37 protein-coding genes, 1 tRNA gene and 2 pseudogenes are annotated in these 40,793 nt (G+C 67.9%); 20 read left to right on the forward strand and 20 right to left on the reverse strand.

The features are described from left to right. Positions 1-113: 113 nt before the first annotated feature. The 3 genes from ACPUER_RS26065 to ACPUER_RS26075 all read right to left on the reverse strand — a co-directional run bounded on the left by ACPUER_RS26065 (position 114) and on the right by ACPUER_RS26075 (position 2,665). Positions 114-1,310, reverse strand: a complete 1,197-nt coding sequence (locus tag ACPUER_RS26065; protein WP_425132503.1) for a phosphoglycerate kinase — start codon at positions 1,308-1,310, stop codon at positions 114-116. Positions 1,311-1,589: 279 nt separating this feature from the next. Further along, the gene (locus ACPUER_RS26070; protein WP_059523415.1) at positions 1,590-1,913 is read right to left on the reverse strand and encodes an AzlD domain-containing protein; all 324 of its coding nucleotides are present in this window, start codon (positions 1,911-1,913) and stop codon (positions 1,590-1,592) included. After that, on the reverse strand, positions 1,910-2,665 hold the full coding sequence (locus ACPUER_RS26075) for an AzlC family ABC transporter permease (RefSeq protein WP_072442748.1): 756 nt from the start codon (positions 2,663-2,665) through the stop codon (positions 1,910-1,912). Before ACPUER_RS26075 ends, ACPUER_RS26070 begins: the two co-directional genes overlap by 4 nt. Before the next feature lie 194 nt (positions 2,666-2,859). On the opposite strand from ACPUER_RS26075, the gene ACPUER_RS26080 reads away from it, so the two are divergent. The 6 genes from ACPUER_RS26080 to ACPUER_RS26105 all read left to right on the forward strand — a co-directional run bounded on the left by ACPUER_RS26080 (position 2,860) and on the right by ACPUER_RS26105 (position 7,419). Next, positions 2,860-3,783, forward strand: coding sequence for a branched-chain amino acid transaminase (locus ACPUER_RS26080; protein ID WP_047898927.1), 924 nt, complete (start codon positions 2,860-2,862; stop codon positions 3,781-3,783). 50 nt (positions 3,784-3,833) lie between these two features. Continuing rightward, positions 3,834-4,028 carry a zinc-finger domain-containing protein gene (locus tag ACPUER_RS26085; protein WP_006749970.1) on the forward strand — a complete coding sequence of 65 codons (195 nt, stop codon included), beginning with the start codon at positions 3,834-3,836 and terminating at the stop codon, positions 4,026-4,028. Between the two features lie 139 nt (positions 4,029-4,167). After that, positions 4,168-5,205: a lipopolysaccharide heptosyltransferase II gene (gene waaF, locus ACPUER_RS26090; protein WP_425132504.1), complete on the forward strand. Its 1,038-nt coding sequence runs from the start codon at positions 4,168-4,170 to the stop codon at positions 5,203-5,205. Positions 5,206-5,320: 115 nt separating this feature from the next. Further along, positions 5,321-5,767 (forward strand): nuclear transport factor 2 family protein, encoded by a 447-nt coding sequence (locus tag ACPUER_RS26095; protein ID WP_034178922.1) that lies wholly within the window; start codon positions 5,321-5,323, stop codon positions 5,765-5,767. 34 nt (positions 5,768-5,801) lie between these two features. Next, the gene (locus ACPUER_RS26100) at positions 5,802-6,839 is read left to right on the forward strand and encodes a hydrolase (protein ID WP_425132505.1); all 1,038 of its coding nucleotides are present in this window, start codon (positions 5,802-5,804) and stop codon (positions 6,837-6,839) included. Next, positions 6,832-7,419, forward strand: a complete 588-nt coding sequence (locus ACPUER_RS26105; protein ID WP_425132506.1) for a DUF2946 family protein — start codon at positions 6,832-6,834, stop codon at positions 7,417-7,419. Before ACPUER_RS26100 ends, ACPUER_RS26105 begins: the two co-directional genes overlap by 8 nt. Positions 7,420-7,458: 39 nt before the next feature. Here ACPUER_RS26105 and ACPUER_RS26110 read toward each other — a convergent pair whose 3' ends face one another. Continuing rightward, positions 7,459-9,153, reverse strand: coding sequence for a M48 family metalloprotease (locus ACPUER_RS26110; RefSeq protein ID WP_175961973.1), 1,695 nt, complete (start codon positions 9,151-9,153; stop codon positions 7,459-7,461). Between the two features lie 177 nt (positions 9,154-9,330). Between ACPUER_RS26110 and moaC the strand changes: the two genes are divergently transcribed. Together moaC and ACPUER_RS26120 are read left to right on the forward strand one after the other, a co-directional pair. Further along, positions 9,331-9,819 (forward strand): cyclic pyranopterin monophosphate synthase MoaC, encoded by a 489-nt coding sequence (gene moaC / locus ACPUER_RS26115; RefSeq protein ID WP_040141784.1) that lies wholly within the window; start codon positions 9,331-9,333, stop codon positions 9,817-9,819. 98 nt (positions 9,820-9,917) lie between these two features. Then, positions 9,918-11,135, forward strand: a complete 1,218-nt coding sequence (locus tag ACPUER_RS26120; protein WP_425132507.1) for a hypothetical protein — start codon at positions 9,918-9,920, stop codon at positions 11,133-11,135. A gap of 120 nt (positions 11,136-11,255) precedes the next feature. On the opposite strand, the gene ACPUER_RS26125 is transcribed toward ACPUER_RS26120, so the two are convergent. The 9 genes from ACPUER_RS26125 to recA all read right to left on the reverse strand — a co-directional run bounded on the left by ACPUER_RS26125 (position 11,256) and on the right by recA (position 20,444). After that, positions 11,256-11,606 carry a TonB family protein gene (locus ACPUER_RS26125; RefSeq protein WP_034178929.1) on the reverse strand — a complete coding sequence of 117 codons (351 nt, stop codon included), beginning with the start codon at positions 11,604-11,606 and terminating at the stop codon, positions 11,256-11,258. Positions 11,607-12,058: 452 nt separating this feature from the next. Beyond that, complete coding sequence (locus ACPUER_RS26130) at positions 12,059-13,837, reverse strand: PglL family O-oligosaccharyltransferase (RefSeq protein WP_175961977.1); 1,779 nt, start codon at positions 13,835-13,837, stop codon at positions 12,059-12,061. A 156-nt stretch (positions 13,838-13,993) separates the two neighbouring features. Then, positions 13,994-14,590: a pilin gene (locus ACPUER_RS26135; protein ID WP_175961978.1), complete on the reverse strand. Its 597-nt coding sequence runs from the start codon at positions 14,588-14,590 to the stop codon at positions 13,994-13,996. A gap of 97 nt (positions 14,591-14,687) precedes the next feature. Continuing rightward, a complete protein-coding gene (locus ACPUER_RS26140) occupies positions 14,688-15,392 on the reverse strand; it encodes a TerC family protein (RefSeq protein WP_425132508.1) in 705 nt (234 codons plus the stop codon). Between the two features lie 156 nt (positions 15,393-15,548). Next, a complete protein-coding gene (gene sucD / locus ACPUER_RS26145) occupies positions 15,549-16,430 on the reverse strand; it encodes a succinate--CoA ligase subunit alpha (protein WP_034178933.1) in 882 nt (293 codons plus the stop codon). Positions 16,431-16,500: 70 nt separating this feature from the next. Further along, the gene (sucC, locus tag ACPUER_RS26150; protein ID WP_263343421.1) at positions 16,501-17,667 is read right to left on the reverse strand and encodes an ADP-forming succinate--CoA ligase subunit beta; all 1,167 of its coding nucleotides are present in this window, start codon (positions 17,665-17,667) and stop codon (positions 16,501-16,503) included. 67 nt (positions 17,668-17,734) lie between these two features. Beyond that, on the reverse strand, positions 17,735-18,358 hold the full coding sequence (locus tag ACPUER_RS26155) for a DUF2889 domain-containing protein (protein ID WP_175961980.1): 624 nt from the start codon (positions 18,356-18,358) through the stop codon (positions 17,735-17,737). A gap of 146 nt (positions 18,359-18,504) precedes the next feature. After that, positions 18,505-19,374: a recombination regulator RecX gene (gene recX / locus ACPUER_RS26160; protein ID WP_425132509.1), complete on the reverse strand. Its 870-nt coding sequence runs from the start codon at positions 19,372-19,374 to the stop codon at positions 18,505-18,507. Beyond that, entirely contained in the window at positions 19,374-20,444 is a 1,071-nt protein-coding gene (gene recA, locus ACPUER_RS26165) for a recombinase RecA (protein ID WP_175961982.1), read from the reverse strand. The genes recX and recA overlap by 1 nt, the downstream gene beginning before the upstream one ends. Before the next feature lie 188 nt (positions 20,445-20,632). Between recA and ACPUER_RS26170 the strand changes: the two genes are divergently transcribed. The 4 genes from ACPUER_RS26170 (at position 20,633) to ACPUER_RS26185 (ending at position 25,032) form a co-directional block, all read left to right on the forward strand. Next, on the forward strand, positions 20,633-21,361 hold the full coding sequence (locus ACPUER_RS26170; RefSeq protein ID WP_034178938.1) for a response regulator transcription factor: 729 nt from the start codon (positions 20,633-20,635) through the stop codon (positions 21,359-21,361). A 17-nt stretch (positions 21,362-21,378) separates the two neighbouring features. After that, complete coding sequence (locus ACPUER_RS26175; protein WP_425132510.1) at positions 21,379-22,926, forward strand: sensor histidine kinase N-terminal domain-containing protein; 1,548 nt, start codon at positions 21,379-21,381, stop codon at positions 22,924-22,926. Positions 22,927-23,148: 222 nt separating this feature from the next. Continuing rightward, entirely contained in the window at positions 23,149-24,807 is a 1,659-nt protein-coding gene (locus ACPUER_RS26180; protein ID WP_175961983.1) for an MFS transporter, read from the forward strand. 148 nt (positions 24,808-24,955) lie between these two features. Next, positions 24,956-25,032: transfer RNA gene (locus ACPUER_RS26185), tRNA-Met, on the forward strand. A gap of 169 nt (positions 25,033-25,201) precedes the next feature. Here the strand turns inward: ACPUER_RS26185 and ACPUER_RS26190 are convergent. Continuing rightward, positions 25,202-26,176: a LysR family transcriptional regulator gene (locus ACPUER_RS26190; RefSeq protein ID WP_175961984.1), complete on the reverse strand. Its 975-nt coding sequence runs from the start codon at positions 26,174-26,176 to the stop codon at positions 25,202-25,204. Positions 26,177-26,350: 174 nt separating this feature from the next. Then, positions 26,351-27,322 carry a GlxA family transcriptional regulator gene (locus ACPUER_RS26195; protein WP_425132511.1) on the reverse strand — a complete coding sequence of 324 codons (972 nt, stop codon included), beginning with the start codon at positions 27,320-27,322 and terminating at the stop codon, positions 26,351-26,353. A 117-nt stretch (positions 27,323-27,439) separates the two neighbouring features. On the opposite strand from ACPUER_RS26195, the gene ACPUER_RS26200 reads away from it, so the two are divergent. Continuing rightward, a complete protein-coding gene (locus ACPUER_RS26200; protein WP_425132512.1) occupies positions 27,440-28,123 on the forward strand; it encodes a DJ-1/PfpI family protein in 684 nt (227 codons plus the stop codon). 59 nt (positions 28,124-28,182) lie between these two features. Next, positions 28,183-28,494, forward strand: coding sequence for a cupin (locus ACPUER_RS26205; protein WP_175961987.1), 312 nt, complete (start codon positions 28,183-28,185; stop codon positions 28,492-28,494). 36 nt (positions 28,495-28,530) lie between these two features. Here the strand turns inward: ACPUER_RS26205 and ACPUER_RS26210 are convergent, their stop codons facing one another. After that, positions 28,531-28,815 carry a PAAR domain-containing protein gene (locus ACPUER_RS26210; protein ID WP_175961988.1) on the reverse strand — a complete coding sequence of 95 codons (285 nt, stop codon included), beginning with the start codon at positions 28,813-28,815 and terminating at the stop codon, positions 28,531-28,533. 245 nt (positions 28,816-29,060) lie between these two features. Continuing rightward, positions 29,061-29,453 (reverse strand): MAPEG family protein, encoded by a 393-nt coding sequence (locus tag ACPUER_RS26215; protein WP_425132513.1) that lies wholly within the window; start codon positions 29,451-29,453, stop codon positions 29,061-29,063. A gap of 421 nt (positions 29,454-29,874) precedes the next feature. Between ACPUER_RS26215 and ACPUER_RS26220 the strand changes: the two genes are divergently transcribed. After that, the gene (locus ACPUER_RS26220; RefSeq protein WP_425132514.1) at positions 29,875-32,982 is read left to right on the forward strand and encodes a transglycosylase domain-containing protein; all 3,108 of its coding nucleotides are present in this window, start codon (positions 29,875-29,877) and stop codon (positions 32,980-32,982) included. 34 nt (positions 32,983-33,016) lie between these two features. Here the strand turns inward: ACPUER_RS26220 and ACPUER_RS26225 are convergent, their stop codons facing one another. Beyond that, positions 33,017-33,364, reverse strand: a complete 348-nt coding sequence (locus ACPUER_RS26225; RefSeq protein ID WP_175961991.1) for a GFA family protein — start codon at positions 33,362-33,364, stop codon at positions 33,017-33,019. A 152-nt stretch (positions 33,365-33,516) separates the two neighbouring features. Here ACPUER_RS26225 and ACPUER_RS26230 point away from each other — a divergent pair. Then, positions 33,517-33,776, forward strand: a pseudogene (locus ACPUER_RS26230) (DUF1272 domain-containing protein). A gap of 27 nt (positions 33,777-33,803) precedes the next feature. Here ACPUER_RS26230 and ACPUER_RS26235 read toward each other — a convergent pair. Beyond that, a complete protein-coding gene (locus ACPUER_RS26235) occupies positions 33,804-34,487 on the reverse strand; it encodes a FadR/GntR family transcriptional regulator (protein WP_175962077.1) in 684 nt (227 codons plus the stop codon). A 155-nt stretch (positions 34,488-34,642) separates the two neighbouring features. On the opposite strand from ACPUER_RS26235, the gene dgoD reads away from it, so the two are divergent. Next, a complete protein-coding gene (gene dgoD, locus ACPUER_RS26240; protein ID WP_072443519.1) occupies positions 34,643-35,791 on the forward strand; it encodes a galactonate dehydratase in 1,149 nt (382 codons plus the stop codon). Positions 35,792-35,947: 156 nt separating this feature from the next. On the opposite strand, the gene ACPUER_RS26245 is transcribed toward dgoD, so the two are convergent. Continuing rightward, the gene (locus ACPUER_RS26245) at positions 35,948-36,880 is read right to left on the reverse strand and encodes a CopD family protein (RefSeq protein ID WP_310142381.1); all 933 of its coding nucleotides are present in this window, start codon (positions 36,878-36,880) and stop codon (positions 35,948-35,950) included. A 378-nt stretch (positions 36,881-37,258) separates the two neighbouring features. Here ACPUER_RS26245 and ACPUER_RS26250 point away from each other — a divergent pair, with 378 nt between their 5' ends. From ACPUER_RS26250 to ACPUER_RS26260, 3 genes and pseudogenes are all read left to right on the forward strand, one after another. Continuing rightward, positions 37,259-38,023 carry a c-type cytochrome gene (locus ACPUER_RS26250; RefSeq protein ID WP_111016172.1) on the forward strand — a complete coding sequence of 255 codons (765 nt, stop codon included), beginning with the start codon at positions 37,259-37,261 and terminating at the stop codon, positions 38,021-38,023. 19 nt (positions 38,024-38,042) lie between these two features. Next, positions 38,043-39,335, forward strand: a pseudogene (locus tag ACPUER_RS26255) (c-type cytochrome); the annotation flags it as partial. Positions 39,336-39,408: 73 nt separating this feature from the next. Then, positions 39,409-40,793, forward strand: a 1,385-nt coding sequence (locus ACPUER_RS26260; RefSeq protein ID WP_425132515.1) for a DEAD/DEAH box helicase, incomplete at its 3' end; no start/stop codon positions are given.

Below are 40,793 nucleotides of genomic sequence, written 5' to 3' on the forward strand. Positions count from 1 at the left end.
GCGCGGGGCGGTGTTCGCCCGCGCGGACGCGCGTTTGCGCTTGCCCGCGCCGGCCGGCTGCTCCGCTTTCGCGGAGCGCGCGGCCTTCGTCACCCCTGCGCGCGCCGCCACGCTCAGGCCGCCCGCGTTTCGAGCACTTCCACCGCCGGCAGCTTCTTCCCCTCGAGGAACTCGAGGAAGGCGCCGCCGCCCGTCGAGATGTAGCTGACCTGGTCGTGGATGCCGTACTTCGCGATGGCCGCGAGTGTGTCGCCGCCGCCCGCGATCGAGAACGCGGACGATTTGGCGATCGCTTCGGCGAGTGTCTTGGTGCCGTTGCCGAACTGGTCGAACTCGAACACGCCGACCGGGCCGTTCCACACGATCGTGCCGGCCTTCTCGAGCTGGCTCGCGAGCGCCTTGGCCGTATCGGGGCCGATGTCGAGGATCATGTCGTCCGCTTCGATGTCGGCGACCTGCTTCACCGTGGCCGCGGCCGTCGGCGAGAATTCCTTGGCCGTCACGACGTCGGTCGGGATCGGCACCGACGCGCCGCGCTCGCGCGCTTTGTCGATGATCGCCTTCGCCTCGTTGACGAGGTCGGCTTCCGCGAGCGACTTGCCGATCGACAGGCCGGCCGCGAGCATGAACGTGTTCGCGATGCCGCCGCCGACGATCAGTTGGTCGACCTTGCCGGCCAGCGACTTCAGGATCGTCAGCTTGGTCGACACCTTCGAGCCGGCGACGATCGCCACCAGCGGACGCGCCGGGTTGCCGAGCGCCTTGCCGAGCGCGTCGAGTTCGGCGGCCAGCAGCGGGCCCGCGCACGCGACCGGCGCGTACTTCGCGATCCCGTGCGTGGTCGCTTCCGCGCGGTGCGCGGTGCCGAACGCGTCGTTCACGTACACGTCGCAGAGCTTCGCCATCTTTTGCGCGAGCTCGTCCGAATTCTTCTTCTCGCCCTTGTTCACGCGGCAGTTCTCGAGCAGCACGACCTGGCCCGGTGCGACGTTCACGCCGTTCTCGACCCAGTTCGACACGAGCGGCACGTCGCGGCCGAGCAGCTCGGCGAGGCGCTTCGCGACCGGCGCGAGCGAATCTTCCGGCTTGAATTCGCCTTCGGTCGGACGGCCGAGGTGCGACGTGACCATCACGGCCGCGCCGGCGTCGAGCGCGGCCTGGATGGCCGGCACGGACGCGCGCACGCGTGTGTCCTCGGTGATGTCGCCGTGATCGTCCTGCGGGACGTTCAGGTCGGCGCGGATGAACACCCGCTTGCCGGCGAGCTGGCCGGCGGCGATCAGGTCGGTAAGACGCTTGACTTGGCTCATGTTGAACAGATTGAAGTAGTGGATGGGGAAAGGGGTTCACGCTGGACGTGCGCGGGCTGCCGCGAAAGGGCGCCGGATGCGGCCGTGGCTGGCGGTTCGCATGACGCGCACGGGTAAAAAATCTTGAACGGGCATTCTAGCCGATCCACCCGTCAGACTGCCCCGTGCGGCGGCGAATTCCGCCTATTTGGGATCGCGCGCGGCAACGGCCCCATTGCCGCAATGCAGCAATACCCGCGCGCACGCGGCCGACGCCCGGCGGGCCGGAACGGCGGCCCATCAGAAGATCAGGCGCAGCGCGGTGAACACGAGCATCCCGACGACGATCGTGCCGAGCATGCTGCGCCGCCATAAAAACCAGCCGAGGCCGGCGAGCGCCGCGTAGAACGGATGGTTGGACAGCGCGAACGACAGCCCGGCCGGCGTTTCGAGCACGTCGGGCAGCACGACGGCAACGAGCGCGGCGGCCGGCGCATAGCGCAGCGCGCGCTGCGCGCGTTCGGGCAGCACGGTGCGCTCGCCGCCGATCAGGAACAGCGCACGCGTGACGGCCGTGACGATCGTCATCCCGATGATGACGATCCAGATCTCGGTCGCGCTCATTCGACCTCCTTCTCGCGCACGGTTTCGGTGCGGATGCGCCGCCAGTCGGCCCGCTCGACGAAGAAATCGGCCGTGCTGCCGGCCGCGAGCGCGGCGAGCACCGCGAGCGGCAGCGCGAGCCGGTACGGCAGGTCGAACGCGACGAGCGACACGATGCCCGCGACCGCGACGGCCGCGAGCGTCGAGCGGTTCGCGACCGCCGACACCATGATCGGGATCAGCGCGAGCGTGCCGGCCAGTTCCAGCCCCCAGCTCGCGGGAAAGAAGCTCGCCAGCAGGATGCCCGCCAGCGACGACACCTGCCACGACGCCCAGCTCGCCAGCGCCATCCCCCAGAAATACGCTTCCTTGCCCGGCACGTGGCCGTTCGCGAAGCCCTGTTTCTGGAACAGCAGGTAGATCACGTCGCCATTGAAATAGCCGATCGCGAGGCGCCGCCACAGCGGCAGGTAGGAAAAATGGGGAGCAAGACCGGCGCTGAAGATCACGAAGCGCGTGTTGACCATCGCGGCCGTGAGCAGCACGGTCCAGATCGGCAGCTTCGCGGCGAGGAGCGGCAGCACCGCGAGCTGCGACGAGCCCGCGTAGACGAGCAGCGACATCGCGCTCGCCTGCCCGAGCGTCATCACCGACTTGCTCATCGCGATGCCGGTGACGAGCCCCCAGGACAGGATCGCCATCAGCGTCGGGGAATAGTCGCGCGCGCCCTGGATCAGCGCGAAACGGTCGGTGGCGGACAATCGAGCGAGCATGGGAAAGCGGGCCGCAGCGGGCGGTTCGTCGGGACGCCGGCGCCTCCTGCCGGCACGACCCGTCGTTATTGGAATCGGTACCGGGCGATTATAGCGCCGGCCCCGCGCCGGCCGACCGGATCGTCGCCAAATGACGCTAAAATAAGCGTCTTTCCGGCTCAACGCTGCACACAACCGCATCCCAGGAGAATCCTATGTCAATGGCCGACCGCGACGGCAAGATCTGGATGGACGGCAAGCTGATCGACTGGCGCGACGCCAAGATCCACGTCCTGACCCATACGCTGCACTACGGCATGGGCGTCTTTGAGGGCGTGCGCGCGTACAAGACGGCCGACGGCAGCACCGCGATCTTCCGCCTGCGCGAGCACACGAAACGTCTGCTGAATTCGGCGAAGATCTTCCAGATGGACGTGCCGTTCGACCGGGAAACGCTCGAAGCCGCGCAACTCGAAGTCGTGCGCGAGAACAAGCTCGAGTCGTGCTACCTGCGCCCGATCATCTGGGTCGGCTCGGAAAAGCTCGGCGTGTCGGCGAAGGGCAACACGATCCACGTCGCGATCGCCGCGTGGCCGTGGGGCGCGTACCTCGGCGAGGAAGGCCTCGCGAAGGGTATCCGCGTGAAGACGTCGTCGTTCACTCGCCACCACGTGAACGTGTCGATGGTGCGCGCGAAGGCGTCGGGCTGGTACGTGAACTCGATCCTGGCGAACCAGGAAGCGACGGCCGACGGCTACGACGAGGCGCTGCTGCTCGACGTCGACGGCTATGTGTCGGAAGGCTCCGGCGAGAACTTCTTCCTCGTGAACAACGGCAAGCTGTATACGCCCGACCTGTCGTCGTGCCTCGACGGCATCACGCGCGACACGGTCATCACGCTCGCGAAGGACGCCGGCATCGAAGTGATCGAAAAGCGCATCACGCGCGACGAGGTCTACACGGCCGACGAAGCGTTCTTCACCGGCACGGCCGCCGAAGTCACGCCGATCCGCGAGCTCGACAACCGCACGATCGGCAGCGGCGCGCGCGGCCCCGTCACGGAAAAGCTCCAGTCGGCGTTTTTCGATATCGTGTCGGGCAAGAACGCGAAGTACGCGCACTGGCTCACGAAGGTCTGAGCGCGCCGCGCCACCGACCGCCCCACACAAGAGTGATAAGAGAAAGTCTCATGAGTGAAATCAAGGAAATGCCGCTGGTCGAGCTGACGGCCAAGGATCTTCCCGCCTACTGCCCGAACCCGGCCATGGCGCGCTGGAGCGCACACCCGCGCGTGTTCATCGACGTCTCGCACGGCGAGGCGCGCTGCCCATACTGCGGCACGCGCTACAAGCTGCGCGACGGCGAGGTCGTCAAGGGCCACTGAGCCCGGGCGGCCGGGCCCGCGGGCCCGCCGCTCGCGAGGCGGCGCAACCGGATGCCCGGCGCGCCGCCCTTCTCCATTCTGGCAACCCGAACGCGGCGCCCGCGCGCCGTGCTTCATTACGACATCGGAAGTCCACCTGATGCGTCGAGCGCTGGTTATCGCACCGAACTGGATCGGTGACGCATTGATGGCGCAGCCGCTCTTTGCGCTGCTGAAGAAACTCCATCCCCGCATCGCGATCGATGCCGTCGCGCCCTCGTGGGTCGCGCCCGTGCTCGAGCGGATGCCCGAGATCCACGATGTCTACGCGACCGATCTCGCGCACGGCAAGCTGCAGTTGCTGCGCCGCTGGCAACTCGCGAGCGACCTGCGCGACGTCGGCTACGACGCGGCGTACGTGCTGCCGAATTCGCTGAAGTCCGCGGTGATCCCGTGGCTCGCGAACATTCCGCTGCGGATCGGCTACACGGGCGAGCACCGCTACGGGCTGTTGAACGTGCGGCACACGAACCCCGACACGTCGGGCGAGCGGCCGCCGATGACGACCCACTACGCGGCGCTCGCGTACGCGCCGGGCGCGAAGCTGCCCGAATCGATGAAGACGCTGCCCGCGCCGCGCCTCGACGCCGACCTGAACGAGACGGCGCGCGTGTCCGCGCGTTTCAATCTCGATACGCGCAAGCCGCTCGTCGTGTTCTGCCCGGGTGCCGAATACGGCCCGGCCAAGCGCTGGCCGCCCGAGCACTTCGCGTCGCTCGCGACGATCGTGCACCAGTCGTTCCCGTATACGCAGATCGTCGCGCTCGGCTCGCAGAAGGACGCCGCGGCCGCGCAGGCGATCGCCGACCACGCGCCGAACGTGCGCAACCTGTGCGGGCAAACGTCGCTGTCCGAGGCGTGCGCGCTGATCGCGCGTGCGAACGCGGTCGTCACCAACGATTCGGGGCTGATGCACGTCGCCGCCGCGCTGCGCCGGCCGCTCGTCGCACTGTACGGATCGACCGATCCGCGCCACACCCCTCCGCTGTCGGACCTGGCGAAGGTACAATGGCTGCATCTCGAATGCAGTCCCTGCTTCGAACGCGAGTGCCCGCTCGGCCACCTGAAGTGCCTGCGCGAACTCGGTCCCGAGCAGGTATTCGGCGATTTGCGCGGCATGCTCGTCGGGCAGCGCTGACCCTGGCCGGCAGCGTCGCACGGCGCGCCGGGCAATCCGATTCACCGGTGTGCGGCGGCCCCATCCGGGCCGCCGTGCTGAATACGGCGCGCGACGCGCGCGAGAGACAACCCCGATGCCACGTTTTGCCCGCCTCTTCGAAGCCGCTGCCGATACGCTGAACGCCTACTACCAGGCCGTCGCCGATGCCAATCTCGACGCGCTGCTGGCGTTGTGGATCGACGAGGATTTCGCCAGCTGCGTGTGGGCGGACGGCGAGCATCTGCACGGCCTCGACCAGATCCGCAGCGGGCTCGCCAACCGGCTCGCGACGCGCCCGGTGACGATCGAACCGCTCGACATCCGCGTCTACGACAGCCTCGGCACGGTCGTCTACACGATCGCCGAAGCGCATCAGCAGGCCGACCTGACGGCCGAACCCGACATGGTTTTCGCCACGTACGTGATGATTCACGAACGCGGCGAGTGGCGCATCGCGCACATCCACGCAAGCCCGATTCCCGAACAAGCGGCCGGGCAGTTCGCCGCGAAGATCCGTCATGGGCAGGGCCCGCTGCACTGACGAAAAGACGAAGCAACGCATACGCGGGGCGATCATGAGTACGGCTTCTCCGCCCACCTCGCCGCTCGCCGGGGCCCCGGCCCCGGACGACGACACACTGCGCTATCGCGCACCACGCTGGCTGCCGAACAGCCATGCGCAAACCATCGTGCCCGCGCTGTTCGCGCGACGACCGGCCGTCGCCTACCGACGAGAGCGATGGGAAACCCCCGATCACGACTTCATCGATCTCGACTGGGTCGCCCATCTCGACAGTGCGGCGCCGCCGCCCGATGCGCCGCTGTTCGTGCTGTTCCACGGCCTCGAAGGCAGTTCCGGCTCGCACTACGCGCTCGAGATGATGGCCGCCGCGCGCGCGAAGGGCTGGCACGCCGTCGTGCCGCACTTTCGCAGTTGCAGCGGCGAGATCAACCGCCAGCCGCGCTTCTACCATCTCGCCGATAGCGCCGAGGTCGACTGGATCCTGCGCCGGCTCGCCGCGCAGCATCGCGGGCCGCTGGTCGCGGCCGGCGTGTCGCTCGGCGGCAACGTGCTGCTGCGCTGGCTCGGCGAGCATCGCAGCGACACGTCGATCCTGCGGGCGGCCGCCGCGATCTCGACGCCGATCGACGTGCATGCGGGCGGCCGCGCGCTGTCGCAGGGGTTCGCGATGATCTATACGCGCAGCTTCCTGAAGACGCTCAAGCGCAAGGCACTCGCGAAGCTCGACCAGTATCCGGGGTTGTTCGACCGCGACGCGATGCTGCAGGCCGTGACGATGCGCGACTTCGACGAGGCGGTGACCGCGCCGCTGCACGGTTTCGCCGACGCCGACGACTACTGGACGAAGGCGACGACGCGGCCGCTGCTGCCCGCGATCGACGTGCCGACGCTGATCCTCAACGCCCGCAACGACCCGTTCCTGCCCGAATCGGCACTGCCGGGCCCGGCCGACGTATCGCCGGCCGTCGAGCTCGACCAGCCCGAGGCCGGCGGGCACGCGGGATTCATGACCGGGCCGTTCCCCGGCCGTCTCGACTGGCTGTCGGCGCGGGTGTTCGGCTATTGCTCGAAATTCGTCGACCATGGATGACATCGTCAGGCAGGCGCTCGCCAAATGGCCGAACGTGCCGCACTGCACCGGCTGGCTGCTGCTCGACCGGCGCGGCGAATGGCGGCTGCGCGACGACGCGGCGCAGGCGGCCGGCGAGCTCGGCTCGCCGATCCGGCATGCGGCGCTGAACGCGTTCATCGGCCGCAACTACGAATGCGACGCGCGGGGCCAGTGGTTCTTCCAGAACGGGCCGCAGCGCGTATACGTCGAGCTCGCCTATACGCCTTGGGTCGTCCGGCTCGCCGAGCGCGACGGACAGCTCACGCTCACCGACCAGACGGGCACCGCGTTCGAACCGGACGAAGCATGGCTCGACGATGGGGGCGGCGTGCTGTTTCGCGACGCAGGCGCGCCGCCGCGCATCGCGGCGCTGCACGACCACGATCTCGGGCTGTTCGCCGATCATGCGGATTTCGACGCCGCGCCGCCCGTGCTGCGCTGGCGTGACGGCCGCGCGCTGCCGCTCGGCACCATCGTCTGCGCGGACGTGCCCGCGCGGTTCGGCTACGTCGCGAGTCCGGCGCGACAGGCACGCGACGCGGCCGACAACGGCAACTGACCCGCACCCGCCCTTCCCGCGTTCGCCGCGCGCCGGCCGCTACCCGCGGCCGTTCTTCTCGTCGTCGCGCTCTTCCTTGTAGCGCGCCTCGAATTCCAGCAGCCGCGCGCCGATGATCGACTGCTCGTAGAACGACACGTCCTTCGCATCGCGCGCTTCCTTCAACTGGCGGATCGCCGACGGCCATGCGCCATCGAGTGCAAGTTTCTCCGCGAGCGCGCGGCGCCGCGCGAGCACGTCGCCCTTGCCGTCGCTCGCCTTCGCGAGGTAGTCCCACCAGTCCGGCTGCTCGGGATCGGCCTGCGCCTGCGCGCGTGCGAGCGCCTGCGCCTCGGCGAAGCGGCGCGCGGCGATCAGCGCCTGCAGGTGCGCGACGATCGCCGCGTGCGACGCCGGCCAGCGCCGCTGCGCGAGCGCCGCGAGCCGCACCGCGTCGTCGGTCCGGCCCGCACGGCGCGCGATGTCGGCGGCCAGCACGTCGAGGCTCGGCGAACTCGTCGCCGGGTCGCCCTCGCGCCGCTCGCGCGCATCGAACGCGCCGCGCGCCGAAGCGAGCGCCTTGTCCGCCGCGTCGTACTGGCCGAGCAGCGTGTTCGCGAGCGCGATGCCGTACCAGTTCGCCGCGACGTTCGGCGCCGTGCGATCGTCGATCTCGAGCTGCATCCGGCGCGCCTCGGCCGAGATGTCGGTCGGCGCGCGGTTCTGCAGGACGCGCAGCCGCGCGCGCACGAATCCGTACTCGGCCGACTGGCGCGGCTGCCGGTACGGCGCGCGGCGCGCGCGATCCTCCATGTCGGCGATCCGCTCGCCGGTCAGCGGGTGCGTGCGCGCGTAGGCCGGCACGCCCGCATCGCCCATCGACGCGCGTTCGAGCCGCTCGAAGAAACCCGGCATCCCGTACGGGTCGTAGCCCGCGCCCGCGAGCAGCTGGAAGCCGACGCGATCGGCCTCGCGCTCGGCCGAACGCGAGAAGCGCAACTGGTTGTCCACCGCGTACGCCTGCCCGCCCATCGCGATCGCGCTACCGAGATCGCCGCTTCTCGCGAGCACGCCGGCCAGCACGCCGAGCAGCATCGTCGCGAGCGCCGTGTAGCCGCTCTTCTCGCTCGCGCCGATCATCCGCGCGATGTGCCGCTGCAGCACGTGGCCCATCTCGTGGCCGACCACCGACGCGAGCTCCGATTCCGTCTGCGTCGTGACCACTAGCCCGCTGTTGATCCCGATGAAGCCGCCCGGCATCGAGAACGCGTTGATCTGCGGATCGCGCACCGGGAACAGGTCGAAGTCCGGCATGTAGCCGCCGATGTAGCGCGCGGCCGCCGCGGCCGCGAGGCGCGCCGCCATCGCGTTCAGGTAGTCGCGCACGAGCCAGTCGTCGAGATAATCGGGATCGCGCCGCACTTCGCGCATCACGCGCTCGCCGAGCCGGCGCTCGGCACGCGGCGTCAGCGAACCGCCGGAGCCGTCGCCGAGGTCGGGCAGCTCGAGTGCGCGCAACGGCGCGCGCAGGCTCGCGGCCGGCGCCGACGCGCCGCCCGCGCCCGAAAACCGGCTCTCCGCGCCGCCGTACGTGCCGAATACGCCGGTCGCGATGCCGGACGGCACGGTGGAAATCGACGAGGAGCCGCCGGCCGCCGGCTCGAGCGGCGGAGCGGATGCGCTCTGCGCATGGCCGCTCGGCGGCAACGCGAGCGCCGCCGACAGCGACACGGCAAGCAACTGTTTGACACGCATGGCAGGATGAAAACGACGCCGTCCGCGCGCCGGGCGCGCATCGCGGCGTTTGGTCTGAATATTCGGGTCATTGTACCGGCGCATGCGCGACTGTCTCGTGCCGCGCATGCGTCATCTGCGCCCCCGGCGACGCGAACGCCACTGCTATGATAAGCGCCCGTTGAGACGGAGCATGACATGTCAGGACTCACCCATTTCGATGCCGCCGGCCATGCGCACATGGTCGACGTCGGCGGCAAGCAGGAAACCCAACGCATCGCGATCGCGCGCGGCACGATCCGGATGCTGCCGGCCACGTTCGCGCTGATCCGCGACGGCAAGGCGAAGAAAGGCGACGTGCTCGGCGTCGCGCGCATCGCGGCCATCCAGGGCGCGAAGCGCACGGCCGACCTCATTCCGCTGTGCCACCCGCTCGCGCTGACACGCGTGGCCGTCGACTTCGAACTCGATGATGCGCTGCCGGGCGTGCACTGCGTCGCGCAGGTCGAGACGTTTGGCCGGACCGGCGTCGAGATGGAAGCGCTGACCGCCGTGCAGGTCGGACTGCTGACCGTCTACGACATGTGCAAGGCCGTCGATCGCGGGATGGTGATCACCGATGTGAGCGTACGGGAAAAGCGCGGCGGGAAGTCGGGGGACTGGAAGGCGGAAGACGCGGCAGGTTGAAGCGCCCGCCGCTACGCACGTGCGCGCAGTTCACGGAGAATCGTCGGCCGTAACGATTCCCCGTTCGAACGATAAAGAATCAGAACAACAAGTCATCGATGAAGAACAACACGCTGAAGTACGCCGCGCCGCTGCTGTGCGCGCTTTCCCTGCCGCCGGCAACCGCGTCGGCCGTCGGCACCTGCCCCGCCGCCGACACCGCCGCGCGCGCGGCAATCGATGCGCAGCGCCGCGTGCAGCAGGTCCGCAATCCGCAAGGCGACGGTGGGGGCAACGTCGATGTCTCGCCGCCGCTGCGCGACGCGCTTCGCGCATACAAGCAGGCGCTCGTCGGCGCAATCGACGCGCGGCTCGCATGCAGCGACGAACACGTCGAACCGGCTGCACTGAAACGCACGCTCGCGGCCGCGCTCGGCGTGCCGGCTCAATCGACCCAATCGGCAGCACCGAAAAACGGCGAATCGGCGTTCGGCCGCAACCCGGACGTCGACGTCGAACGCGGCGGCGCGTCCCGCCCGCTTCTCTTCGTGCGCGCCGGCTTCGACATCGCGTGCGGCGACGACAACCTGCTCACCGCGTACGCATGGGAAAACGGCGGCTGGCGGCGCGTGCTGCGCTGGCAGGCCGACGATTACAAGGACATCGGCGGCGCCTACGGCGGCGGCTTCTGGTTCTCGGCGCTGCCTGGCGGCCAGGTCGCGGTCGTGCACGGCACACCGTGGTGCTCATCTCGCTGGAGCCGGTTCGGCGCGGACGTGGTCGCACCGGCAAACGGCTCGACCGCGCAACGCACGCTGTTCCATACCGAACACGGCTACGTGATCGACGACGACGCGATCCGGTTCAAGGTGCGCCCCGACGGCTTCGAGCTGCGCACGACGGTCGGCTCGCTCGACAGCGAAGTCATGACTCGGCCGGGCATCTTCCGCTACCGCGTCGAAGGCGACACCGTGCAACGCGTGCAGCCCGCGGCGCTCAACGGCCGCGATTTCGTCGACGAATGGCTGAAGGTGGACGATGCGCTTGCGCGCGAATGGAGCGAGCCCGCCGCCGCAGCGGCCGCGCTGAAAGCCCGGCAGGCGTTCAACGCGGCAAGCAAGGCGCCCGATACAGGCTTCGCGTACGGCCCCGTGCGCGGCTGCTCGGACAGCAACGAGCGCTTTCAGGTCGAACTGGATCTGACGGGCAAGAGCGGGGAAACCGTCACGCGGCGCTATGCACTGATTCGCCAGGAGCGCAACGGATTCACGATGCTCGGGCTGCGCAATTCGGCCGAACCGGCCTGCCGCGGCGCGAACCTGATGCCGCAGCACTGAATATCGGGCATGCGCGGCGCAACGGCCGCGCGTATCGACTTTCGACGGCCGCGCGAAACGGTGCGGCCGGCCAGCGGCAAAACCGGACGGAAAACGGCGCGCAGGGCTCGCCGTCCGACATCACTCGCCGCGTCGCGGTTCGAACACGAACGGCTGGGTCAGCAGGAACGGATTCGCGGTCGCACCCGTCTGCGCGCAGGTCGCGTGCGTCATCGCGTCGACGGCCGCACGATCGGCGGCCGCATTGCGGCTGCTCGTCGTCACGGTGACGTTCTGCGCTTCGCCGGACGTCGTCATCAGCGCGCGCACGAGCACGGTCGCCGGACGCGTGAGCGGCTTCGCGGTGTCCGGATAGACGGCACGCGGAATGTGGCAGGTCAGCTTGCTTTCCTGCGACGACGACAGCATCGCGCAGCCGGAAAACAGCATCGCGACGGCGGGCAGGATCAGGTAGGTCGAGCGAATGGCCATGGTCGAATATCGTTCTTCATCACTGTTCTGGACGAACGCGCGCGTACCGGAAAACCTCGCTCCCGCATCACGTGCGTCGCACTGCGCCGCGGCCATCGGACCGGCGCCCCGTTACGGCCGCATGGCCGATCGATGCTCGGCCGCGATCCTGCCTGGCGGAGCCCGGATAGCCGGGGTGGCCCGCGCTCACGCCGGGCCCCGTGCCACATGCGGGCCGGCTCGCGAGCGCTTGCGCGCATTGTGCACGCGCCACGCGGCCAGCGGCGCCGATTTGACAATGGTTGACGCGAATCGACGCGCCCTCGGCCGGAATCCGCGCCATTCGCGAGGTAATCGATACCTGGCCGAATTCACGCGGTTCACGCAGGGCCGATCTGTCCGACGGCGGCCCCTGTCGTGCGCCACGACGCGGCAAACGCCGGAATTCCCCGTTCCGGCGGCCGCTGCGCGTTTTAATCCGAGTCGTCGTCGTCCGAGTCGTCGGCCGCATCGGCCGGCACTTCCCCGTACTTCGCGACAACGGCCGCCTTGAACGCCTTCAGCGCCGGCTGCTGGTCGCACAGCTTGTACAGCAGGGCCAGTTGCTGCGGCCAGTCCTTCAGCTCCTTCGCAAACACATGCAGGCGCGCGACAGTATCGAGCGCGTCGGCCTCGCGGCCCGCCAGCGCCTGCAGCGCTGCATAGCGGCGCAGCACCGTCTCGCCGGGCAGCAGCGCGATCGCGCGCTCATGGGCGGCGAGCTTGGCCGGCAGGTCTTCCGGCGAAATCGTCAGCAGCGTCGCCGCGCCGTAATCGCCCCACGCGCCGAACAGCAGCGACGGCGCATCGCGATACTGCGCGGCCGGGTCGCTGCCGTAATACAGCACTTCCGCGCGCTGGTAGTCGCGCAGCACGGGCACCGCCGCCAGCACGCCGCCGAACGACAGCACCGCGAACAGCCCGAACGCCGCGCGGCCCGGCAGGATGCGCAGCGGCTTCACGTCGAGCAACCCGATCACGAACATCGCCGGCAGCAGGAAGAACATGTACTGCTGCGGATACTCGACGAGCGCATGCATCAGCAGGATGCCGATCAGCGCGAAGCCGAACACGCGCGTGCTCGACTGCGGCGCGCGCAGCGCACGCACGAACCACATCACAAGCGTGACGGCGAGCACGCCAAGGCCGGCGAGACCCGACTTCGCGAGCAGGTCGATGAAGATGTCGTGCGAGTTGTTCGCGATCTCGACGCCGCCGAGCGTGCGCACGAGCGCAAACTGGTGCGACGGGAATTCACCCCAGCCGACGCCGAGCAGCGGATGCTCGCGGAACATCGCGAGCCCGTACTTCCACAGTGCGAGGCGCGGCGCGATCTGCCCCGCATCGCGCATCCGGTCGGCCGCCGATTCCGCGAGATTCAGGTGATAGTGCACGTTGGCCCAGCGCACCGCGACGTTCACCGCGATGAACGCAACCGCGAGCACGACCGGCATCAGCCACGCACGCGTATTGCCCGGCGCACGGCGCGATTCGAGCCACGCCATCCAGAAGCCCGCGACGACCATCACCGCGACCTGCAGCCAGGGCCCGCGCGACACCGTCAGCGCGAGACCGACCGACAGTACGATCGACAGCACGAACCACGCCCACACCGCGAGCCGGCGCGTCTGCACGAGATACAGCGCGCCCGCGAGCGCGAACGCGATGTAGGTGGCCAGATGGTTCGCCTGCGCCATGTTGCCGTACGGGCGGCGATCGACCGCGATGTTGTACATCACGACGAACGGCGATACGGCCGACTCGAGGTGAAACAACTGCACGATCTGCGTTCCGACCGCGAACACGCCGCCGACGAGCAGCGCACCGGCCATCATCCGCGAGACGGTTTCGGCCAACCCGTCGCGCGCGAGCGCGTAGCCGGCCTGCATCGCGACCAGCGCGGCGGCGAGATAGCCGAGCGCCAGCCAGTTCATCGACGGCACCTTGAGCGACATCAGCGCGACCTGCGCGATCAGCACCGCGGCGAACCCGAGCGGCACGACGAACGCGGCCGGCGCGGCAAACGGCTCGGCCGCTCGGCTCGTCCGTACGAGCAGGACGACCGACAGCCCCACCAGCAGATACAGCACCAGCGCGGAAAATTCGGAATAGAAGGTCGGAATCGGATACGTGTGATTCGTGATCGCGTACGGCACGATCAGGGCGACAGCCAGCGCAACGAGCGACAACGAACGGGAAAAAGTAGAAGGCATGAGCGAACCGGATGTCAGCAACCGGCGCACTATACAAAACTTTCCCCCCTCTGTGCGGGGCCGTCGCTCGGCCACCCGACTCGGCGCGATCGGGCCGGCCGGCCGAAGCGACGGCCGGCGTACCACGCGCGCCGCCGCCCTCCTCCTCCGCGGGCGCTACGCGCGACACTCCGCGGGCGCATATTTCGCAGGCAGCGTCGCGGCGGTGCCCGGCAGCGGCCCGGCCCCCGGCGCCGGCAGCGACGACGCATCCTTGCCGGCGGCGAAGCACTCCCACGCAATCGCACCGGCCTGCATCGCGCCCTTTTTGAGCGCCACGCGCGCGGTGGGCGCATCGGCCTTGTCGGGCGCGGATGGCACGAGTACCAGCGTATTCGTGCCGGCCGAGGCGACGCGGGTCGTGAACGCGACCGTGATCTGGCCGGTCTCGCCGTCGACGGCAACCGATTCGACGTTGCGGGTCGCGGCCGGCGGGCTGTAGCCGCCGTCGAGGCTCGCGCCGCTCGCCGCGTTGTCGGCGACCGCGAGCCGCGCGGACGACGCGAGCGCGAGCCCCTCGCCGACGCGCGAACGGGCAAGGTAATCCTGGTACGCGGGAATCGCATAGGCCGCGACGACGCCGACGATCGCCAGCACGATCATCAGCTCGATCAGCGTGAAGCCGGCCGGCCGCCAGCGCGGCGACGGCCGGTTCGCGCGCCGCAGATCGGCGGCAACGCGACGGAACAGTGAAACGGAAAAGGCTTCGAACATGGCAGGCTCCGGAAACGAAAAACGCCTGCCGGTAAAGGCAGGCGTCTCGATCGTAGCCAGCGGGCCGCGATTCCGGCAGTCGGCCGGACGGCCAACGTCAGTGCGTGCCCGGTGCGCCGCGGCGGCGCCTGAGCGCGTAACCGGCCGCCACGACGAACAGTGCGCCGGCCATGCTCGCACCGTAGATCGCGGGGGGCGTGTCGAGCACCGGCCAGCGATCGCCGACCGGGTCGTTCACGATCAGCCCGCCCGCGATCCAGCCGAGCAGCGCGGCGCCAAGCGTCACGACGATGGGGAAGCGGTCGAGCATTTTCAGCACTAGCGTGCTGCCCCACACGATGATCGGCACGCTGACGACGAGCCCGAAGATCACGAGCGCGATCCGGTGCGACGGATCGGCCTGCTCGGCCGCGCCGGCGATCGCGATCACGTTGTCGAGGCTCATCACCGCATCGGCGATCACGATCGTCTTCACGGCGTCCCACAGCCGGTCGGCCGGCTTGATGTGATCGTGCGCGTCGGCGGCCGGCGCCATCAGCTTGACGCCGATCCACAGCAGCAGAAGCCCGCCGCCGATCTTCAGGAACGGCACGTCGAGCAGCGCGACCGCGAACGTGATCAGCGCGACGCGCAGCAGGATCGCCCCCGCGGTGCCCCAGACGACGCCGCGCAGCCGCTGGTTCGCCGGCAGGTTGCGGCACGCGAGCGCGATCACGACCGCGTTGTCGCCGCCGAGCAGGATGTCGATGATGACGATCTGGAGAACGGCACCCCAGTGCAGCGACGTCAGGAATTCGAGCATGGGGGGATGTGCACGATATGGCCACCCGGCGGGCGACCCGGTTCATCGCCGGCACATGCGCGATGCATGCCCGGTGCTTACGAATTCATTGCGCGAGCATAACAAAAAACGCCGGCAAAGCCGGCGTTTTCTGCAGGACAAACCCAGGCGGAAATATTACAGCGCTGCCTTCAGCAGGCGGCCCATTTCCGACGGGTTGCGCGTGACGGTGATGCCGCACGCTTCCATGATTTCCAGCTTCGCTTCGGCCGTATCCGCACCGCCCGAGATCAGCGCGCCGGCGTGGCCCATGCGCTTGCCCGGAGGCGCCGTGACCCCAGCGATGAAGCCGACGACCGGCTTCTTCATGTTGGCCTTGATCCACTCGGCCGCATTGGCTTCGTCCGGACCGCCGATTTCGCCGATCATCACGACCGCGTCCGTATCCGGATCGTCGTTGAACATCTTCATCACGTCGATGTGCTTCAGACCGTTGATCGGGTCGCCGCCGATACCGACTGCCGACGACTGGCCGAGGCCCAGTGCCGTCAGCTGCGCAACGGCTTCATACGTCAGCGTGCCCGAACGCGACACGACGCCGATGCGGCCCTTGCGGTGGATGTGACCCGGCATGATGCCGATCTTCAGTTCGTCCGGCGTGATCGTGCCCGGGCAGTTCGGCCCGAGCAGCAGCGTCTTGCGGCCTTCGCGGCGCATGCGGTCCTTCACTTCGATCATGTCGCGCACGGGGATGCCTTCCGTGATGCAGATCGCGAGATCCAGATCGGCTTCGACCGCTTCCCAGATCGCAGCGGCTGCGCCTGCCGGCGGAACGTAGATGACCGACACGGTCGCGCCGGTTTCTTCCTTCGCTTCCTTGACGCTTGCGTAGATCGGAATGCCTTCGAAATCTTCGCCGGCCTTCTTCGGGTTCACGCCCGCGACGAATGCTTCGCGGCCGTTTGCGTATTCACGGCAGGCGCGCGTATGGAACTGACCGGTTTTGCCGGTGATGCCCTGCGTGATGACCTTCGTGTCCTTGTTGATCAGAATCGACATGTATTTTGACCTCTGTTCGATTGGCGTCGCGTGCGAACCGCGCCGCCTTGCGTGTTCATTGAGCGCGCGCTTACTTGCCTTCGGCAGCCGTGACGACCTTCTGCGCAGCTTCTTCCATGCTGTCCGCCGAGATGATCGGCAGGCCCGAGTCGGCCAGCATCTTCTTGCCGAGGTCCTCGTTCGTGCCCTTCATGCGCACGACGAGCGGCACCTTCAGGTTCACGGCCTTCGAACCGGCGATCACGCCTTCCGCGATCACGTCGCAGCGCATGATGCCGCCGAAGATGTTCACGAGGATCGCCTTCAGGTCCGGGTTCTTCAGCATCAGCTTGAACGCTTCCGTGACCTTCTCGGTCGTGGCACCACCGCCGACGTCCAGGAAGTTCGCCGGCTCGCCGCCGAACAGCTTGATGGTGTCCATCGTCGCCATTGCCAGGCCCGCGCCGTTCACGAGACAGCCGATGTTGCCGTCGAGCGAGATGTACGCGAGGTCGAACTTCGACGCTTCGATTTCAGCCGGATCTTCTTCGTCCAGATCGCGGTACGCGACGATTTCCGGATGACGGAACAGCGCGTTCGAGTCGAAGTTGAACTTCGCGTCGAGTGCGATGACCTTGCCGTCGCCGGAGACGTTCAGCGGGTTGATTTCAGCCAGCGACGCGTCGGTTTCCCAGAATGCCTTGTACAGGCCTTGCAGGATGGCGCGCGCTTGCGGAATCGAAGCGGCCGGCACGCCGATCTTCGCGGCGAGGTCGTCGGCCTGGGCGTCGAGCAGGCCGGTCGACGGCTCGACGATGACCTTGTGGATCAGTTCCGGGTGCTTTTCGGCAACTTCTTCGATGTCCATGCCGCCTTCGCTCGAACCCATCAGAACGATCTTTTGCGAGATGCGATCGACGACGAGGCTGACATACAGTTCCTGCTTGATGTCGGCGCCTTCTTCGATCATCAAACGGTTGACCTTCTGGCCTTCCGGACCGGTCTGGTGCGTGACGAGCTGCATGCCGAGGATCTGGTTCGCGTATTCGCGCACCTGCTCGATCGACTTCGCGACCTTCACGCCGCCGCCCTTGCCACGGCCACCCGCGTGAATCTGAGCCTTGACGACCCACACCGGGCCGCCCAGCTCTTCTGCCACCTTGACGGCCTCGTCCACCGAGAACGCCGGCTTGCCGCGCGGTACCGCGACTCCGAATTTCCGCAGGATTTCCTTACCCTGGTACTCGTGAATCTTCATGCGTGATTCCCTTCAGTCTGAGAGTTGGATGAAAAGTCGCTTAGACGCTTCTTCGAATGATTTCCGTTCATTCCTTCGTGCCGTCCCTGACGGGCATGTCGTCGACAGGCACGTCCGGCCGGCTCGCGCCATACCAGCGCGGGTAGTACTGCCGCACGACCTCGCCGTCGAACCGCAGCGCACGGCAGCGGCCGAGCTGGAAAGGCGGTTCGTCGCGCACGCCGTCGTGATCCGGCCCTTCGCCACCCTCCTCGCGCACGTTCCACACGTCACCGGCGAACGCCTGGATCGCTGCCGTCGGCAGCACGGCGCACAGTTCGGTGAGATGGGAGCAGCCTGCGACACCGGACAGCAGTCGGTTCGCATCGCGGCGGAAGTGGCGGAAGAGATTGAGCCCGATGAGGGCCCGATAGGCGGGAGGGGCGGATTGACACTGACCGGGATAGGGCACCCATTCCGAAGACGCTTCGGCGTCGACGACATTGAGTTCACGATCGATAGTCACGCGCAGCCAGAGTTCGTGGATCGGCAGGCCCTGGGGCCGGATGCCCGACGCAAGCGCGACATCGCGCGGCTTGTGGTCGGTCAGGCAGGCTTCGATGTCCCACAAGCCGTCGCCGCGCTCGTAAGCTTCCGCTCGGATTGCGCGTCGATGTCGCAACTGACGGGGCACGGGCTCGGATAGCGGCATGCTGGAGGTTGAGGCCGAAGAGGAAAACCCACGGATTTTAGCATATTGGGTATGTGAGACAGTTTGACGCGACGGCGGGTATTCCCGCCTGTCCGGGAGCGGTTGCGTTGCAGCAAAATCGCGCGCCGCGCGCGCGACCGGAGCGCTCAATCGTCGATCGGGAAATCGTCGCCGACCTTCAGCAACTTCACGATGGTCGCGCTCGAGAAGCCGCGCGCGGCGAGAAAGCGCGCCTGCTTCGCCCGCTCGGCCGGCGTTTGCGGCAATGCACCGAATTTCTTGCGCCAGACCGCCTGCGCGCGCGCCCATTCGGTCTCGCGCAGCTGCGCGTTCACTTCCTCGACGAGCGTGTCGCCGACCGCATGACGCTTCAGCTCGCTGACGATGCGCGCGACACCGACGCGCGACGCACGACGATGCACGAGGCTCTCGGCGAAACGCGCGTCGGACAGCCAGCCTTCCTTCTCCAGCGCATCGAGCACCGGTTCGACGGACTCGTCTTCGCCGACATACGGCGCGAGCTTGCGCGCGAGTTCCGTGCGGCTGTATTCGCGCCTGGACAGATAGCCCAGCGCGCGGCCCTTCAACGAACGCGGCGGCTTCGACGACTTGCGCTTGCCGGCGCCCGGATCGTCGCCGGAGGCAGCGCTTGAAGCAGCGCCGGACGCACGGCGCGTGCGGCGCGGATGCTGGCTGCTGCGCGTATAGACATCTTCCCTGGCAGGTGCCGACGCATCGGATGCGCGATCGCCCGGGAAGCTGACGCCGGACACACGACGGCGGGACCGGTCGTGCGCGTCGAACGATTCATCGTCATCGAACGGATCGTCCGGCGCGGTTATCTCAAACGAAACGAGGGCATCGTCAGATGCCCTCGTCGCGGTGCGGTTCGCGGCGTTGCTGCCAGCGACCCGCCGGTCGGCGCCCGAGGATCCGGCTCGCCGGCCGGAGCGACCCGCCATTTCGGGCGCGTCGCTCTCCTCCGGCTCGCCAGCCTGACCTCGGCGCCCGACCATCACTCTTCTTCGTCCATCGCCTCGGCTTCGTTGCCTACGCCATCGGGCATTGCGACGACGCCGAGCGATTCGCGGATGCGGTTCTCGATCTCGCGGGCGATTTCCGGATTCTCACGCAGGAATTCACGCGCGTTGTCCTTGCCCTGGCCGATCTTCTCGCCGTTGTAGCTGTACCAGGCGCCTGCCTTGTCGACGATCTTCGCCTGCACGCCGAGGTCGATGATCTCGCCCTGGCGCGAGATGCCCTCGCCGTACAGGATGTCGAAGATCGCTTCGCGGAACGGCGGCGATACCTTGTTCTTGACGACCTTCACGCGGGTTTCGTTGCCGATCACTTCGTCGTTCTTCTTGATCGAGCCGATCCGGCGGATGTCGAGACGCACCGACGCATAGAACTTCAGCGCGTTGCCGCCCGTCGTGGTTTCCGGGTTGCCGAACATCACGCCGATCTTCATACGAATCTGGTTGATGAAGATCACGAGGCAGTTCGTGCGCTTGATCGTGCCGGTCAGCTTGCGCAGCGCCTGCGACATCAGGCGGGCCTGCAGGCCCGGCAGCGAATCGCCCATCTCGCCTTCGATTTCGGCCTTCGGCACGAGCGCCGCGACCGAGTCGATGACGATCATGTCGATCGAGCCCGAGCGCACCAGCGCATCGGTGATTTCCAGCGCCTGCTCGCCGGTGTCCGGCTGCGAGATCAGCAGTTCCGGCACGTTCACGCCGAGCTTCGCCGCGTACTGGACGTCGAGTGCGTGCTCGGCGTCGATGAACGCGGCCGTGCCGCCGATCTTCTGCAGTTCGGCGATCACCTGCAGCGTGAGCGTGGTTTTACCGGACGATTCCGGACCGTAGATCTCGACCACCCGACCGCGCGGCAGGCCGCCGACGCCGAGCGCGATGTCGAGCCCCAGCGAACCCGTGGAGACGACCTGGATGTCCTCGGCCACCTCGCCGTCGCCCATCCGCATGATCGACCCCTTGCCGAACTGCTTTTCGATCTGCGCGAGTGCGGCCGCCAGCGCCTTGCTCTTCTCGGCGGTCATCCCGGAGCCCTTCTTGCTTTCTTCCATGAATCGTCCTTTGCTATGATGAGCAGCGTCTGTTAAAGGCGCGCCCGCTTTCAAGCGCCGCCCACGAATGCAGACACTGTATAAAAAAACAGTGTTTTATGCAAGCCCGCAATGCAGGGCGTTGTACACGAATAACTTCGGAGACAGCCGCGCCGGCGCGAACACCCTGCCGGCCATCGGTCAGCAACATGCGAATTCTCATCGCCGAAGACGACAGCATACTCGCGGACGGCCTCACCCGGTCACTCCGCCAATCGGGCTATGCGGTCGACCACGTGAAGAACGGCGTCGATGCCGATACGGCGCTGTCGATGCAGACATTCGACCTGCTGATCCTCGATCTCGGACTGCCGAAAATGTCCGGGCTCGACGTGCTCAAGCGCCTGCGCGCCCGCAATTCCAACCTCCCCGTGCTGATCCTGACCGCCGCCGACAGCGTCGACGAGCGCGTGAAGGGCCTCGATCTCGGCGCGGACGATTACATGGCCAAGCCGTTCGCACTCAACGAACTCGAAGCGCGCGTGCGCGCACTGACCCGGCGCGGCGCGGGCGGCGGCCCGACCGTCGTGCGGCACGGCTCGCTCGCGTTCGACCAGGTCGGCCGCATCGCGTACGCGAACGATCACGTGCTCGATCTGTCCGCGCGCGAACTCGGCCTGCTCGAGGTGCTGCTGCAGCGGATCGGCCGGCTCGTATCGAAGGAGCAGCTCGTCGACCATCTGTGCGAATGGGGCGAGGAAGTCAGCAACAACGCGATCGAAGTCTACGTGCACCGGCTGCGCAAGAAGATCGAACCGAGCGGCGTCCGGATCTCGACCGTGCGCGGCCTCGGCTATTGCCTCGAAAAGGTCGCGCCCGCCGCGCCGGCCGACACCACAGCGCCCCAGCCCGCGACGGCCGGCACGCCGCTGCGCTGAAGCCGGGCGTCGCCGCAATGGCCACGCCGGCCCATTCCCGCCACCCGACCGGCGCGCCGTCGTCGGCCGCCGACGATGCGCGCGACGCACGCTACGAGAACCCGTTCGCGCCGCCCGACGAAACCGATGCGCCCGAGGCGCCGCGCCCGCGCTCGCTGTTCGGCGAAATCCTCGACTGGATGCTCGCGCCGCTGCTGCTGCTGTGGCCGATGAGCATCGCCGTCACCTATCTCGTCGCGAAGACGATCGCGAACGGCCCGTTCGACCGCGCGCTCGAGACCAACGCATACGTGCTTGCGCGCCAGATCCACCCGGTGAACGGCGTCGCCGAGCTGACGCTGCCGGAGCAGACGCGCGACTTCCTGCGCGCGGACAACGTCGACAGCGTTTACTTCCAGGTGCTCGGCGCGCGCGGCGAGCTGGTCGCGGGCGAAGCCGGCATGCCGCTGCCGCGCGACGAGGACCGCCCGCCGCCGGGCGTCGTCGTGTTTCGCGACGACCTGCTGCGCGGCAACGACGTGCGCGTCGCGTATACGACGGTCGCGCTGCCGCAGGCGAACGGCACGCAGCCCGTGCTCGTGCAGGTCGGCGAGACGCTCGACAAGCGCAACGCGCTCGCGAACGACATCATCAAGGGCGTGATCCTGCCGCAGTTCGTGATCCTGCCGCTCGCGATCCTGCTCGTCTGGTTCGGGCTGTCGCGCGGGCTCGCGCCGCTCAATGCGCTGCAGGCGCACATCCGCGCGCGGCGGCCCGACGACCTGTCGCCCGTCGAGGCGCAGCGCGCGCCGCCCGAGATCGAGCCGCTCGTCACGTCGTTCAACGACCTGCTCGCGCGTCTCGAACAGAACATGGCGCTGCAAAAGCGCTTCATCGCCGACGCCGCGCACCAGATGAAGACGCCGCTCGCGGGCTTGCGCACGCAGGCCGAATTCGCGCTGCGCCACCCCGTCCCGCCCGACGTGCAGCGCTCGCTCGAGCAGATCGCGACGAGCTCCGAGCAGGCCGCGCGGCTCGTCACGCAACTGCTTGCGCTCGCGCGCGCCGAGAACCGCGCGAGCGGGCTCACGTTCGAGCCGGTCGAGATCGCCTCGCTCGCGCGGCGCGCGGTGCGCGACTGGGTGCAGGCCGCGCTCGCGAAGCGGATGGATCTCGGCTACGAAGGCCCGCCGGACGACGCGCCGCTCGATGTCGACGGCAACCCGGTGATGCTGCGCGAGATGCTCGGCAACCTGATCGACAACGCGATCCGCTACACGCCGGAAGGCGGCCGCATCACGGTGCGCGTGCGCGCCGATCGCGCGGCGCGGCTCGCGCATCTCGAAGTCGAGGACACGGGGCCCGGCATCCCGGCCGCGGAACGCGAGCGCGTCGTCGAGCGCTTCTACCGGATCCTCGGCCGCGAAGGCGACGGCAGCGGCCTCGGGCTCGCGATCGTGCGCGAGATCGCTACGCAGCACGGCGGCACGCTGACGCTCGACGATCACGTCTACCAGCAGGCGCCGCGCCTCGCCGGCACGCTCGTGCGCGTCAGCCTGCCGCTGGCGGAAACCGCTCCGGATTAACCCTGACGCGCACCGTGGCAACGCGCCGCGATCGCGCCGAAACCGGCGTTTTGCCGGACGTTCGCATCACGATCGTCACGCGAAGCACCCGATTCGGCACGGGTTAACGCGCAGTCGTTTTGTGCGCGCGAGTCAGTGCGCCGTAAGTTTCCGTGCCAATAATCGTCGACAGGCCCACCCAAGGCGGCCGCATATCTATATCAAGGGACTTGGAGACGATTCATGGCAACGTTAGGCGGGCAAATTTCGCACGCGCCGATGACGGGCGAAGAGAAAAAGGTGATCTTCGCGTCGTCGCTCGGGACCGTGTTCGAGTGGTACGACTTTTACCTGGCCGGCTCACTCGCGGCCTACATCAGCAAGAGCTTCTTCTCCGGCGTCAATCCGACCGCCGCGTTCATCTTCACGCTGCTCGGCTTCGCGGCCGGCTTCGCGGTGCGGCCGTTCGGCGCGATCGTGTTCGGCCGGCTCGGCGACATGGTCGGACGCAAGCACACGTTCCTCGTGACGATCGTGATCATGGGCCTCTCGACGTTCGTGGTCGGTTTCCTGCCCGGCTATGCGTCGATCGGCATCGCCGCGCCGGTGATCTTCATCGCGATGCGGCTCCTGCAGGGCCTCGCGCTCGGCGGCGAGTACGGCGGCGCGGCGACCTATGTCGCCGAGCATGCGCCGGCGAACCGGCGCGGCTTCTACACCGCGTGGATCCAGACGACCGCGACGCTCGGCCTGTTCCTGTCGCTGCTCGTGATCCTCGGCGTGCGCACGTTCATCGGCGAGGAAGCGTTCGGCAACTGGGGCTGGCGCGTGCCGTTCGTCGCATCGATCGCGCTGCTGGCGGTGTCGGTGTGGATCCGGCTGCAGCTGAACGAATCGCCGGTGTTCCTGCGCATCAAGGCGGAAGGCAAGACGTCGAAGGCGCCGCTGACCGAAGCGTTCGGCCAGTGGAAGAACCTGAAGATCGTGATCCTCGCGCTCGTCGGCCTGACCGCCGGCCAGGCCGTCGTGTGGTACACGGGCCAGTTCTACGCGCTGTTCTTCCTCACGCAGACGCTGAAGGTCGACGGCGCAAGCGCGAACATCCTGATCGCGATCGCGCTCCTGATCGGCACGCCGTTCTTCCTGTTCTTCGGGTCGCTGTCGGACAAGATCGGCCGCAAGCCGATCATCCTCGCGGGCTGCCTGATCGCGGCGCTGACCTACTTCCCGCTGTTCAAGGCGCTCACGCACTACGCGAACCCGCAGCTCGAGATCGCCACGCAGAAGGCACCGATCACCGTCGTCGCCGATCCGGCCACCTGCTCGTTCCAGTTCAACCCGGTGGGCACGTCGAAGTTCACGAACTCGTGCGACATCGCGAAGAGCGCGCTCGCGAAGGCCGGCCTGAACTACGAGAACGTCGCGGCACCGGCCGGCACGATGGCCGAAATCAAGGTCGGCGATACGGTGATCCCGGCGTACGACGGCAAGGCGGCCGACGCGAAGGCACAGGGCGCGGCGTTCGACAAGACGCTCGCGTCGACGCTGAAGGGGGCCGGCTACCCGGCGAAGGCCGATCCGGCGCAGCTCAACTGGCCGATGACGATCGTGATCCTGACGATCCTCGTGATCTACGTGACGATGGTCTACGGGCCGATCGCCGCGATGCTGGTCGAGATGTTCCCGACGCGGATTCGCTATACGTCGATGTCGCTGCCGTACCACATCGGCAACGGCTGGTTCGGCGGCTTCCTGCCGGCGACCGCATTCGCGATCGTCGCGGCGAAGGGCAACATCTATTCGGGGCTCTGGTATCCGATCGTGATCGCGCTGGCCACGTTCGTGATCGGCCTGCTGTTCGTCAAGGAGACGAAGGACTCGAACATCTACGCGCAGGATTGATGTCGAGGCATGGGCGGTTGCCGGGCGCGTTCCGGTGACCGGCAACCGCCCTGCGACGAGGCCGGTACGGATCATCGGCAACTTTTTTCGGGGAAGATGAAAAAAGGTGTTGACAGCCTGACGGCCTATCTCCATAATTCATTTCTTCGGCGAATTAGCTCAGTCGGTTAGAGCGACGGAATCATAATCCGCAGGTCCGGGGTTCGAGTCCCTGATTCGCCACCAGTTGTAAAAAAGCCGCTGTTCCGCAAGGAACAGCGGCTTTTTCATTTGGCTCATCCGATTCGCGATCCTCTCGCGCCGCCTCCCGCCGGCATGCGGCATTTCACGCGCCCCGGCACCGACGGCCCCCGCTTTGCGGACACAACGGCCGAAACCGCCGCGTCCCGGCTCGTTACGCCGCCACCGTCCCGCGCCGCTCCTCCGGCAACTGCCCGCGCACCTTCCCGCGCCAGTTCTCCCCGCCTTCCAGCGCCGGTGTCGACTCGAACACCTCCGCGATCCAGTCGGCGAACACACGCACCTTCTGCGACAAATGCCGGTTGTGCGGATAGACGATCGAAATCGGCTTCGGCTTCGGATTGCAGTCCGGCAGCACCTCGACCAGCGATCCGTCGAGCAGGTTCGGCAGCACCATGAACAGCGTCGGCTGGATCATCCCGAACCCTTCGAGCCCGCACGTCACGTAGGCATCCGAATCGTTGACCGTGACGCTCCCGCTCATCCGTACCTCGACCGGCTTGCCGTCGATCATGAACACCCACGGAATCGCACGCGCGCCGTGGCTCGAACGGAAATTCACCGCATGATGTTCCGCGAGATCGGCAATCTCGTGCGGCTCGCCGTGACGCGCGACGTAATCGGGCGACGCGCAGGTCACGCGCTTCAGCATCCCGATGCGCCGCGCAACCATCGACGAATCCTCGAGCGGCCCGACCCGGATCATGCAGTCGATGCCCTCCTCGACCGGATCCACGTAGCGGTCGGAAAGCCCCAGCTCGAGCGTGATGTCCGGATAACGCTGCCGGAAAATCGACAGCGACGGCAGCACGATGCGCCGCCCGAGCGAACTCGGCATGTGGACGCGCAGCACGCCGCTCGGCTTGCGGTTGCCGGTCTGGAAGCTCGCGTCGGCTTCCGCGATCTCCGCGATGATCTTCATGCAATGCTCGTAGTACGCGGCACCTTCCGGCGTCAACGACAGCCGGCGCGTCGTCCGGTGCATCAGGCGCACGCCGAGCAGCGCCTCGAGATTCTGGATGATGGTCGTCACCGACGCGCGCGGCATCGCGAGCGTGTCGGCCGCGCGCGTAAAGCTGTTCGCGTCGACCACACGGGTAAAAACTTCCATTGCCTGGATTCGGTCCATGCTGCCCCCCTTCGAATCGCCAACGGAACAGAATAGAGCGCGCGGCGGGCGCGACACAAGCCCCCGACCATTGTTCTCCAACCCTGAATAGTCTTGGAATTTCGCACTGGAAAATGATCGGTTTTCGTTCAGTTCCACACGACAACCGCTCCGGCCCCGATCGCGCGCCGCGCGTTACCGCACGAACCGCTCCCGATACGCCTGCGGCGACACGCCCAGCACACGCACGAAGCTGCGCCGCAACGTCTCCTCCGAACCGAATCCGCACCGCGCGGCGATCCGCTTGACGGGCCAAGTCGTTTCGCCGAGCAGGCGCTGCGCGGCCTCGACGCGGATCTGCTCGACCGCGCGCGCGGGCGTGCGGCCGGTTCCCGCACGATAGTGGCGCACGAAGCTGCGTTCGCTCATGCGCACGCGCTCGGCCAGCGCGGACACCGACAGGTCGGCCGTCAGGTGCTCGGCCATCCACGCATGCAGTTCGCCGAACCGGTCGTCGGTGCGCTGCATCGACAGCATCGCGCTGAACTGCGCCTGTCCGCCCGGACGCTTGAGGAACACGACGAGTTCGCGCGCGGCGTCGAGCGCGGTCGCGCGGCCGAGATCCTCCTCGACCAGCGCGAGCGCGAGATCGATGCCGGCCGTCACGCCGGCCGACGTCCACAGCGCGCCCTCGCGGATGAAGATCGGATCGGCTTCGACGCGCACGTTCGGGTAGCGCGCCGCGAATTCGTCGCAGCGCGCCCAGTGCGTAACCGCACGCCGTCCGTCGAGCAGGCCAGCCTCGGCGAGCAGGAACGCACCGGTGCAGACCGACGCAACGCGCCGCGCACGCTCCGCCTGCTGCCGCACCCAGCGCACCAGCCGGGCATCCTGCGATGCCGCGTGCACGCCCTTGCCGCCCGCGACGATCACCGTATCGGGACGGCGCGCGGCCGAGCGCAGCGACTCGGCCATCACGACGAGGCCCGACGACGTCTCGACGGGCCCGGCGTCGGCCGCGACGACACGCGGCGCATACGGCGCCGGCTGCCCGCGCTCAAGCGCGAGTTCGTTGACGGACGCGAACACCTGCAGCGGCCCCGACACGTCGAGCAATTGTGCACGGGGAAATGCAAGGACCAGGATCGAGCGCGGGGCGGCAGGCATGGCGATTGGCTGAAAACGTGGGCGATATGGCAATTTCGCCAAACACTACGCGCCTAGAATCGGTCTGTCCATCGTGTGCCGGCAACGGCGCGTTCCTCTTCCACCCGGAGTCTTCGCATGACCCTGCATATCGGCCTTCTCGTGTTTCCCGGCGCCCAGCAACTCGATCTCACCGGCCCGCACGACGTGCTCGCGTCGCTGCCCGACGCGGCCGTCCACCTGGTCTGGAAGTCGCGCGACACAGTCGCGTCGAGCAGCGGCCTCGCGCTCGCGCCGACCTGCACGTTCGACGACTGCCCGCCGCTCGACGTGATCTGCGTGCCGGGCGGCATCGGGATCAACGACCTGCTGCTCGACGCCGAAACGATCGCGTTCGTGCAGCAGCGCGCGGCTACCGCGCGCTACGTGACGTCGGTCTGCACGGGCGCGCTGCTGCTCGGCGTGGCCGGCCTGCTGCGCGGTCGGCGTGCGACGACGCACTGGGCGTTCCACACGCTGCTCGAACCGCTGGGTGCGGTGCCCGTGCGCGAGCGCGTCGTGCGCGACGGCAACCTGATCACCGGCGGCGGCGTGACGGCCGGTATCGACTTCGCGCTGACGATCGCCGCGGAACTGGCCGGCGATGAAGAGGCGCAGGCGATCCAGCTTCAGCTCGAATACGCGCCTGCGCCGCCGTTCAACGCCGGCTCGCCCGACACCGCGCCGGCATCGGTCGTGAAGCGCGTCACCGAACGTTCGGCGGCCAGCTTTGCGAAACGCAAGCAGACAATCGAGCAGGCGCTGCGCGCGATGTCGCGCTGAATGCGGATGCAGGAGAATTGACGGGAAGACGACGCGCATTCGCGCCGGAGAACATATCGATGAACATCATCCGCAGCGCGGCATTCACCGCGGACCGCCCGTGGGGCGCGCTCGACATCGCGAACCTGAACGGCATCACGGTCCGCCTGCACTGGACCGACCAGCCGTATCGATGGCATGTGAACGACGGCGACGAAGTGTTCGCGGTGCTCGACGGTCGCGTCGAGATGCGCTATCGCGTAGCAGGCATCGAGCACGCGACGGTGCTCGAAACCGGCGACGTCTTCCACGCGACGGTCGGCACCGAGCACGTCGCGCATCCGCTCGGCGAAGCGCGCATCCTCGTGATCGAGACGGAAGGCAGCGTCTGACGGCAGGCCGCCGTGCGCCGTGCCGCGCGGCGGGTTTTACCCCGAGATCGTCCCCGTGCCCTGCGACGGGATCAGTTTCGGTTGCGGCGTGCACTGGCACTGGCACAGGTCGTGTTCGAGCGCGACGACCTTGCCCATCACGGTCATCGTCCGCTCGCCGCCGTCCGACACGATCACACCTGTCGTCTTGCACGTGGCGCAGAACACGGGCGCGCCGAGATAGGCGAGTTCGCGTCCGTCGAACGACGAATTGGCGATCCCTTCGAGCACCACGCCGCCGTGGTCGGTCGTGTCGCCCTTCAGAATGAATTTGCGGCTCATGATGTCGGTTCTTCCCTCGGAAACGCCGCGCCGCGCGGCAGCGAGGCCGCGCACGGGCAATCGGAAACCGCCCGTCGATCGCGGGCGTCCCGCGAGCATATCACCGCTCGCGGCGGCCGCCGTCGCCCGCCCCGTCGAGTCGGCGCCAGACGCGCACCGGCAGACGGCGGTCAGATACACATCGGTGCGCTTCGACAGGAAGCAGTCGAGCCCTGCCGCGACCTGGCGATACGTCGCGCCGCCGCTCAGACGAACAGCGCGATGCACAGCGCGGCGCCGCACAGATACGTGCCGATCGCGCCGATGAAACGCACGGGATTCGGCCTGGCCATCGTCGGCCACGCGAGCAATCCGATCACGAGCAGGCAACGGCATGCAGTCGCCGCGACGATCAGCGACAGGATCGCGCGCGACGGATCGTGTGCGCCGAAATAGAGAAACAGCACCGCGAGAAACGGCGCGTATTCGGCCGTGTTGCCGTGCGCGCGCACGATCTTGTGCAACCCGTTCGTCGGATCGGGCGCACACCCGGATCCGGTGGTGCACCGGAAGCGCGTGACGGACACGACAAGTCCGAGCCCGAACAACAGCAGCCCGAGGATGGCCGTGCAAACGAGCGCGACGGGATGGATCGGCATGGGACTCCCGGCGAAAGCGAAAATGCGCCGCAGATCCGGCGATCCTACCCTCTGCCGGCGTGCACGGCTATCGCGGAAACCCGTAGCGTCGCCATGCGCCGGCCGCGATTTCGCGAACAGGATCCGGCCCGATTTGCCGCGATGCCGCACCGCACGAAACCGGTGCAGCGCCCCTGCCCGGCCACCCGGGCCTGCCCGCCGAAACCGTTGTCGCGCGGACGCTTAGGCACGGCACGCGCAAACGTTTCGCCGCGACGGCGTGCGCCATCGCATCGCAACGCCGGTCGCCGCGCGTCACAGGCACGCGCGTTGCATCGGCGCATCTCGGTAGTGAACCGCCCTTGGCAGCCCGCGGTTGAGGACTACACTAATCCTTAATGGGGTGCGGCCGGACAGCCTGTGCCCTCAGGGAGACGCCGCCATGAATCGGCCGCTTAATCGTATCCTGCCGCGCGTGACCGGTCTCGCATCGGTCTGGACGTGGGTCAAATGGTCTTTGCTGGCCGCGCTGCTGATCGCGCTCGCGATAATCGCGCGGCTCGTGCAGACCGAGATCGAAACGTCCCGGCTGCAGGCGCGCTACCTGTCCGAGCTCACCCGCGATGTCGGCTACACGGTCGAAACGGGCCCGAGCGATCACATCCGCTTCCCCGCCAACGGCCCCTACGACCAGCGCCTCGGCTACGCGATGATTCCGTCCTTCCAGGAGCGGCTGCTCGCGCGCGGTTTCGTCGTCGGCAAACAGGCGCGCGATTCGCAACGGATGCTGTCGCTCGGCGAGCGCGGGTTGTTCCTCCCTTACGAAGAAAAGGACCAGACAGGCCTGATGCTGTTCGATTCGACCGGCGCGCCGCTGTTCGCGACCGTGTTCCCGCAGCGCGTCTATGCCGACTTCGACACGGTGCCGCGCGTGGTCGTCGATTCGCTGCTGTTCATCGAGGATCGCTACCTGCTCGACGCGAACGAACCGAACCGCAACCCGGCGATCGACTGGGGGCGCTTCAGCCGCGCGCTCGCCGACCAGGCGCTGCACGTCGTCAACCGTCACCAGGCGCGCCCGGGCGGCAGCACGCTCGCGACCCAGATCGAGAAGTTCCGCCATTCGCCCGAAGGCCGCACCGCGACGCCGCCCGAGAAGCTGCGGCAGATCGCGTCGGCGTCGGTCCGCGCGTATCTGAACGGCCCGCAGACGATGCTCGCGCGCCGCACGATCGTCGTGCGCTACCTGAACTCGGTGCCGCTCGCCGCGCGGCCGCATATCGGCGAAATCACCGGCATCGGCGACGGTCTCGCCGCCTGGTACGGCCGCGACTTCAACGACGTGAACCGGATCCTGTCCGCGCCGACGACCGGCGACAACGTCGACGAACAGGGCAAGACGTTCCGCGAGGTGCTGTCGCTGATCATCGCGCAGCGCGCGCCGTCGTACTTCCTCAACCGCGGCTATCCGGCGCTGCAGCGGCTGACCGACAGCTACCTGCGGCTGCTGTCGAACGGCGGCGTGATCTCGCCTGCATTGCGCGATGCCGCGCTGTCCGCGCAGATCGAACGCAGCGCGCCGCCTGCCGCCGCGCAGGTGCAATCGTTCGTGTCGCGCAAGGCGGTGTCGTCCGCGCGCGCGTCGCTGCTGTCGGCACTCGGCATCAGCGACGTCTACCAGCTCGACCTGCTCGACCTGGAGGCGACCAGCACGCTCGACAACGGCGTGCAGCGCGCCGTCGCCGAGCGGCTCGCGAAGGCATCGACGCGCGACGGCGCGCAGGCCGCCGGCCTCTATGGCTACGAGATGCTCGCGCCGAAGGACGACCCGTCGCATCTCACGTACAGCTTCACGCTGTACGAACGCCGCAACGGCGCGAACATGCTGCGCGTACAGACCGACAGCGTGAACGAGCCGTTCGACGTGAATCGCGGCGGCCGCATCAACCTCGGCTCGACCGCGAAACTGCGCACGCTGATCACGTACCTGCAGATCGTTTCCGATCTGCACGCGCGCTATGCGAACCTGTCGAACGCGCAGCTTGCGCGCGTGAAACCCGACCCGGTCGACGCGCTGTCGCGCTGGGCGCTCGACTATCTGTCGCATACGCGCGACCGCTCGCTGCAGGCGATGCTCGACGCGGCCGTCGAACGCAAGTATTCGGCGAGCCCCGACGTGTTCTACACGGGCGGCGGCGCGCAGGTGTTCTCGAACTTCGAGAAGTCGGACAACGGCCGCATCCTGACGCTGCACACTGCGTTCGAGCATTCGGTCAACCTCGTGTTCGTGCGGCTGATGCGCGACATCGTCCACTACGAGACGCTGCAGGCGGCCGGCCCGTCGTCGTCGTGGCTCGGCGATCCCGAACAGCGCCGGCATTACCTGCAGCAGTTCGTCGACGGCGAAAGCCAGGTCTACGTGAAGCGCTACTACACGCGCTATGCGGGCAAGGCACCCGACGACGCACTCGCGCTGATGCTGAAGGACGTGCGCAAGTCGCCGCCGAAGATCGCGACGGTGCTGCGCAGCGTCGCGCCGAACGAATCGCTCGCGTGGTTCGATGCGCAGATGCGCGCGCAACTGAAGGGCACGCCGGCCGCGACGCTGTCCGACGACGATCTCGCCGCGCTCTACGCGAAATACGCGATCGACCGGTTCAACCTCAACGATCGCGGCTATATCGCGAGCGTGCACCCGCTCGCGCTGTGGACGCTCAACTACCTGCGCGCGCACCCGAGCGCGTCGCTCGGCGAGGTCCAGCGCGAGAGCCGCGATGCGCGTTTCTACACGTATTCGTGGCTGTACAAGACGCGCTACCACGCGACCCAGGACCGCCGCATCCGCCGCATGGTCGAGCTGCGCGCGTACGCGGAGATCACGAAGTCGTGGCGCGCGCTCGGCTACCCGTTCGCGGAAGTCACGCCGTCCTACGCGGCCGCGATCGGCGCATCGGGCGACCAGCCCGACGCGCTCGCGAAACTGATCGGCCTGATCGCGAACGGCGGCCAGAAAGCGCCGACCGAGACGATCACGCGGCTCGACTTCGCGAAGGGCACGCCGTACGAAACGCGCTTCGTGCGCGCGGCCGCGCAGCCGCAGCCGATGCTGTCGCCGGAAATCGTCAACGTGGCGCACACGCTGCTGCGCGACGTCGTGCTCAGCGGCACCGCGCGCCGCCTCGCGGGCGGCTTCACGCTGCCCGACGGCAAGACGCTCGAGGTATACGGCAAGACGGGGACGGGCGACCAGCGCTTCAACATCTATGCGCGCGGCGCGCGGCTGATCGAGTCGCGCAAGGTAAACCGCAGCGGCACGTTCGTGTTCGTGATCGGCGACCGGTTCTTCGGGGTCCTGACGGCAACCGCGCACGAACCGTACGCGGCGCGCTACGACTTCACGAGCGCGATGGCCGTGCAGTTGCTGAAGTCGATGGCGCCGGCGCTCGCGCCGCTGATCGAACGCCCGGCCGCCACCGGCACGCACGCCGCGGACCCCGCGCCGCAGGCGGAAATGCCCGCGCCGGGCACCGCGTCGGCGCAACCTTCCTGACCGCGGCACATACGTTCACGCGACGGCACGCCGCTCAGTGCGAGCGGCCGTCATAGTGCGTGACGGGCAGCGCGTCGAGGTCGATATCCTCGAGGCAGCGCACGTTGATCGCGGCCATCGCGGTGCCGTTCGGATGAACGCCCTCGGCGAACGGATGCATCCCGCAGCGCTTGCAGAAGCGATGCCTGATCGCGTGCTTGTTGAACAGGTAGGTCGCGAGATTCTCGTCGGGCGTGAGGAGCTTCATGTGGTCGCGCGGAACGAACCACATCAGCGCGCCCTTGCGCTGGCAGATCGAGCAGTTGCACGCCATCACGCCCTGCAAGTCGCCTTCCACTTCGAACTTCACGTCTCCACAGTGACAGCTTCCGCGATAAAGCATGGTCGTCTCCCGGTGTGGCCCGTGCGCGTCGACGGCGCCCGGACGGACGCCGTTGGCCAGGCCGATTCAAGCGGGTACGGTAGCGCGCGCATGCGCCGCGCGCAATGTCCGGCGGCGCCCGTCCCGAACCTCCCCAATCAAGGAAAACCGTCATGCTCGAACTGCGCCCCGGCTGCGAATGCTGCGACAAGGACCTGCCGCCCGATTCGGCGGATGCGCGCATCTGCACCTTCGAGTGCACGCGGGCGGCGAGCCGTTCTGCGCGACCTGCGCCGACGACGTGCTGAAAGGTCGCTGCCCGAACTGCGGCGGCGACCTGGTCGTGCGCCCGCGGCGTCCGGCAAGCCTGCTCGCGAAGTATCCTGCGTCGACGCAGCGCATCCACAAGCCGGGCGGTTGCGCGAACGCCTGACGACGCCGCACCGCCGGCCCCCGCCCGTCACGACATCTCGATCCGCGCGCGCGTCACCGCGAGCAGCGCCGCCATCGCGCGGCGTGCGCCGTCCTCATCGCGCACGCGGATCGCGTCGCTGACGGTCGTGTGCTCGGCGAGCGACGCGTTGTACACGTCCGCGCGGCGCGCATTCAGATGCAGTTGCGCCTCGAGCGTGCGGTCGATCAGCGCGCCGAGTGGCACCAGCAGTTCGTTGCCGCCGGCCGCGAGCACGCTCAGGTGAAAGCGCAGGTCGGCGCGCACCCATTCGTCGACGTTGCGCGCGGCAGCCATCGCGCGCGCCGCGTCCTCGATCGCATCGAACGCTTCCGGCGTATGCGCGCGCGCGGCAAGCGCGGCCGCGTACGGCTCGATCATCTCGCGCATCTCCTGCAGCTTCAGCGCGAACGCGAGCGGCGGCGCAACGCGCGCGTACCAGTCGAGCAGGTCGGCGTCGAGCAGGTTCCATGCGTGGCGCGGCCGCACGCGCGTGCCGACCTTCGGCCGCGATTCGACCAGCCCCTTCGACGTCAGCGTGCGCAGCGCCTCGCGCATCACCGTGCGGCTCACGCCGTACAGCTCCATCAGGTCGGGCTCCCTCGGCAGCAGCGATTCGGGCGGATAGTCGCCGCGCAGGATCGCCGTCGCCAGCCGGAAGGCCGTCTGTCCATGCAGGTCGTGTTGAATGATCGTTCTCCGTTGGGCCCGCGTGCCGGCTGCCCACTATCTGCACAATAGTGCTATTAATACTATTTTTTATCCGACTACGCTAGGATAATCGCGAAAGCACGCGACCGCGCGCCGCGCCCGTGCGCCCGCGCCGGCCAACCATGGAGACTCGTATCGTGAAAATCACCCGCCTCGAAACTTTCGTCGTCCCGCCGCGCTGGCTGTTCCTCAAGATCGAAACCGACGAGGGCATCGTCGGCTGGGGCGAGCCGATCGTCGAAGGCCGCGCGCATACGGTCGAGGCCGCGGTGCAGGAACTGGCCGACTACCTCGTCGGCCGCGACCCGCTGCTGATCGAGGATCACTGGCAGGTGATGTACCGCGCGGGCTTCTACCGTGGCGGCCCGATCATGATGAGCGCGATCGCGGGCGTCGACCAGGCGCTTTGGGACATCAAGGGCAAGCATCACGGCGTGCCGGTGCACGCGCTGCTCGGCGGCCAGGTGCGCGATCGCATCAAGGTGTATTCGTGGATCGGCGGCGACCGGCCGAGCGACGTCGCGAACAATGCGCGCGCGGTCGTCGAGCGCGGCTTCAAGGCCGTGAAGATGAATGGTTCCGAGGAGCTGCAGATCGTCGACACCTACGACAAGGTCGAGCAGGTGATCGCGAACGTCGCGGCCGTGCGCGACGCGGTCGGCCCGCACGTCGGGATCGGCGTCGACTTCCACGGCCGCGTGCACAAGCCGATGGCGAAGGTGCTCGCGAAGGAGCTCGACCCGTACAAGCTGATGTTCATCGAGGAACCCGTGCTGTCGGAGAACGCCGAGGCGCTGCGCGACATCGTCAACCAGACCAACACGCCGATCGCGCTCGGCGAACGGCTGTACTCGCGCTGGGACTTCAAGCACATCCTCGCGGGCGGCTACGTGGACATCATCCAGCCCGACGCGTCGCACGCGGGCGGCATCACCGAGTGCCGCAAGATCGCGACGCTCGCGGAGAGCTACGACGTCGCGCTCGCACTGCACTGCCCGCTCGGCCCGATCGCGCTCGCCGCATGTCTGCAGCTCGATGCGGTCAGCTACAACGCATTCATCCAGGAACAAAGCCTCGGCATCCACTACAACCAGGGCAACGACCTGCTCGACTACCTGCGCAACCCCGAGGTGTTCCGCTACGAGGACGGCTTCGTCGCGATCCCGCAGGGCCCGGGGCTCGGCATCGACGTCAACGAGGAGAAGGTGCGCGAGATGGCGAAAACGGGCCACCGCTGGCGCAACCCGGTGTGGCGCCACGCGGACGGCAGCGTCGCCGAGTGGTGAGCACGCTGCGTATCGCGCGCGGCTGCGGCCCGCGCGATACGCATCGACTTCGAAACGGCCGCCCGACAGGCGGTCGTTTTTACGTGAGCGGCGCGACGCGCGGCACGTGCCGCGCACGCGCCCGCGAGCTTGCGTCGCGCCATGCGGAACCCGCCGTCAACCGAGCGCCGCGAACCCCGGCACGCTGAACGACAGCACGGCGGCCGCGACGAACACGCCGATCATCGTCATCCCTTCGAGATGCAGGATGTTGCGGAACGTGTGCGCATCCTCGGTCGACGCGGTGCGGCGCAGCCGCGGCAGCGCCGAGAAGCGGTTCAGGCCGCCGAGCACGAGCGCGAGCGCGACGAGCAGCAGCTTCAGCAGCAACACGCGCCCCCACGTGCTGCCGTCGAGCGGCGCGAGCGAGCCGCCGAGCCCGCGCAGCGCATTGAGCACGCCCGTCCCGAGCAAGAATACGACGGCGATGATCGACGTACGCGACAGTTGCTGGCCGATGCGGATCAGCGCGCCGCGTGCAACCGAAGAACCGAGCGCCGGCAGCACCGCGAGCCCGCCCGCGAGCACGAGGCCGCCCCATACGGCCGTCGCGAGCAGGTGCAGCGTCTGCACGCCGACCGCCGCGGACAGCGCGCCCGTATCGGCCGCATGGCCGAGCGATGCCTTGCCGGCCGCGACCACGATCACCGCGAGCCACAGCACCGCGTGCGCGCCCGGGCCCTCCGGCTTCGCCAGCGCGACGATCGCGAGCACCACCGCGCCGGCGAACGCGACGCTCCACGCGAAGCCCGCGTGCGTCTGCATCAGCACGACGGGAATCGCGGCGAACGCGCCGCCGAGCCCCGCGCCGCTCATCGTCGCGGCCTCGTAGACCAGCCAGCCGAGATCCGCGAGCACGAGCGCCAGCGCCGCCGCGACCAGGGAATGTTGTGCGCGCAACCACGCGGGATGCGAAGGCGAGACGACCGGCCGCGCGCCGTCCTTGCCGAGCCACGCCTTGAGCAGCGCCGAGCCGACCGCCATCGCGAACGCGGCGTCCATCAGCGCCGCGAGCGCGACCTGCCCGATCCACAAGCTGTCGAACTTCATTGCGCGCACCCTCCCGCAAACGGCCGGCCGGCGGCGCGGCGGCAACGGGACAGACAACGGGAACGAGGCAACGGCACGGTAGAAAACGTCATCGATGAATCCGGAAACGGGAGAAATGACTGGACCTGCGGCGGAGGCGGCGCCGCGCGAGTCGCGAGTGTACGGTCTTCGATGGCGAAAGCGCACGCCGGTTCACTTCGCCGCTGTGCAATACGCGTCAAATTGTCGCAAGTCGTAAACAGACAGGAACCGCTGTCCTTTTGCCAAATAGCCGTCATTACCCATCGATGATAGAATGCCGCGTCGCAGCAGCCCGGCTGTCCTGCCGTCCATGCGCCGAGCCGATCGTAGCCCGGACAAGGTCCCCGACGAATAATCATGGAGTCTCGTGTGTCTTCAAGACGCCTCTTCCGTCCGCTGCTCGCCGTTCTGTTGATCGGCGGAGCGGGCCTTATGAGCGCTGCCCAAGCGCAGACCAAGCCCACGGAGCAAGCGCACGCCCAGCAGGCGCCGCTCAAGGCACCCGATACGATGGCCGAGCGCGTGCGCGGCTGTACCGCATGCCACGGCGTCCACGGCCAGGGCACGGACAACGACTACTTCCCGCGTCTTGCCGGCAAGCCGGCCGAGTACCTGTACAACCAGCTCGTCAACTTCCGTGATGGCCGGCGCAAGTACCCGCCGATGAACTACCTGCTGACGTACCTGAACGACGACTACCTGCGCGAAATCGCCGAGCACTTCTCGGCCGAACGCCCGCCGTACCCGGCGCCGGCGAAGCCGACGCTGCCGGCCGCAACGCTCGCGCGCGGCAAGCAGCTCGTCACGCAAGGCGACCCGTCCCGCAAGCTGCCGGCCTGCGTGGCCTGCCACGGCGCAGGGCTGACCGGCATGCAGCCGGCGATCCCCGGCCTCGTCGGCCTGCACGCCGATTACCTGAGCGCACAGCTCGGCGCATGGCGCTCGGGCAACCGCCACGCAAAGGCACCGGACTGCATGCACGACATCGCAGCGAAGCTTTCCGACGAAGACGTGACGGCCGTGACCGCATGGCTCGCCGCGCAACCGGCGCCCGCCAACCCCGTGCCGGCCCCGGCGCGCTCGATGAAGACTCCGCTCGCCTGCGGCAGCGAACCGCAATAAGGCAAGGGAGACAGACACAATGAAACGCAAGTCCCTGTTTGCACTCTCGGCTGTCGCGATCGTCGCGGCTGCCGCCCTCGTGCCGGTCCTGTGGCCGGGCAACGACACGCTGCACGGCGCTGCCGCCGTCGCGGCCACGCCGGCCGACCAGGCTGCGCTGATCAAGAAAGGCGAATACCTCGCGCGCGTCGGCGACTGTATCGCGTGCCACACCGTGCGCGGCGGCAAGTCGTTCGCGGGCGGCCTGCCGATGGCGACGCCGTTCGGCACGATGTACACGCCGAACATCACGCCGGACGACAAGGACGGCATCGGCAAGTGGACCTCGGACGACTTCTACCGCGCGATGCACACGGGTCGCTCGAAGGACGGCAGCCTGCTCTACCCGGGCTTCCCGTTCGCGAGCTACACGAAGGTCACGCGCGCGGATTCGGACGCGATCTTCGCGTACCTGCGCTCGGTCGCGCCGGTGTCGGTGCCGAGCCGTCCGCACGAACTGAAGTTCCCGTTCAACAACCGCAACCTGCTGATCGGCTGGCGCACGCTGTTCTTCAAGGAAGGCGAGTACAAGCCGGATCCGACGAAGTCGGTCGAATGGAACCGCGGCGCCTACCTCGTCGAAGGCCTCGGCCACTGCTCGATGTGCCACACGTCGATCAACATGATGGGCGGCCCGGTGAGCTCGTCGGCGTTCGCAGGCGGCCTGATCCCGCTGCAGAACTGGTATGCGCCGTCGCTGACGAACGACAAGGAACTCGGCCTCGGCGACTGGCACGTGCAGGAGCTGTCCGACCTGCTGCAGGCCGGCGTGTCGCAGAAGGGTGCGGTGTTCGGCCCGATGGCGGACGTGGTCCACAACAGCCTGCAGTACATGACCGACGAAGATACGCGCGCGATGTCGACGTACCTGAAGTCGATCCCGCAGAAGGCTGAAGCGCCGAAGAACATGCAGTACGAGCCGTCGAAGCAGTTCGGCAATGCGCTGTTCGACCAGGGCAAGAAGATCTACGCCGACAACTGCGCGACCTGCCACGCCGAAACCGGCGCGGGCAAGCCGCCGGCATATCCGCCGCTCGCGGGCAACCACTCGATCATGATGGAATCGGCGGTCAACCCGATCCGCATGGTGCTGAACGGTGGCTATCCGCCGAGCACGTTCAAGAATCCGCGTCCGTACGGCATGCCGCCGTTCGCGCAGTCGCTGTCGAACCAGGAAGTCGCAGCCGTTGTAACGTATATCCGGATGTCGTGGGGCAACAACGGTACGCCGATCTCGCCGCAACAGGTGAGCGACCTGCGTTCCGCGCCCCTTTGCTTTTTGCGACGCCAGTCCCCGCGCGGGCCGCGCGAGGTGTCGCCGATCATAAAACTCAAGAGTGGTATCTATGTCTTTCGAATCTCTCGGCCTGGCCGAACCGCTTGTCAAGGCGGTCAACGAGCTCGGCTACACGTCGCCGACTCCGATCCAGCAGCAGGCGATCCCCGCCGTGCTCGGCGGCGGCGACCTGCTCGCCGGCGCACAAACAGGCACCGGCAAGACCGCCGGCTTCACGCTGCCGATCCTGCAGCGCCTGCACACGTTCTACGCCGAGCATCGCGGCGCGAAGCGCGCGGTGCGCGCGCTGATCCTCACGCCGACGCGCGAACTCGCCGCGCAGGTCGAGGAAAGCGTCCGTGCCTACAGCAAGTACCTGAAGCTGCGCTCGACCGTGATGTTCGGCGGCGTCAGCATCAATCCGCAGATCGATGCGCTCAAGCGCGGCGTCGACATCGTCGTCGCGACGCCGGGGCGCCTGCTCGACCACATGCAGCAGAAGACGATCGACCTGTCGAATCTCGACATCCTCGTGCTCGACGAAGCCGACCGGATGCTCGACATGGGCTTCATCCACGACATCAAGCGCGTGCTCGCGAAGCTGCCGCCGCAGCGCCAGAACCTGCTGTTCTCGGCGACCTTCTCCGACGAGATCAAGGCGCTCGCCGACAGCCTGCTCGACTCGCCCGCGCTGATCGAGGTCGCGCGCCGCAACACGACCGCCGAGAGCGTCGCGCAGAAGATCCACCCGGTCGACCGCGACCGCAAGCGCGAGCTGCTCACGCATCTGATCCGCGAACACAACTGGTTCCAGGTGCTCGTGTTCACGCGCACCAAGCACGGCGCGAACAGGCTCGCCGAACAGTTGACGAAGGACGGCATCAGCGCGATGGCGATCCATGGCAACAAGAGCCAGTCGGCCCGCACGCGCGCGCTTGCCGAGTTCAAGAACAGCACGCTGCAGGTGCTCGTCGCGACCGATATCGCCGCGCGCGGGATCGACATCGACCAGTTGCCGCACGTCGTCAACTTCGACCTGCCGAACGTGCCGGAGGATTACGTGCACCGGATCGGCCGCACGGGCCGCGCGGGCGCGACCGGTGAAGCCGTGTCGCTCGTGTGCGTCGACGAGAAGCAACTGCTGCGCGACATCGAGCGGCTGATCAAGCGCGAGATTCCGCAGGAAGTGATCGCGGGCTTCGAACCCGATCCGAACGCGAAGCCGGAGCCGATCCAGCAGCGCCGCGGGCAGCAGCAACCTCGCGGCGGTGGCGGCGGCGGCGGCGGCAATCGCCAGCCGCGCGCAGGCGGCTCAGGCCAGCCGGCCGCGAAGCGCGACGGCAACGCGCAACCGAAGGCATCGCAGCAGAAGGCCGCGAAGCCGCGCACGCAAGGCGGCGCCGGCGGCAGCGGCGGACGCCCGGCGGGCGGCGGCAACAGCGCGCGCCCCGCGAG

It is taken from the genome of Burkholderia sp. DN3021, from assembly GCF_049805555.1.
Taxonomy (GTDB): domain Bacteria; phylum Pseudomonadota; class Gammaproteobacteria; order Burkholderiales; family Burkholderiaceae; genus Burkholderia; species Burkholderia pyrrocinia_C.

Coding starts and splice junctions, on each gene's coding strand:
- ACPUER_RS26200 (WP_425132512.1), top strand. CDS start 27,440: ATGACCCTGCATATCGGCCTTCTCGTGTTTCCCGGCGCCCAGCAACTC.
- sucD (WP_034178933.1), bottom strand. CDS start 16,430: ATGTCGATTCTGATCAACAAGGACACGAAGGTCATCACGCAGGGCATC.
- moaC (WP_040141784.1), top strand. CDS start 9,331: ATGTCAGGACTCACCCATTTCGATGCCGCCGGCCATGCGCACATGGTC.
- ACPUER_RS26140 (WP_425132508.1), bottom strand. CDS start 15,392: ATGCTCGAATTCCTGACGTCGCTGCACTGGGGTGCCGTTCTCCAGATC.
- ACPUER_RS26065 (WP_425132503.1), bottom strand. CDS start 1,310: ATGAGCCAAGTCAAGCGTCTTACCGACCTGATCGCCGCCGGCCAGCTC.
- sucC (WP_263343421.1), bottom strand. CDS start 17,667: ATGAAGATTCACGAGTACCAGGGTAAGGAAATCCTGCGGAAATTCGGA.
- ACPUER_RS26135 (WP_175961978.1), bottom strand. CDS start 14,590: ATGTTCGAAGCCTTTTCCGTTTCACTGTTCCGTCGCGTTGCCGCCGAT.
- ACPUER_RS26155 (WP_175961980.1), bottom strand. CDS start 18,358: ATGCCGCTATCCGAGCCCGTGCCCCGTCAGTTGCGACATCGACGCGCA.
- ACPUER_RS26075 (WP_072442748.1), bottom strand. CDS start 2,665: ATGCTCGCTCGATTGTCCGCCACCGACCGTTTCGCGCTGATCCAGGGC.
- ACPUER_RS26215 (WP_425132513.1), bottom strand. CDS start 29,453: ATGCCGATCCATCCCGTCGCGCTCGTTTGCACGGCCATCCTCGGGCTG.
- ACPUER_RS26110 (WP_175961973.1), bottom strand. CDS start 9,153: ATGCGTGTCAAACAGTTGCTTGCCGTGTCGCTGTCGGCGGCGCTCGCG.
- ACPUER_RS26085 (WP_006749970.1), top strand. CDS start 3,834: ATGAGTGAAATCAAGGAAATGCCGCTGGTCGAGCTGACGGCCAAGGAT.
- ACPUER_RS26100 (WP_425132505.1), top strand. CDS start 5,802: ATGAGTACGGCTTCTCCGCCCACCTCGCCGCTCGCCGGGGCCCCGGCC.
- ACPUER_RS26245 (WP_310142381.1), bottom strand. CDS start 36,880: ATGAAGTTCGACAGCTTGTGGATCGGGCAGGTCGCGCTCGCGGCGCTG.
- recX (WP_425132509.1), bottom strand. CDS start 19,374: ATGGTCGGGCGCCGAGGTCAGGCTGGCGAGCCGGAGGAGAGCGACGCG.
- ACPUER_RS26105 (WP_425132506.1), top strand. CDS start 6,832: ATGGATGACATCGTCAGGCAGGCGCTCGCCAAATGGCCGAACGTGCCG.
- ACPUER_RS26120 (WP_425132507.1), top strand. CDS start 9,918: ATGAAGAACAACACGCTGAAGTACGCCGCGCCGCTGCTGTGCGCGCTT.
- ACPUER_RS26210 (WP_175961988.1), bottom strand. CDS start 28,815: ATGAGCCGCAAATTCATTCTGAAGGGCGACACGACCGACCACGGCGGC.
- ACPUER_RS26175 (WP_425132510.1), top strand. CDS start 21,379: ATGGCCACGCCGGCCCATTCCCGCCACCCGACCGGCGCGCCGTCGTCG.
- ACPUER_RS26190 (WP_175961984.1), bottom strand. CDS start 26,176: ATGGACCGAATCCAGGCAATGGAAGTTTTTACCCGTGTGGTCGACGCG.
- ACPUER_RS26170 (WP_034178938.1), top strand. CDS start 20,633: ATGCGAATTCTCATCGCCGAAGACGACAGCATACTCGCGGACGGCCTC.
- ACPUER_RS26130 (WP_175961977.1), bottom strand. CDS start 13,837: ATGCCTTCTACTTTTTCCCGTTCGTTGTCGCTCGTTGCGCTGGCTGTC.
- ACPUER_RS26180 (WP_175961983.1), top strand. CDS start 23,149: ATGGCAACGTTAGGCGGGCAAATTTCGCACGCGCCGATGACGGGCGAA.
- ACPUER_RS26070 (WP_059523415.1), bottom strand. CDS start 1,913: ATGAGCGCGACCGAGATCTGGATCGTCATCATCGGGATGACGATCGTC.
- ACPUER_RS26195 (WP_425132511.1), bottom strand. CDS start 27,322: ATGCCTGCCGCCCCGCGCTCGATCCTGGTCCTTGCATTTCCCCGTGCA.
- ACPUER_RS26095 (WP_034178922.1), top strand. CDS start 5,321: ATGCCACGTTTTGCCCGCCTCTTCGAAGCCGCTGCCGATACGCTGAAC.
- ACPUER_RS26205 (WP_175961987.1), top strand. CDS start 28,183: ATGAACATCATCCGCAGCGCGGCATTCACCGCGGACCGCCCGTGGGGC.
- waaF (WP_425132504.1), top strand. CDS start 4,168: ATGCGTCGAGCGCTGGTTATCGCACCGAACTGGATCGGTGACGCATTG.
- ACPUER_RS26225 (WP_175961991.1), bottom strand. CDS start 33,364: ATGCTTTATCGCGGAAGCTGTCACTGTGGAGACGTGAAGTTCGAAGTG.
- ACPUER_RS26125 (WP_034178929.1), bottom strand. CDS start 11,606: ATGGCCATTCGCTCGACCTACCTGATCCTGCCCGCCGTCGCGATGCTG.
- ACPUER_RS26250 (WP_111016172.1), top strand. CDS start 37,259: ATGGAGTCTCGTGTGTCTTCAAGACGCCTCTTCCGTCCGCTGCTCGCC.
- ACPUER_RS26080 (WP_047898927.1), top strand. CDS start 2,860: ATGTCAATGGCCGACCGCGACGGCAAGATCTGGATGGACGGCAAGCTG.
- ACPUER_RS26220 (WP_425132514.1), top strand. CDS start 29,875: ATGAATCGGCCGCTTAATCGTATCCTGCCGCGCGTGACCGGTCTCGCA.
- recA (WP_175961982.1), bottom strand. CDS start 20,444: ATGGAAGAAAGCAAGAAGGGCTCCGGGATGACCGCCGAGAAGAGCAAG.